Raw genomic sequence first — 57,671 nt, forward strand, 5'->3', positions numbered from 1 at the left:
AAGGTTACGTTCACAAATTGACACCTACAATATTTTACGCACAGAAGACCTGCCTTTTAGCGCCCACCCTTACGGACGTGAAGGCAACCAGGGTGACTATCGTGAAGATCGCCGTAATTTGTTTGATAACAACACCGAGTTAATTTTAAACTACAACTACACGGTTAAGAATTTTTTAAATTTATCTGGTTTAGTAGGTTCAAACCTGCGTACCATGAGCTACAATTCAAGCTGGGTATCTACAGATTACTTGAACGTACCTGAGGTTTATGCTTTCAGCAACTCAAAAAATCCAATCCAGGCTACCAGCTTTAACGCATCTGAAAGAGTATTGAGTTTTTATGCGTCGTTAGATATGTCGTTCGGTAAATATGCCACCCTATCCGGAACTTATCGTAGAGACAAATCAAGCGCTTTCCAAAACGCAACTACTTATAATTATCCAAGTGTATCGGCAGCAACTGTAATTTCTGATTATATTAAACTGCCCGAAGCCATTTCATTCCTGAAGGCACGCGGATCATACGCCAATGTAAGAGCCGATGTATCAAGCCCAACTATTGGCCCTGCTCCATTTAGCTCAATTACCGCTTTCGGTGGCAGTACCGGCCCATCATTGTTTAATAATCCGCTGGGGTATGGTTCTACTTATACTTCGCCATACAATGGGCCCGATTATTCGCTGAACCCATCTTATTCAACAAGCAAACCATACAACAATACAACGGCTGGTTATGCAACCAATTCGTTATATATCAATAACATCAAAACATCTACCCGCGTAAACTACGAGGAAGGTTTTGATATTAAATTTTTGCAAAACCGGTTGGGCCTAAGCGCTACTGCGTTCCAGTATATTGATGGTCCAAGAGTATTCGCAAGCCAAATTTCTACCGCCACAGGCTACACCACACTATACTTAAACGCTTTAAAAACTAAACGTTCAGGTTATGAAGGATCATTAGAAGGTACACCTATTAAAAATCTGGGTGGCTTTACATGGAATGTGTTGGTTAACGTATCGAACAACAAAGAAGTATACAAAGAATTGCCTCCGGGTCAAAACGGCACCTACTTAAATTACTACAGCGTAGGCGACCGCACCGACATATTACGCGGCAGCAAATTTTTAAGAACAAAAGAAGGCCAGATTATTAATGACGCAGCAGGCAAACCACTATCAGTTGGTGGCCAGGTATTAGGTCACGAAAATGCTAATTACAACTGGAGCATTGCCAACAAAATCCGTTACAAAAATTTCAGCATGGGCTTCCAGTTTGATGGAGCTGTTGGTGGTGTTATTATCGATTATATGCACAATAAAACCATGCGTGGTGGCGCTAATATCGAAACTGCAACAGGCGCCCTTGGCGATGCCCGTTACCAGGATTGGAAAAACTTTGGTGTAGCTGGTTACAACGGTACTTATGTTGGTCCGGGTGTAAACGTATCAAACGGTACAGCAATCAACCTTGATTCAAAAACAGGAGCTATCTTAAACTATTCTGCCTTGCAATTTTCACAAAACAAGCAAACAGCATTGGTGCAGGATTATGTAAGTAAATATTACAACGTAGACGAATCAAACCTGATGGATAAAACCTTCAGCAAACTGCGCGAAGTAACTTTTAGCTACGATTTCCCTAAAGCCTGGTTGCAAAAATCGTTTATCCAAAAGATCTCTGCATCGCTTTATGGCCGTAACCTGTTGTACTTCTATAAAGACAAACGCTTTAAGGATGTGGATCTTGACCAATACAACGGAGCTCAGGCTCAAACTGTATTGCAATCGCCAACAGTACGCAGCTACGGCTTCAACTTAAATTTATCATTCTAAAATAACAGATGAATATGAAAAAGATATTTAGAATTTATTTACTGCCGGTATTCATGATACTTACAGTAACCAGCTGTAAAAAGAGTTTCCAGGAGTTATCTGTTAACCCAAACGTACCAAATGCGGTTCCGGCTTCGCTTCTTTTTAATGGCATATTGAATACCATGGCAGATTTTCCTGATGGTTCAAATGAAATTTATGCCCAGTATTATATTTACAACTACGATTATTACGGTAACAACCGTTATGATTTTGGCAGCGGCGACAACTACTACACTACCTTAAAAAACGTGTTGGCCATGGAAAACCAGGCTGTTAAAGCAGGTGCGCCCGCAGTTAACCCATACAGCGCTCTGGGGAAATTTTTCAGGGCATATTTTTTCAGTAAGATGAGTATGGAAGAAGGCGATATCCCAATGACTCAAGCATTACAAGGTCTTTCTAACTTAACCCCGGCTTATGACTCGCAAAAAACCGTGATGACCCAATCATTAGCCTGGTTAGAAAGTGCGAACACCGATTTAGCTGCTTTGATAGGCAAAGGCGATAACACCCTTGCGGGCGATATCTACCTAAGCAATAGCTTAACAGCATGGCAAAAAGTGGTAAATACTTTTCGGATCAGGTTATTGATCCAATTAAGTAAAAAGAATGGTGATATTGATGTTGCTAATCAATTTGCCACTATCGTTAATAACCCAACTAAATATCCGGTTATGACAAGTGCCGCTGATAACCTGCAATACACTTTCTTGAGCCCAACAAACTATTACCCACAAACACCGGATAACTTTGGCCAAAATGGTTCAAGGCAAAACACATCGGCTACTTACATCGGTTTATTAACCGGCTTAAAAGACCCACGTGTTTTTGTAACTGCTGAACCTGCACGTTACAACGTTGATAACCTGCATCAAAGCCCTACAGCGTTTTCGTCGTTCATTGGTGCCGATCCGGGTTTGGATTTAGGTGTAATGTATAACAACGCAGGCTTACAGAAATACTCATTCCTGAACAGGAAACGTTATTACTCAACCTACACCGGCGAGCCGGCTATTCAAATAGGTTATGCCGAATTGATGTTTAACATTGCCGAAGGTATTAACCGTGGCTGGGCAACAGGTAACGCCGAAGATTATTATATCAAAGGCATCCAAACTTCTTTTGCTTATTATGGCATACCTACAGGTGCTGGTAGCTTTACCGCATACTTTTACCGCCCGGGTTCAACCAGTACAGCAAATTTAGCTAACTATGATACTTATCCCATCAATGTTGATTGGGCTACCTACTACGCACAATCAGGTGTTAAGTATACTGCTGATGCGGCTGGCCTTACCAAAATTTTAACACAAAAATACCTGGCATTGTTCCGTCACTCAGGATTGGAATCTTACTTTACCTACCGCCGTACCGGTGTACCTAACTTTACAACTGGTCCGGGTACGGGTAATAGCGGTCGTATAGCGTTGCGTTTCCAGTATCCAGGTTCCGAGCGTACTTCAAATGCTGTTAATTATAACAAAGCATTAGCCGATCAATATAGCGGCAATGACGACATTAACGGTAAAATGTACATTCTTAAATAAAAATTATTAACCTCAACTTTGCAAAGGCCCTCATCAAACGGGGGCCTTTATTTGGTTAAAAACAATTTATCTATGCCAGTTAAAAACAAGTTTCTTTTATCATTCGCAATCGGCATTGGGCTTATGCCATGCGCCTTTGCCCAAAAGCAGCAGGTAAGCATTTTACAGGTACCAGGGATTAATCAATACTGTAAAATAGATACTGCCGGCGCATCTGTTTTACCCAGCGGCAGGTTAATAACACCAGCCGGCCAAACCATCCGCATAACGCATGATCCTTTCGGGTTATCCATATCTCCCGACGGCAAAAAAGCGGTAACGCTGCATAACGGTGTTGTCACCCTTATTGATATTGCCACCATGGGCAGCTCAAGGGTACCATCATACGATAAAAAGATCGCTTCTCCTTTATCTAATGGTTCGTTTTTGGGTGTAGCATTTTCGTCCGATTCAAAAACACTGTACCTGAGCGGTGGCGATAATGGCGCTGTGATTGTATACGATGCCGAAAAGTTTATAAAAACAGATTCGCTATCATTAAATGGCAGGGTTGGCAATAAAGATTATGACGACAGCTTCACATCCGACCTACTGTTTAATGCCGATAGAAACGAGTTACTGGTGCTGGACAGGGGAAACTTCCGTATGGTGCGGATTAACCTGGAAACAAAAAAAATAACCGCATCAATCAATGTAGGTCGCCAGCCCTTTGGCCTGGCTTTAAGCCCCGATAAAAAAACAGCCTTTGTGGCCAACGTAGGCATGTATTCTTACCCATTAATAACCGGGGCTACCCCTAAAAATGCCGATTCAATCATGATCTCGCGGCACCCTTATGGCGATAACACCAAAGAGTCGCGCGAGGGAACTGTTGTTGAAGGCCGAAAGATTCCCGGTGTTGGCAGCCCTTCATCGCCCGACGCTATGAGCGTTTTCACTATCGACCTGGCAACCAACAAGGTGATCAATAAATTTAAAACCGGCCACCAGGTTGGCCAGATGCTGGAAGATGCCGAAGTAACCGGCGGCGCAAGCCCAAACTCAATAGCTGTTGGCAGCCAATATGCTTATGTTACCAATGCCACAAATGATAATATCACCATTATCGATTACAAAAACCATAAGCTGCTGGGCGATATCCCGATTAAAGTTGACATTCGTATTGATAAATTCCGAGGACTGTTACCTTTCGGCATTAGCTTAAGTAAAGATGAAAAAAACCTTTACGTAGCGCTTTTAGGTTTCAATGCCGTTGCGGTAATTGATGTCCCTACCCAAACCACCAAAGGGCTTATCCCAACTGGCTGGGGAACATCAAGGGTAAAATTATCGGCCGATGAAAAGGAACTGTATATCACATCCTGCCGCGGCTACGGCGCCGGCCCCAACGGCGGCCATGGTTTTGTTGCCCCAACGCAAGGTACCTACATAGGCGATATACAGTTAGGCACCTTTCAAAAAGTTGCCATGCCCGATAATGCACAGTTGGCCGGGTACACTCAACAAGTAATCAGCAATACTTTTATAAGTAAAACTATTGATGCTGCTACCAACAACCCGGTACCGGTATTGCCTGGCGCATCGCCCACGCCTATCAAATACATTGTATACATTACCAAAGAAAACCGCACCTACGACGAAGTTTTAGGCCAGTTGCCCAACGCCAAAGGCGATAGTACCCTGGCCCGCTTTGGTGTACATTGCGAGTATACTTTGCCCGATGCTACCCGGATGCAGTTCCCTAACCTTAATGTATCGCCCAACCATATTAAGGTAGCCACGCAGTACGCTTTCAGTGATAATTATTATTGCGATAGTGATGCATCTATCCACGGCCACCATTGGATGATGGGTGTTATCCCCAACGAATGGGTGGAAGCAAACTCCAACGTGAGCAAAACCGCTAAACTATTTTCAAACGCCCCCGGTCGCCGTTTTCCCGGTTCAACAGGCAGTATGGACCCTGAAGACTATGCCGAAACAGGGGGCCTGTGGGAAGCCCTGGAGCGCAAGCATGTAGACTTTTACAATTTTGGCGAGGCCAACGAAACCGCACACGTGCGCGAAGAATGGGAAGATACCAACACCGGTGCAGCCCATATTGTTATGGTGCCTATGCAAAAGGCTTTATACACACGTACCAGCCATAACTACTCCGGCTTTAATACCAACATTCCCGACCAATTCCGTGTTGAGCAGTTTAAAAGCGAGTTTACCAAGATGTGGATCACCGGTAAAAAGAAAATGCCTTCGCTGATAACCATGCAGGTCCCTAATGACCACGGAGCCGATGTAAGGCCTAAAGACGGCTACCCGTACAGGCAATCGTACATGGCCGATAACGACCTTGCTGTTGGCCGCATGCTCGATTTCCTGTCGCACACTAAATACTGGAAAAACATGCTGGTAATTATTACCGAGGATGATCCGCAGGGCGGGGTTGATCATATAGACGCCCACCGGTCTATCCTGATGCTGGCTGGCCCGTATGTTAAAAAAGGCTATGTAAGCCACACTCATGCCAATTTTGGTTCGATATTAAAAACCATTTATAACGTGCTGGATGTGCCTTATGTAAACCAGTACGACGTTACCGCATCGTTATTACAAGATTTTTTTACCGATAAGCCCGACTATACCCCATATACTTTTATACCAAGCGATACGCGCATATTTGATACCAAAAAGGCAATGGCGCGTTACAGCAAAAACACCAACTGGCGCAAAATTAAAAAAGGTGTTGATATGGACGATGAAGACCGCGAGCGCAACGACCATTACAAGCAAAAAGGTAAAAAAACATCGGGCACAATAGTTAACTAACACTTATTAGCCAAAAAGCCCGGTTAAACCCGGGCTTTACTATCTTACTAAATCAATAATCATGAATTTTTCGTTTATCACCATTATAGCCTTCATAGCAGGCCTAACTTCGTTTACGCCTAACCCGGCCCCAAAATCAAAACATAAATTTATTATAGCGGCCCACCGCGGAGACCATGTTATTTATCCCGAAAACACTTTAGCTGCCTATGAGGAAGCTATCAGGAACGAGGCTGACTATGTAGAGATTGACCTGCGCACTACTAAAGACGGCGAATTGGTGAGCATGCACGATGGCACCATCAACCGTATGACAGACGGCAAAGGCAACGTTAAAGATTTTACCCTTGATGAGCTGGAACAGCTAAAGGTAAAAAGCAAGGACACTACAGATAAAACCATATACCGTATCCCTACCTTTAAGCAAATACTTACTGCCTGCAAAAACAAGATCAATATTTACCTTGATTTTAAAGCTGCCGACCCGGAACAAGCCTACCAGATGATAAAACAATACGGCATGGAAAAACAAGTGCTGGTATACATCAATAGCGCAACCCAGTTTACCGGCTGGCGTAAGGCCGCGCCAAAAATGCCCCTGATGCTGAGTATGCCCGATAGCGTTAAAACGGTAGCGGCAATGGAAAGCTTTATCAATAAATATCAGCCCGATATCCTTGACGGCTCATACAACCAATACACCAATGATATGGTAGCCCTTGCAGCCAAATACAACATCCCGGCCTGGCCTGATATCCAAAGTGCAGGCGAGGGTCCGGCCGATTGGAATAAAGCGTTAGACAAAGGCTTAAAGGGCCTGCAGACAGATCATCCGGCCCTATTAATAAAATTTCTGAAGGAGAAAGGGCTAAGGTAAAAGGCACCAAACGTGATTGATACCTGTAATTTAAGGATTAAATAAATTTTGATTGCATTTTAGTTTTGGTTTGCTAAATTGCCTCTCGCAAACCTATGTAACCGCCCCTTGCGGTTTGTGCCAACATTATTTAAAACTTAATTTACCATGTCAACCGACCGCAGAAAATTCATTAAGCACCTGGGTGCTTCCGTTTTGCTTACTTCGGCTACGCTTAATAGCCTGGCAGCCAAAGAAGAACATGAGTTCCGCATCCTGAGCGCCGAAAAGCGCGTGGGGCCTAATGATAAAATCCGGATTGCCACCATAGGCATGGGCATTATGGGTTTTGCCGATACCAGGGCCGCATTAACCGTACCCGGTGTTGAGTTGGTAGCCTGCTGCGACCTTTACAAAGGCCGCCTTGACAGGGCTAAAGAACTTTACGGATCTACCCTGTTCACTACCGGCGACCATCGCGAAATATTGGCCCGCAAGGATATAGATGCCGTGATTATAGCAACCAGCGATAACTGGCACAGCCAGATAGCCATTGATGCCATGCGCAGCGGCAAAGCCGTTTATAGCGAAAAACCCATGGTACACCAGATAAGCCAGGGCCTTGCCGAGATAAAAACCCAACAGGAAACAAAAATGGTTTTCCAGGTTGGCAGCCAGCGGGTAAGCAGCATTGCCTATAAAAAAGCAAAAGAGTTGTATGAGGCCGGTGCCATTGGCAAAATCAACTCCATCGAGGCATCATTTAACAGGCAAAGCGCGCTTGGGGCCTGGCAGTATACCATTCCCTTTGATGCATCACCGCAAACTGTAGATTGGGCAAGGTTTCAAGCAAACGCCAAACTGAAATACGATTATGACAGTAAGCGCTTTTTCAGGTGGCGTAATTACCGCGAGTATGGTACCGGGGTTGCCGGCGATCTTTTTGTTCACCTGCTTAGCGGCATACACTTTATAACCGGGTCTAAAGGACCCGAAAGAATCTATTCCATCGGCGACCTGGCGTACTGGAAGGATGGCCGCAACGTGCCGGATGTAATGAGCGCGGTAATCCATTATGGCGAAACCAAAGAACATCCTGCTTTCCAGGTAACACTAAGGGTAAACTTCATCAGCGGCGAGGGTGATCATAGTACCACCAAAATAGTAGGGTCGGAAGGAGTGATGGACCTGATGGGCGATGATAGTTTTTCCATCCGTAAAAACAAAATGCCGGTGGCTACGGGCATCGGAGGCTGGGATTCGTTATCAACTTTTACCGAAGCCCAGCAAAAAGCGTTAATGGACGATTACAACAAACGCTTTTCGCAGGCCGACCAGCAGCAGCCTATTCTCCCAGGCGAGAGTTACCGCGCCCCGGAAGGGTATAATGCATCAAACGATCACTTTGCCAACTTCTTTGATTCCATACGTACAGGTAAACCCGTTGTTGAAGACGCCGTATTTGGTTTCCGCGCTGCGGCGCCTTGCCTGGCCTGTAACGACAGCTATTTTGAAAACAAAGTAATTAAATGGAATGCGGAAGAGATGAAGATAGTGTAGGTATAATTTTGCTTACCAAATGATTTAGCCAAGCATTTTACCATGAAATATTAAAGTTTAATTTTAATATTTCATGGTAAATACTAACTTTGAATATGATTAAACGTAGATTAGAAAAGGAGTTAAATCATTTATTAGCAGAATTTCCGGCAATTGCTTTATTAGGACCCAGGCAGGTTGGCAAAACTACACTGGCGAAAGAACTGGGTAATAAAGAAGATAAAGCCGTTTTGTATCTCGACCTTGAAAATGATGAAGACATAGCGAGATTACAGAATGCTGCATTTATTTTTGAGCAATACACCGATAGTTGCATTGTTTTGGACGAAGTGCAACGCCAGCCTGATATATTCAGGCAATTAAGACCTGCGATAGACAAGAACCGCCAGCCAGGCCGTTTTATCCTGACAGGGTCTGCATCACCAGCATTGGTTAAAGGCGTATCTGAGTCACTTGCCGGCCGGGTAGCTTTTGTAGAATTATCTCCGATAAATTTACTGGAAGCTTTAGAAAGTGGCATCGGCCAGGAACAACATTGGTTTAGGGGAGGATTTCCAAATGCGCTCACAAGCAAAACTGACCACGCTTTTAGCCGATGGGCAGAACATTTTATCCGGGCTTATATCGAACGCGACCTTGCCTTACTGTTTGGCTTCAATCTTTCAGAAAAGCTTATTCGCAATTTTTGGTACATGCTGGCATCAAATAACGGAGGTATCTGGATGGCAGAAAGCTATGCAAGAGCTTTAGGTGTAAGCGGTGTGACGATAAAAAGGTACCTTGACTTTCTGGAAGGCGCTTTTATGATAAGACAATTATCTGCATGGTACGTTAACGTTAAAAAACGTGTAGTAAAAGCACCTAAAGTTTATATACGGGATAGTGGATTACTGCATGAATTAAATCGCATTAGAAATAGCCACGAATTGCCATTACATTTAATTGTGGGTAGTTCATGGGAAGGTTATGTAATCGAACAAATTTATCAATTGAAACCCAGGCACATGGACATGTATTATTACCGCACCCATAATGGTGCAGAATGCGATCTGGTACTTGTAAATGGCATCAAACCACTGGCCGCCATCGAAATTAAATATGCAACAACTCCGTCCCTTTCTAAAGGTTTCTATAATGTGCTTGACGATTTGCAGGTAACCAGGGCCTTTGTAATAACTCCCGGCGAAAAGCATTACAACCTGGATGAAAAAACAATTGTTAGTGGCTTACAATTTTTTCTGGAAAATATTTTGGGTGAGTTATAAAACCTCCTAAAGGCATTTTTAATAAGCTTTCGGCTTAACCTTAAATGGTTATCTATATTCCAACTGCTTTTTCAGCACCACGTTATCGGCAGCTTTTGCTATCATTACATCAAAAGTTCCCGGCTCGGTAACCAGGTTCATTTGCCTGTTCCAAATTGCTAAATCCTTATAGCTAATGGTAAAACTCACCGTTTTTAGCTCACCCGGGGCAAGGGCTATTTTGCTAAATCGCGTTAAGCTCATTTCGGGCGTACTTACTGAGTTAATTTTGTTGCCCAGGTACAATTGCACGACCTCTTTGCCCACAACAGCACCTGTATTTTTAACATCTACCGAAACCGTCACCTGTTCATTTTTGCCGAATACGGGTTTAGATACCTTGAGATTATCGTATTGGAAAGAGGTATAACTTAAGCCATACCCGAAAGCAAACAAAGGATCGGTTGACGAATACACATAATCCTGCCCCGGTTTTTCAACGGTGCCGTGCTGGCGGTTAATTCCTTTTGATGAGTTAACATAGTTATAAAATACCGGGATATGCCCCGTTGATTGGGGCACGCTCATATTTAACCTGCCGGATGGGTTTATCTTTCCGAAAAGAATATTGGCAATAGCAGTTCCGCCTTTTTCGCCGGGGTACCAAGCTTCTAAAATAGCCGGGATATTTTCCTTTTCCCAGCTAATGCTCCACGGGCGGCCATGTACCAATACCAATATCACCGGCTTACCGGTTTTATAAACGGCCTGCAACAATTCGCGCTGAACACCTTGCGGATTAATGTCGGTTACATCATAACCCTCGCCGCAGGTAAAGGGATCTTTAGGCTCGTTACCCGGCGCCTGCCCATTCCACCCCACACCCGACCATACTACACTTGTAGTACCCAACACCACAACAACCGCGTCGCTTTCATTGGCGGTTTTTACAGCTTCATCAAAGCCGCTTTTATCCAAGCCGGATAGCTCGCAGCCTTTAGCATAATTTACTTTTAAGTTATTTCCTGCAAATTGCTTTATCCCCTCCAAAACGGTTACGCCCGATAGGTTATCGCGGGTAAAGCTATAATCGCCGTATTGTACTTTATTAGCATTGGGACCGATAACAGCTATCGATTTCAATTTGCTGATATTTAAAGGCAACAGGCTTTTTTCATTTTTTAACAAGATGATAGACTCTTCGGCTATTTGCTGCGAGAGTTTGATATGTTCCTCGGTATGTAACCTGCTTTTAATGCGTGAAGTATCGGGCAGCGGCTTTTCAAAAAGGCCTGCTTTAAATTTCATGGTCAGGATACGGGTTACGGCGGTATCTATCTGTGCTTCCTTTACCTTACCTGCCTTTACTAATTCAATCAAATGACCATAAACATCCGGGCGCGATGCCTCCAGGTCTACCCCGGCTTTGATTCCCAACAGTGCCGCATCCGAAGCGGTTTTGGCCACCTTGTGGAAATTATACAGTTGACTTAGGCCGCCATAATCCGAAAAAACATAACCTTTAAAATCCCATTCCTTACGCAATATCTGCTTCAACAAAAATTCATTGCTGTGGGCCGGGATACCGTCAATCTCGTTATACGATGGCATAATAGCCGCTATGTTGGCCTCTTGTACAGCTGCCTTAAACGGTGGTAAAAACATTGATCGCAACTCTCGCTCGCCAAGCTCAGATGGGGCAAGGTTAATACCGGCAATAGGTTTGCTGTAGGCGGCAAAGTGTTTGCCAGTACACATTACTTTATCAAAGGCAAAGCTTGTTTTTGTTTTGGTTGGATCGCCTTGCATGCCTCGTACAAAGGCAGATCCTAATTGGCCAACCAGGTAAGGGTCTTCGGCAAAGCATTCCTCCACCCGGCCATAGCGAGCATCCCTGATCAAATCAAAAAGCGGCGACAGGGCCTCATCAACGCCCGATGTTGATGCCTCGTAAGCAATGGCCGCGCCCATTTGCTCAATCAGTGCCGGGTTCCAGGTGCTCCCCTGCGCTATCGCTTGCGGGAATGTAGTAGCGCCGGCCGACAATTGCCCATGTAGGCATTCGCCAATTTGTATGGGTGGGATACCAAGCCGGGTATGCTCACGCGAGTATTTTTTGGCGGCAATCGATTGTCGGGCAATATCATAAACATTGGTAAAAGGGCTCTCCAATACACCGTAAGCAATCTTGCTTTTGCTTGCTTCGCTTAGCGACGACATGCTCATTTGCCCAACTTTTTCTTCCAGCGTCATCCGTTTTAACAAATCGGCTACACGTTGTGCAACAGGCGTTTGGGGATTTTTATAAAGCTGCGCGTGAACACCGGCAGATAAAATCAGAGCAATGGGAATAATGGCAAATATTTTTTTACTGACCATCTTTTAAAGAAGTTTGTTTTTATAGATGTAGTATTGAAATATGGTATTTTGTATCATTTTTCAATAGTCTAAGATACTTTAAACATTATAATCCGGCGGAGTGTTTTGTCAGATTTCAGGGACATCTCTTGTAAATTCCTGTAGGCGAAATTTTGCTAAAGCCATCCGGCTCTTATATGTGAACCGTTGGCTGAAGCCAACGGCAATGAAAAGTTTAATTTTAACTGAATTATCAATTCATTGCCGTCCCATTTATGGGGCGGTAAAATGCACAAAACATGCCGGCTTTAGCCAAAATGAGTCAAGGGTTTTAAATTGATTTCTTTGAGTCAGCTCTTGGACTACATCTCTAAAACAAATTCCCCTGCTCCATTTCAGCACCCAATGTTTCCTGCAGATAGTACCGTATCATAGCAATGAGCTGCGGACCATATTGTGTCGCTTTTTGCGTGCCTACCCCCTTAATGGCGCTCAAATTTTTGATGGTAGGCGGCAGCTTTTCTGCTATGGTAGCTACAGTCTTTTCGGATAACACCATTCCTGGCATGATATTTTCCTTCTCAGCCGCGGTATCGCGCCAGACCATCATCTGGTCAAAAAGCTGCTGGTTCGGCTTTTCATTCAAAGCCTTAACGTAGGAGTTTGATTGGTTTGAACCAGCCTGATCTTGTGCCTTCCGCTTTTCTTCAAGATATGTAGTTGCGGTAAAAGTATTTCCAGAAAAATGGTCCATTAACGCGATTCGGGCCATCATCCATTGAATCAGCTTATCTGCTTTGGCGGCTTTTGTTTCTTTATCTTTAGATAAGCCCATAAGCACCGGGATTTGCTGATGGAGGTTTCCGGTGGCTTCAGTCAGCTTATCTTTGAAATAGAGGGCCGCTTTTTGGATGCGTTCGGGCTGATAAGTGGCTAATTGCTGAGATAACTTTTCGGCCACGTTAAAAATATCTTTTTCCATGTCTGGCGTCGCCTCTTCAAACCCGGCGACCCGGTTTTGTAAACCGCTGAAATTGAACAACTCGGCCAGCAACGATTGGCGATATAGCTCGCGATCGCGTTCCAGTCTTTCCTCATCCGGTTTAAGGGACTTTGCCTGCTCATTAAAACGGGCAACGGCGGGGTCGCCAATAATATTATTTGCAGCAATAGGGTAACGCAATACCATTCCCGACAAGGTTCGGCAACGGCTGAGCGCTACGTATGCCTGCCCGTGGGCAAAAGCCTCGCTTACATCAATAATGGCTTTATCAAAACTCAGGCCCTGGCTTTTATGAATGGTGATAGACCAGGCCAGTTTAAGCGGGATCTGGGCAAAGCTGCCTGCATTGGTCTCGTTAATTTGCTGATCTTCCAGCTGGTATTTAATATTGGTCCACTCCAAAGCCTGTACGGCAATTTCGCGTTCTTCCTGCCCGCAGCGCACAAAAACAGTATCGGGTTCTATCCGGGTGATCACCCCTATTTTGCCATTATAAAAAAGCTTTTCGGCCGAGCTATCGTTTTTCACAAACATTACCTGTGCACCTATCTTAAGCTTCAGGTTGGTTTCAGTTGGATAAGCATCCTTAGGGAACTCGCCGCGGATAGTAGCCGCAAATTCAAACTCCTGCCCCTCCAATGCTTCCACAAATTCGTTGTTCAGTTGCTGGGCAATGGAGTTATGTGTAGTAAGGGTGATGTAAGGCTCTTCGGCCGTTGGCCGAAAGCCGGGCTGGTGCCGGGCATTCAGCAACTCCAGGTTACCGGGGCTGATAGTTTGGTTACGCACTTCGTTCAAGATATCAACAAAGGCCTGTTCCTTTTGCCTGTACACATGATCGAGCTCGATTTTTACATAAGGTGCCTTTTGCATCACCAGGCTGCTGAAGAAATAGGGGGTACTATAATACCGCCCAAGCATCATCCATTCCTCATCGCGGATGATGGGGCTTAGCTGCGACAGATCGCCTATGAGCAAAAGCTGTACACCGCCAAAAGGTTGGGTAGTACCTTTTAGGTTTCGTAATATGAGATCTATCTGGTCAAGCACATCGGGCCGAACCATACTTACTTCATCAATGATGAGCAGCTCCAGGCTGGAAAGCAATTCCTTTTTTTCCGGGCTATAATGCATCTCGGGCCGGGTATTCCCTGCCGGGATGATGGGACCGAAGGCGATCTGGAACAGCGAATGAATAGTCATGCCGCCCGCATTAATAGCAGCTACACCCGTAGGTGCCACAACAGCCATTTTCTTTTTTGATTCCTGCCGTACACGTTGCAAAAAAGTGGTTTTACCCGTGCCTGCCTTACCCGTTAAAAAAACAACCGTATTGGTTGTTTCCAGGTAATCAAAAGCCATCTGCATTGCCGGGTTTGTCTCTTTCATCTTTTCGGTTGCAATGTTAATATAAATTTTATTTGAGCCGGATATTAAAGTCATGAATTATGGCAAACGCATATAAATTGGGTTAACATAACTTAACACATTTTTAAAAATTAAATTATAAATAATTGATAATTAACATATTATAAATATTCATGGTTAACACTCAACTTCAATTAACAAACAGCTTTTTCAGGAGCATTTAGTATTGGTAGCAATGGCGGTTTTGAACGCCGGTCACGACTCACCCCGGCTACACTGCGCTGGCCGACCCTCCTCCGGCTGCGCCGCATAGAGGGTGAAGCTCATTTTTTGTTTTGCCTTTTTCTTCCACTCCCGCGAGGTTAGCGTAGCGTAACTCGTGGGTACAACTGGTGTAAGCTTATAGCTTACGGAGTTCAGCTGAAAGCTGAAACCAGCCTTTCGTCACGGGTTATAACCCCGCGACAGTTTTATTTTTTTTGATTCTTGATTCCTGACTCTTAATTCTTGACTTTCCTTTTTCCCCTGTTATTTAAAATTCCTGCCTTTGTGAAAAACCTCCTTGACCGGCGTAACCAACGAGGTTGTTTCATCGCTGCGCGATAAGGTTAATACCGGCAAATCTTCGGTGTGGGCGGCGGTAAGGCCGCGTAATAGTGTCGACAGGTTAAAAAAGCGATGTGCTATCACGTGAATCACCAAACCCTCTATCTGCAATTTACCCTCTACCATCAGCAGGCGGGCTTGCACTATTTCCTTCCGGTATTTATCAAAAACCTTTTCAAACGCCACCAGGTTGGCAAAGCCGGTTTCGTCTTCTATGGTAATAAATAAAATCCCCTTAGCTGTACCGGGTCTTTGCCGTACGGTTACCAGGCCGGTCACTTTAACCGGGTCGCCATCTTTTAGCTGCGCCAGCCGGCCGGTAGCTGTTACTTTTAACAGATCCAGTTTTTCGCGCACAAAACTAACAGGGTGAGCTTTTAAGGATAAACCGGTAGAGGCATAATCCTGCACCACATGCTCGGCCTGGGTCATCAGCGGCAGGTTAACCTGTACTTCCATAGCGCTTTCGGATGGCAGGCCGGCAAACAGGCCGATGGGCTTATCATTAAGTGCGGGTACTTCCCATAAAGCTTCCCGGCGATCGAGTTTCAGGGAACGGAATGCATCGGCATCGGTAAGTTTTTCAATGGCCGCTTGCGGCACACCGGCATCACTTAACTGGCTGATGCTGGTATAACCTGTTCCTCGCCCTGCTATCAGCGCCTGCATGTCATCCTCACGCAGGCCGTTCACCTGCCTGAAGCCTAAACGCACCGCACAAAACTTCCCATCTTTTTCTTCCAGCGTGTTATCCCATATGGAGTGATTTACATCTGCCGGGCGCACAACTACACCATGCCTTTCGGCATCAATCACTATTTGCGCCGGCTGGTAAAAGCCCATTGGCTGGCTGTTGAGCAAAGCCACGGCAAAAACATCCGGATAATACCACTTAAGCCATGATGAGATGTATACTAAATGGGCAAATGAAGTAGCATGGCTTTCGGGGAAACCATAGCTGCCAAAGCCCTCCAGCTGCTTAAAAATACGCCTGGCAAAATCCTCTGTATAACCTTTACCCATCATACCGGCCACCAGTTTATCGCGAAAGTTACTTACCAATCCTTTGGCCTTAAACGTAGCCATACTGCGGCGTAACTGGTCGGCTTCGGCAGCGGTGAAATTTGCCGCCACCATGGCAATCTCCATAGCTTGCTCCTGGAATAAGGGAACACCTTTTGTTCGTTCCAGTATTTTTTTTAATTCTTCCGAAGGATATTCAACTTTATCTCTCCCATCGCGCCTGCGTAAATAAGGATGCACCATATCTCCCTGAATAGGGCCGGGGCGCACAATGGCTACTTCTATCACCAGGTCATAAAACACCCGTGGTTTCAATCGCGGCAGCATCGACATTTGCGCGCGGCTTTCTATCTGGAACACACCAAGCGTATCGGCCTGGCATATCATATCATAAACTGCCTTATCATCCTGCGGTACGTTGGCCAATGTCAGTTCCTTTCCATAGTGTTGCTTAACCAGATCAAATGCTTTACGGATGCAGGTAAGCATGCCCAGGGCCAGTACATCTACCTTTAAAATGCCCAGGTCTTCAAGGTCGTCTTTATTCCATTCCAGCTGGGTACGGTCTTCCATCCGGGCATTCATTACAGGGCAAATATCCGAAAGTTTGCAGCGCATAATTACAAAGCCGCCCGTATGCTGCCCTAACTGCCGGGGAAAGCCCATCAGTTGGTCAGTCAGTTGCAGTACTTTCGTCAACAACGGATCGTCGGGATTAAGCCCCTGCGAAATAATACGTTCGCGGTCAAAAGCCTCTTCCGAAAAATCCCAGATAGCGCCCGAAAGTCGGTTAATGGTATCTACCGAAATACCCATAGCCTTACCCACATCGCGGATTGCGCCTTTATGCCGCTCCTGTGTAACCGTGGCAACAATAGCCGCATGTTCCCTTCCATAGGTTTCATATATCCATTGAATAATTTCCTCCCGGCGCTCATGCTCAAAATCAACATCCACATCGGGCCATTCCTCCCGCGAATCGGACATAAAGCGTGAAAACAACAAGTTAGATTTAGCAGGATTAACGGGAGTTATCCCCAGGCAAAAACAAACCGCGCAATTTGCCGCCGAGCCCCTTCCCTGGTGCAGAATTTTCAACTCCTCGGCCTTTTGGGTATATTCAAAAATCCGTAAAAAATAAGGGGCCAGTTTTCGCTTCTTAAAAAAATCGAGTTCAAACTGAATCTGTTTCTTTTGTAATTCAAATTCCGCATCAGTAAACATTTTTTTTGCACCGGCCCAGGTATGGGATGCCAGGTGTTCATCTGCCGTGCGCCCATCGGGACTAATCCACTCCGGCTCCAGGTATTTTAAAGTATCTAACGAAAAATGACAGGCATTGGCAATTTCCTGGCTACGTGCCAAAGCATCAGGGTATTGCTTAAACAAGCGTTCCATCTCTTCAATAGGTTTCAGGTGTCTTTCAGCATTGGCATGCAGCCGGAAACCGGCGTTATGAATGGTGCACTTTTCGCGTACACAGGTTACTATATCCTGTAACTCGCGTCTTTCGGCCTCATGATAATGCACATCATTGGTAGCCACCATAGGGATGGTTAATTGCGAAAGCCGGTAAAAGCGTTTAGCATCATCGCCATGGTAGGATCGGGTTGCAGCTATATATAAATCATGGCCCAAAGCTGCCTGGTACTCCTTTAAATCCTGCTTAAATGAATCATCAAAATCAAAACAGGTGTTTAATTCATCGGGGGGAATAATTATAAATTTTATGCCTTCGGCATGTTCAAATACATCGTTTTTATACAGATCGCATTTGCCTTTTTCGGTACGCAGATTGCCTTTGGTAAGCATAGCGCACAAACGCCCCCAGGCTGTAATATCGGTAGGATAAGCCAGCAGACTGGGGCCGTCCAACAAATCAAGCCGACAGGCCGGGATAAAACGGATGCCGGCACTTTTTGCAGCGGCATGGGCACGTACTACACCGGCAACGGTATTACGGTCGGTAAGGGCAATGGCAGTATAACCCAGCTTTACGGCGGCCTCAACCAGCTCGGCAGGATGCGAGCCGCCGCGCAGGAAGCTAAAATTGCTGGTAACCTGTAATTCCGTATACTCCATAACCTATGCAAAAAAGCCATGAATAAACCATTGATTTGTTTCACCGGCCACATAGGCCCCCAGGCGAAAGATCCAGTAACGCTTGCCATCCATATCTTCAACATGGTAATAATCACGGCGTTCGCAATTTTCAAGCCACCATTCACGCTCAATACGCTCGGGGCCATCTGCCTTTTTAATGTTGTGCACCTTATCCTGGTAAATAAAAAGCATGGGGGGATAATCGGGCACCAGCGAAGTTACATGTACAGGCTGCGGCCGGGCCAAAAGCTGTGTGGGACGCGGCCTGCTGATGCGCCAGGCGGTAGTTGGTTTCTCCAGTATAGTAGCGGCTTTTCTGACAGATCGCTCGGGCCAGTAATGCTCATCAGGCAGGTAACGGCGAATAACATTGGTATTTATTTTACCGGCAATCCTGTCCAGCAGCTCGGCTACTCCTGTATCATCCAGGCCGCCAACCTCGCCCCAAAGGCGCTCCTGTACCGGATCGGCATCATCTACTTTGGGGGCATCCAGTACAAAAAGCTCGATACCCAGGGCAGGCTCTATCGTGGCTATTTTAAGCTCGAATAATTTAAAAAGGTGCTCCACATGGTGCGATGCCCGGTTGGTGCCTATCTGTACCTGCTCTACCTTACCATCCACCCGGTAGCACCTCAGTACACCCGTTCGTAACCCTTTGCCATCCTGTTGCAGCCGTTTACATATACTTTCCAGTAACCGCCTGATCGCTATCTCTATCCCGGTGGCGGTATTAATAGGTTCCATGCAGGGCAGGCGCTCGTGGTAGGGTTCAACCGGCTGTAATAATTGCATCGGCTCATCCTCGTTGCCCAAAGCCTGGTTAAGCCGCAGCAGCAGATGCTCCCCAAACCGGCGGCGTAGTACCGACCGTGGCATTCGGATAAAACTGCCGATGGTACGCAGCCCCAGTTTTTGCAAACGTTCGGTAATAACCGGCTCCAGCCGCAAGGCCACCGGCGGTAATGGCAGCAATGCCGTGGCCTGCCCATAGCTTTCAATAATGGGGCTCAGCCTGCCAAAACGCGCAACGGCCCAGGCCGCGCCAATGCTATCGGCCATGGCGGCGCGGGCATCGTAGCCCTTGCTTCTTAATTTAAGTACTATCGTTTTCAGGTATTCCCGTTCGCCGCCCCAAAGGTGGGTACAGCCGGATACATCAAGGATCAGCCCATCGGGCAAATCAATGGCGATGGTGGGCGTATAGCGGATGCACCACTCGCCTAAGGCATGTAATAATTTGGCGGCCCTATCGGGTTGTTCATCTATCACCTGCAGGCCAACTATTATGGCTTTGGCATCGGCAGCTACCATGCCTGCTTTTACCCCATGCACTTCGGCGGCACGGTTGGTGGCGGTTATTACCATGCGGCCGTGATCTTTTATCGCAAAAACAAAAGGCACATCTTTCAGTTCCGGCTGCTTCAGGGTAAGCCAGTCGGTAGTTAAGTGACGGAACCATATAGACATGTACCGTTTAGGCATATTGATGGTATGCTATTTCTGTTACCGCCTTCTCTTCAACAACCAGCGCAAAGCTGCCGGCCACCCATTCTACCTTCCAGCAGCCGGGGTTGCCGTTACGCACCTTTAAAAGTTCTACCTGCCAGCGCGGGAAGCCTACGCCGGGTAAACCATCTTCCAACTCGCTGGGCAGGTGCGTTATTTGCCAGCGGGACACACAGGCGGTGGTACTTAGCTTTTTAGCATCCGTGCGTAAAACAAAGCCGGTAACCTTGCTGCTTTCAACCGCCAGCTGCAAACGGCGCGACTGGGTAAAGTTGATGCCCGGTAACTCGGCAATAACGGCTGCCAGGCCATCGCATTTCAGGGCTTCTTCGGTTGCCCAAAGCAAATCTTTTTCGCGCTGCAGATCTATAAATATCACCCGCTCAGGCGGTACTCCAAATACCTTAAGCGCGGGCGGGAAAACCGTACGCGCTTTGCTTATCCACAAGCAAACCCCATTGTTACGCATCAGCTGGGCCAGTATGCCGCCAATAAAGCCGCTGGTGGCCGCGGCATGCTCCGGCTCGGTAGTTAAAAACTCATGCACTGCCCCTACCGGGAAAATACCATTTGGAAAAGCAGCTTCAATAGGCCCCAGGCCAAAGCTATCGTCGGCCCCGGCAATGGGTGCTTTAAAACCCTCCCACAATAAAATATCTTTTTTCAGCTGGCTGATAATATCCTTTTTTGCTTCCATGAGTTTCAGTTTAAAGTTGGTTCACGAAAAACAGGTATAAATAACCCCATATAAACCGTTAGGTGCACCACCATGTGCCTGCTGATAGCCTGCCCAATTTCCTGGATGGCCTGTACACTTAAGGGGCTTTCATAATCGGCATTACGTGGGTCAGGCACAGGTTCAAAATAACGCTGTATGTCGTCATCCTGCACACGGGCGTTACGGTCGTACCACTCCCCCTGCTCCAGTTGCAGCATCATGGTGATAAATTCCCGGCCATTATAAAACTCGATGATAAATTGCGGCGCATAGGGCAAATCCCATTGCTCAGGCGGCACCTCGTCCACCTGTATCCGGGTCATGCCCCGGCTGAGCTCCACATCGATATAAAATTCTTCCATCAGAAACAGATTACAAATCTAATACTAAAAATATTAGCATTTTAATATCTTTGTAAAAAAATTTTAGCACTGAAGGGACAATGACGTATATCGCATGGCGGTGAAGACTCACCCGGCGAGGCTGCGCCCGCCACCCTCTCTTCGGCTTCGCCGGAAAGAGGGACTTGAAATTTTATCACTTGTTTTTTTTTGATAAACTTTTGATATTCAACGTTCAAACCCCTCTTTCCACCGCAGAGATGAAGAGAGGGTGGCCAGCGCAGCGCAGCCGGGTGTCTTAGCCAGCGTTCATGCGAATGTTTATGTAAATTTTAGTGCGCAATGGATAGGGACGAAGCAATAACGGTCTGTTTTATATTTTTAGACAGATCTTCTTAAAAAAAGTTGGAGGTTGATATGGAACAGCTATGTCTTTTTCCTGATGCCGGGCAAAGTAAGGGCCTGCCCAGCCATTTATTAGATTACCGCCCAGGCCTTTTTAATGAGCAGGAAAGCGATAGCCTGCTCCAAAAGTTTATTGCCGAAACTCCCTGGAAACAGCGTATGCAAAGGATTTATGATAAAGACATTATTACCCCGCGTTTGACCGCCTGGTACGGCGACCCGGAGGTTTATGATTATGCCTCCCTAACCCAAAGCAAGCCCAATTACTGGACGCCCGAACTGCTGATGATTAAAAATAAAATAGAACCACTGGCCGGCATCCAATTCAACAGTGTACTGCTCAATTATTACCGCGATAGCAACGACTCGGTAGCCTGGCACAGCGACCGCGAAGATGTACTGGGCAAAAACCCCGTCATTGCATCGGTAAGTTTTGGGCAGGTACGCAGCTTTGATATCCGCAGCAAACAGCATCACCATGAAAAATATTCGGTACGGCTGGAACATGGCTCTTTCCTGCTGATGAAGGCCGGATTGCAGGAGCATTGGGAACACCGCATAGCCAAATCTGTAAAACCGATGAAGGCGAGGGTTAATTTGACGTTTAGGGTGGTGATATGATCCGTTTTTTTGTGGAGACGTATAATTGCGTCTGCCTGAGTTGTAAAATTTCGCAAAATTCTGAAAGTAAAAATGGCGTATATCGCATGGAGGTGAAGACTCACCCGCCGGCGCTACGCGCGGCACCCTCTCTTCGGCTTCGCCGGAAAGAGGGACTTGAAATTTCATTATTTTTTTCTCTATAATATATTGATATTGAGCATTCAAGCCCCTCTTTCCACCGCAGGTGAAGAGAGGGTGGCGGGCGCAGCCTCGCCGGGTGAGTCTTAGCCCGCATGCAAATCACACATGCAAGGTCCGACCTGTAAATCCGACCATGAAAATTCTGAATATCCTACGGGAGACGCAATTATGCGTCTCTACAATTTTAAAGGAATAAACCCCTTTTGTCATCTTAACGCAATGAAGTTTAAATGGTTAAAATCTTTTTGATACTTGTTCGTCTAACCTAAGTATGAAGAAAAGAGTACTTGCCATTGTATTGCTATGGCTTATTATTGATGTTTATTTTTTTGCGGCGGTACAAACGCTTACCGCCAATACAACGGTTTACCTGGCCTACTGGCTTTTTGATGGCTTGCTGGGCGCCACTATCGTTTTCAGCGCCTTTACCGGTAAAACCAAAGTTATATCGTGGTTAATGGCATTAATGCTGTTATCATTTGTGCCTAAACTTATTGGCAGCATTGTTTTATTACTGGAAGATGTTACGCGCCTGTTCCGTGGCTTTCCGCCGCATAGCGTGGGCGTAAGCCAGTTTGTGCTCATCATAGCCGGGGTATTTTTCCTGCTGCTGTTGTTTGGTGTTACCCGCGGCCGCCACTATTACAAAGTAAGGCGCGAGACGTTGTACTTCCCCGACCTGCCCGAAGAATTTGATGGTTTTACCATCACCCAGTTATCTGATATTCATTCCGGCAGTTTCAGCGATGCAGAGGGTGTGCAAAAAGGCCTCGACCTTGTGAATGCCCAACAGAGCGATATGATATTATTTACGGGCGACCTGGTAAATAACCACGCTGCCGAAATGGATCCCTGGATACCGGCCTTTGCCAAACTGGAAGCCCCTTATGGCAAATATTCGGTATTGGGCAACCATGATTATGGCGATTATATGCGCTGGGATAATGTGAACGATAAGCATGACAACCTTGTACGCCTGAAAAATGTGCATAAGGAAATAGGTTTCCGCCTGCTTTTAAACGAATCGTTAACTATTGATAAAAATGGCGAGTCGCTGGCGCTTATCGGCGTAGAGAACTGGGGCAAGGGCGGTTTTCATAAATATGGCGACTTGGAAAAAGCTGCCGCCCGCGTGCCCGATGATGCATTTAAAGTACTGATGTCGCATGACCCATCGCATTGGGATGCGGTAACTATGGGGCATCACCAGCATGTTCACCTTACTTTATCCGGCCACACCCATGGTGCACAATTTGGCTTTGAATTGTTTGGCTTTAAGTGGAGCCCCATTAAGTATGTGTACAAACAATGGGCGGGCCTGTATGAGCAAAGCGGCAAATATTTATACGTAAACCGTGGCTTCGGTTTCCTTGGGCTGAAAGGCCGTATAGGCATCTGGCCCGAAATTGCAGTGCTTACTTTAAGGCGTAAATAGTTATTTTTGACGGCATGAGCCAACCTGTATTGCCCGTTTCTGCTATCGACTTTTTAAACGACCTGAAAAATAACAATAACCGGGAATGGTTTACCGCGCACAAGGAGTTTTACCAGCAACAGCTTGGTTTTGTGGAGGGTTTTGTAGATGCCATACTGGCCAACTTAAACCTGCACGATGTTATTGAAACGCCAACCGGTAAAAAAAGCATGCACCGCATTTACCGCGACACCCGGTTTGGTAAAGATAAAACGCCTTATAAAACCAATTGGAGCGGCAGTTTCAGGCGTGCCACCAAATACAGGCGCGGCGGGTACTATTACCATTTTGAGACCGGGAATGCCTTTATTGCCTGCGGTTTTTGGGCGCCTAATCCGCAAGATTTAAAACGCATCAGGGATGACATCGCTTTTGATGCTAAGCCCTTGCGCAATATCCTCAACAGCGCAGCTTTTATCAAAAGCTTTGGTACGCTGCGTGGTGAAACTGTAAAAACCGCACCAAAAGGTTATCCTGCCGACCATGAAGCTATCGACTTGTTGCGGTACAAGCAATACCTTGTTGTGCACCGCTTTACCGACGAGGAATTTTTGAGTGCCGGCTTTTTTGAAAGTATTTGCCAGGCATTACGGGATATGCGCCCGTTTTTAGATTACATGAGCGAGGTACTGGTGACTGATATTAATGGGGTGATTGATTAGGGCGTGAGTGCTGGCTATGCTTGAATAATGTTTTTTAAAGATTTGTTGGGCTGAGTCGTGAAATTTTGCAGATTCTGAAGGAGTAATGACAACGTCCCCCCGATGTCATGCCGAACTTGTTTCGGCACCCCACATGCTAAGTTAACTTCATGCGGGTCACCTGTCCTGTGGGATCCCGAAACAAGTTCGGGATGACTTCCGTTTTTTAACTCGTCATGGGTGAGTCGTAGCCGCCATACGATATACGTTACTCTCCCCCAAAACTATCATTGCTAAAACCAATCCCACACCTTAACTTTGTGATACACACCTCAATTAACCGTCCCCGCCATGGCCAATCAAACCATCAAAGTCCCAAACATTACACAAGCGGTACCTTTTTTCATGATCACTGAAATGGAGCGCTCATTACACTTTTATGTGGAAGGGTTAGGCTTTACACTGGTTAATCAATGGGTACCAAAAGATAAAATAGAATGGTGCTGGCTTCAACGTGGCGGTGGTGCGCTCATGCTGCAAACCCTGCATAAGGACATGCACGGGCGCGGTTTTGGGGTATCTGTTTGCTTTCAGTGCCAGGATGCGCTGGCATTATATCACGAGTTTGTGGAACAAGGCCTTAAACCCAATGAGCCTTTTGTTGGAAACAACATGTGGGTAGTTACCATAAAGGATCACGACGGCTATAACCTGGATTTTGAAAGCCCGACAGACGTACCGGAGGAGACTAAATATTCGGACTGGAGCAAGAGTAATAACACGGTATGATGCGGTTAGAGCTCTATCGATAAAACATAGTATATTTATATAAATATCCTTTCCTCATGAAAATAGAATCCGTTATCCCCGTGCTTTATTCCGACGATGTTTCGCGCAGCCTGGCTTATTATACCCAGGTATTGGGCTTTGAAGAACAGTGGACATGGGACGATATCCCTACATTTGGAGGTGTACTGGTTGGCAATACAACCATCTTTTTTTGCAAAGGCAACCAGGGCCATGCCGGAACATGGCTTTGCCTCAATGTTGATAATGTGGATGAATATTATGCAGCTATTAAAGAAAAAGGCGCTGTAATTTTATCGCCCCCCGAAGATAAACCCTGGTTTATGCGCGAGATGCTGGTAAAAGATCCCGATGGGCACATTTTGCGGGTAGGCCATAACATTGAGTGCGATTAGCGAAGGAGCTGAAAACGGAAGGCAGAAAGCTAAAAGCAAAAAAGGCTTTTTGGGTAAAATTTACATAACATCTATCGATCAATCCATTAGCTTTAAGCTTTGTGCATTCTGCTTTTAGCTTCTATATACGTATACAACATGCTGCAAAACCGTGTAAACCCTCATGGCGATATTATCAAAACCAGTGCACGTGGTGCCTGGATAGGTAACCGTGGTCAGTTGCATGGCAATACCAAAACCATACTGCGCCCCTTTAAGTTAAAGGCCTGGATTACCTGCCTGTTGCAGTTTAAAGGCAGGCATCGCGAGGTGATGTCGCCGGGGTTGTGGACAGAACTGTTCTTTTTGGATGAGGCCACCGCTTTTGCCGCCGGTCACCGCCCCTGTTTTGAATGCCGCCGCGATGATGCCAACAAGTTTAAAACAGCCTGGCTTAAGGGCAATCCCGAATATGGGTTCGACAAAAAAACAGCTATCAGCAAAATTGATGAGATCATTCACCAACAAAGGATAGATAAAGATGGCGACAAAGTAACTTTTGAAGCAGATATACAGTCCCTGCCCGATGGTACATTTATCCAGATTGATAACGAGCCTTATCTTGTAGCCGGTAACCAGTTTTATCATTGGACGCCTGCCGGGTATGAAAAACCAGGCTTACCAATAAAGGCGGAACAGGTTACTGTACTCACACCCCGATCAACGGTCAACGCGTTTAGTGCCGGCTATCTGCCGCAAATGGCTCTTTGACCTTCTTGATCGTTAATGCCGAGTTTCAAACTTCGTTTTTTTTTAATATCTCTGTTTTATAGGAAGGGGACTTATCTTAGCATATTAATTATACAGGTTATGATTTTCCATTTCAAAAATAAGTTCCCTCAATTGAATCCTTTTTGGGATAAGTACCTGGAATATCAGAAACGGCTGGAGCTACCGGCAAAAACCATTTTGCTGGAAGAAGGAAAGGTATCACAAAATTATATTTTTATTGAAAAAGGCTGTGTACGCGCTTTTTTTTACAACAAGGGGGATGACAAAACTGTACAATTTTTTTTTGAGGATGAAGGCCTCGCTTCGCTCGAAAGTTTTGTCAATAATACGCCAAGCGCGTTCACTGTTGAAACGATAGAGCCTTCCATAGTTTATTTGCTTCCCAAACAATACGTAACTCAATTGATGGATGAACTAAGCCGGGAGCCCGATTTTGCACAATTAACCCTTCGGTTATCTGCCGCCAGGCAATCCCATTACATTAATGAACTTGTTTCTTTCATCAGGGATACGCCCGAAGAGCGTTATCAAAAACTGCTGAACGAAAGACCTCATATTGTGCAGCGGGTACCGCAACATTACATCGCATCATACCTGGGTATCAGCAAAGTACACTTAAGCCGCATTAAAAGCAAGCTTGCAAAAGGCAAATTACATTTCTGAACTTGATAACATATGTTATCGTTGCGGTGCTACGTTGCGGGCTAATTTTGTCTTAACAAAAAAATAAAAAGATGAAAGCAGCAGTAATGTATCAAAAAGGGGAACTACCTCAATATGTTGATTTTCCAGAACCGGCAATTCAAAATAGCGATGAGCTATTGGTAACGGTAAAAGCCGTGGCCATTAAACACTTTGATAAGGGGCGTGCCACCGGCAAACACTATTCAAGTGATGCGCCTGCGGCAAGCGGCCGGGTAATTGGAGGCGATGGCGTTTGCCTGCTGGAAGATGGAACCCGGGTTTATGGCATGGGTGTGAGTGGTATGCTGGCCGAAAAAGCGACCATTAACAAAGACCGGATAGTAAAAATACCCGATGGACTTGATGATGCGGCAGCAGCAGCCTTGCCTAACGCCGTAATAGGCGCGGCAATGGGCTTACGGTTTAAAGCCGGTATTAAGCCGGGCGATGTGGTACTGGTAAATGGCGCTACCGGTTTTACAGGCCGGGTAGCCGTGCAAATTGCCAAACATTATGGCGCAAAAAGAGTGATTGTAACCGGCAGAAATCAAAAATCGCTTGATGACTTGCTCATGATGGGTGGCGATGAGGCGGTTTCTGTTTTGCAGGATGATGAACAATTTAAGGCCCGTATTAAAGCCATCCATTCACAGACACCTATTGACATTATTATAGATTACCTGTGGGGCCACACCGCCGAAATGATACTTGCTTGTTTAAAGGGCGATGGTTCATTTACAAACAAGGTACGGTATGTATCGGTTGGCAGCATGGCGGGCGATATCATACAGCTCTCCGCAGCCAATTTAAGGAGCGTCGATCTTCAGCTCACCGGGTCGGGGCTTGGCGCATGGTCAAAGCAGGAGGTTGGCCAGCTTTTTACCGGTATACTACCCGAAATGTTTGCCCTTGCAGCCGAAGGAAAACTCAAAGTGGATACTATCACCGTTACCCTGGAAGACATTGCCGAACTTTGGAATTTAGATGTACCGGACGGGCAACGCCTGGTTGTAACCATTTGATGCTATCCCGTTATTACAGAAGCAAAAAAACAAGGCAATAATGTATTGATTTTCAAATTAATACGCTAAAAGCTTCCGTATCTCATTATCTCATTCACTAACACTTTAACAACAACGCTATGATTGCTGCATTATTGATTGCCGCTTGGTCGGTTATCGTCCTGAAATTTCGGAATTCGGCAAGGGCTAAAAAATTAGTGCCCAGGTTTTTAAGGCGTAAACCAAAAACCGGATGACCGCCGATTTGAATTGTATTTATAAGCCCGGGTATCTTCAAAAGATAATAACCGGGCTTATTTAATTAAGGTATTAAATTTGCTCCTTATGCTTTGCAAATTTATTGAACAGCGTGCGCGCCAACTTTGTACGTACCAACAGCAGCCACATTAGGGAATGCAAGGTTAACGCGGTTGTAGCTGTTAATGGTGATAACAGCCAAAGTTAAATCAACCAATTCCTCCTCAGTAAACTGTTCACGGGCTGCCGCGTAAATTTCGTCGGGTACGGGGCCACCTGCAATTCTTGTTAAAGCTTCGGCCCATGCCAATGCAGCGCGTTCCCGGTCGGTATAAAAAGGGGCTTCCCGCCAGGCATTTAACATATACAGGCGTTGTTCGGTTTCTCCATTGGCACGTAAATCTTTCGAGTGCATATCCAGGCAATAGGCGCAACCGTTAACCTGCGATACCCTGAAATAAATTAAATTTAAAAGTGGTTGCTCAACCGGCGATTTAGCCAGGTAAATGCCCAAACCATACAAAGCTTTCATAGCGCCCTGGCCTTTTTCAAAAACATTAAGTCGTTGTTTCATGGTGTTATTTATTGATGTTTTACTTATGCCCTAATAGCGATTGAGATGTACGGAATAGGACATATCCTTAAAAAAATATGGCTATCCCCAATTAATTACATCCACCTGTTTTCCAATACCTGGAGCTATAATCATGACACCGGCAAAGGCGATGGTGATTATCCAATAAATTTGTGTGGAGTTTATAGATTTCTAAAGGGCTGCAACGGAGACCCCGCCATTACGTATAATCACATAAAATCCATGGCCGCCATAATCGCTGCCATGGGCAATCAAATAACTGATTTCAAATACTTTATTTCAGTTCGTAAACTACCGCTTCATAAGGTTTAAGCGTTCCGTTTGTTGAAGATTGGGGATAGTTACCCAATAAAACACTGGCTTTGCTAAAATCTACCCCGGTGTTGGTTGTGGCGGCCTTGCTCGTAAAATTTAATAATACCAGCAATTTTTTACCATCCAGTTCCCTGGTATAGCTGTAAGTGTCGTCGTTTTGGCCATCAAGCAACGTATATTTGCCATATACCAGCACCAGGTTGTCTTTACGCAGTTTTACAACCTTCCTGAAATAATTAAGGGTACTATTGGCATCTTTTTCCTGGGCAGCTACATTAATAGTGGTGTAATTGGGATTTACAGCAATCCATGGTTTTCCGGTCGAAAAACCGGCATTTTTGCGGTTGTTCCATTGAAATGGTGTGCGGCTATTGTCCCTGCTTTCAAAACTCATGCGCTGTAAATACTTTTGCATATCGGTGCCCAGGCTTTTCTGGCGCTGGTATTCGTTCAGGGTTTGCACGTCACGATAGTCTTCAGCTTTACTAAATCCGGCGTTGGTCATTCCCAGTTCGTCGCCATTATAGTAATAAGGGGTACCGCGCATGGTCATTAAAAAGGTGGTCAGCATTTTTGATGATACCTCCCTAAACTCCGGGCTATCATTACCAAACCGGGTAACCAGTCTTGCCTGGTCATGATTGGCCAGGAAAATGGATAACCATCCTTTTGCAGCAAACGCGCTATCCCATTTGGTAAATATCTGCTTTAAACGCAACACGCTATAACCCTCGGGCTTGGCTATGTCTACTGCTTCAAACGCATAAGCCATATTCAACTCATTCCTGTCGGCATCAACCAAATTGTGTGCATCTTCAAAAGTATTGCCGGCGCCTTCGGCCACACTCATTACATTGTATTTGCTCAAAACCTGCTGGTTCATCTCCTGCAGGTAACCGTGCAGGTTGCCCTGCATGCCGTAATATTGGGTAAAGTTTTTTTCAAACCCATTTGGGAAAGCCGGGAAGGTGGTATCTTTTGCCGCAAACTGGAAAGCATCCAGCCTGAAACCATCGATGCCTTTGTCGCCCCAAAACTTCATGATATCATATACTTCCTGCCTTAGCTTAGGGTTTTCCCAGTTAAGATCGGGCTGCTTGCGCGAAAAATAATGCAGGTAATAGGCATTAGTAAGCGAATCGTACCGCCACGCATCATGGTTTACATCAAAAAGACTGTAACGGTAAGGCGGTTTGCCTTTTTCGGCATTCCACCAATGGTAATATTCGCGGTAAGGGCTGTTGCGCGAGCTGCGGCTTTTTTTAAACCATTCGTGTTCATCGCTGCTATGGTTTACCACCAGGTCCATCACCAGTTTTATACCACGGGCATGCATGCCTTTGAGCATGGCATCAAAATCGGCCATGGTGCCAAAATCTTTCATAATGTCGCGGTAGTCGCTCACATCGTAACCGTTATCATCATTTGGCGACCCATATATCGGGTTAAGCCAAACGGCATCAACCCCTAAACTTTTGATGTAATCAAGTTTGGTAATTATTCCTTTTAAATCGCCAATGCCGTCGCCATCCACATCATTAAAACTGCGCGGATAAAGCTGGTAAACCACAGCCTCTTTCCACCATTTACGAACAAGGCTATCTTTACTGGGCAGGTTGTTTTGGGCACAGCTGTAATTACTGCCCAATAGCAAAAAGGCAGCACTTATGATAAGCGTGTTAAAAATTTTCATGATGAGCAAATAACTAAACAGCAGCAGGTTAAATTGGCGTTCCTGGTAATAATGTTCAAGTTATAACATTTTATGCATGCTACAAAATATGTTTAAAAAACACAGCAAATTAATAGTGTTAACAATACACATTTATACTTAAAAACATTAAATTTATACATTATTATAAACCAATTGCCTTATCCTAAAAAAGGCACATCAATACGTTAAATGAGAAGACTTTTTTTACTCGCGTTTTTATTTTTTACCCTTGGCGTTAAAGCACAAACGCTAACACCGCGGCAACAGTTTCCGGGCTTGTTTGAGGCTGTTCAGCTTGGCCAGATTTTTCCGGATAATAAAACTTTTGTAGATGCTGTACCCAAACAGGATCCGGCCATGATCATGAAAGCCTACCAGGACGAAAAGGATAAACCCGGCTTTGATATTAAAACATTTGTACTGGCACATTTTGATATGCCGGTTAGCCATAACTCATTTCAAACAGATATTGAGGCGGGCATCCGCAAACATATTGACACTTTATGGCATGTTTTACAGCGCCGGCCCGATGAGGCCAAACCATTTTCGTCATCACTGGCTTTGCCAAACCCCTATATAGTACCGGGTGGCAGGTTCAGGGAGATTTACTACTGGGATTCGTACTTTACCATGCTGGGCCTGCAGGAAAGTCACCAGGTAAAAGTGATTCATAACATGGTCGAGAATTTTGCTTACCTGATTGATAAATATGGTTTTATACCCAACGGTAACCGGGCTTATTACCTCACCCGGTCGCAGCCGCCATTTTTTGCCATGATGGTAAACCTGCTGGCAAAAAACGAAGGAGAGAAAGTATTGGTCCATTTCAGGCCTCAGTTGATGAGAGAATATGAGTACTGGATGCAGGGCTGGAAAGGTTTGGCTGCTAACCAGGCCTCGCACAGGGTTGTGAAAATGGCTGGCGGCGAACTTTTGAACCGCTACTGGGACGAGAGCGACCAGCCACGCGAGGAATCATTTGTGCAGGATGTAACCGCCGGTAAAGAAACCAAACAGCCCCTACCCCAGTTTTACCACAACATCAGGGCGGCAGCAGCCTCGGGCTGGGATTTCAGCACGCGCTGGTTTGATGCGTCGGGCAAGCTGCCAACCATACAAACCACCAGCCTGGTACCGGTCGACCTGAACTGTTTGCTTTATAACCTTGAACTTACCATAGCCCGCAGCCTTAACCAAATTCAAAACGCCAAGCTGGCCAAGCTATACCGTGAAAGGGCCGCCCGCCGTAAAGCCGCCATTTTAAAGTACTGCTGGAACCAAAAAACAGGTTGGTTTGATGATTATAACTGGCAGCTAAACCAGCTATCAAACATACCTACCCTGGCAGCCGAGTTTCCGCTGGAGTTTAAAATTGCTACTGATGAGCAAGCCCGCCTGGTTGCCGAAGGATTAAAGAACAACTTCCTGAAAGCTGGTGGATTGGTTACCACCCTTAACTTTTCTGGCCAGCAATGGGATGCCCCAAATGGCTGGGCGCCATTACAGTACATGGCCATTGATGGTCTGGAAAACTACCACTACAACATCCTGGCCAAAGAAATTGCCACACGATGGTTAAGGCTAAACATCAGGGTGTTTAAGCAGACCGGAAAGCTATTGGAAAAATATAATGTAGTTGACACCAAACTTACCGCGGGCGGCGGCGAGTATCCCCTGCAGGATGGCTTCGGCTGGACCAACGGCGTGCTGCTGCACCTGATTAACCGGTACCATATTGATACCGAACATGAAAGCAAAGATTTGCCGGAAAATCAGAATTGATAATTGTATATATTATTCGTCAGTCGCGAGGTTTCAACTCGTGACACAATCTGGCCGCAGCTTTTAGCTGCACCGCGTTCAAATTAAGTGTATTTACAATTTGGTAAACGTAAGCTGGAAGCTTACTCCAGATTTACTCACGGGTTACGCTATGCTAACCCCGCGAGAGAGAAATTGATTATGAGAACAATTACAAAGCGACAAAAGACTTACGAAGTTTAAAAAACTTCGTAAGTCTGCTAATTTTTGCATCTAAAGTTGTCTTTTACTTTATTATATAAGTCGCTTTGTTAATGCCAACGCCGGTTATCTTTAGCGATTTCCAATTGGATGGCAGCTTGCTTTTAACCTGTGTAATACCTGTGGGGATTATATCCAACCCGCCAAAACCCATGAGTAAGCTTTGGATAATACCACCAGCGCCTGTTGCAAAATAGGGATTGGTACCTCCCTTGGTTTCCGCAATTACGCGGAATGGCGGGTTAAGGTTTGGCTCGTAAGCATCCTTAAAAAAATGATATGCTTTATCACCGTTACCCAGGCGGGCGTATAGCAGGGCAAAAACTGCCTGGGTCATGGCCGGGGTTCCTTCGTTGGGTACACGGGTTTCGTAGTATTCCAGGTCTTTTTTAATCTGGCCGGCATCGGTAATTGTTTTTAGCGGATAGGCCAGCAGGTTTACATCTGCCTGCTTAATACCTTCGCCATTGTAGGTGGCATGTTCACGCGTTACGCCGTTGTCCATTTTCAGGATGGGGATATTTTGCGCTACCAGCTGCCAGTCGGCATCCGCTTTTTCGCCCAATATTTTGGCAGCGGCGGCAGCGTTTTGCAGGTTGGCAATGGCGGCAGCATTGGTAAAGGCATTGTTATCAATATTTTCGGCCCACTCATCGGCGGCCACTACGTTTTTGATATCATAACGCCCGGGGCCGTTACGTTCAACCCGGCTCGACCAAAAATCAGCGGTGGCCGATAGTATGGGCCAGCCTTTTTCGCGCAGCCATTGTTTGTCCTGGGTTACGCAATAGTAATTCCAGGCAGCCAGGGCAACATCGGCAGTAATATGGTGCTCAAACGGCCCACTCAAGGCCCAAACGGGGGTTTCCTCTACCCCGCTATCAGCACTTTCCCAGGGGAACATAGCCCCTTTATAACCATGCGAAAAAGCATTTTTACGGGCGGCGTCCAGCCGTTCAAAACGATATTCAACCATAGATTTGGCAATTTCGGGGTGCAGCACTAACATGGCTGGGTACATCCAGATATCGCAATCCCAAAAAATGTGGCCGTTATAACCTAAACCCGAAAGCCCCATGGGCGACGGCGAGTAAGCAGTACCTGCACGCGAAAACGAATACAAATGATAAAGCATGCTATGTACATCCTGCTGCGCCTGCGCATCGCCTTCAATCTGGATATCGCTGGCCCACAGATCATCCCAGGCTTTGTTATGGAATTTGATCAGGCGGTCGCGGCCTTCCAGTTTGGCAAAAATAGTGAGGCGTTCGGCCTCGTTTAAGGGATCAGCATGGTGTGCCGACGTTATGGATGAGCCCGTAACCGCGTATTTATAAGTTTCGCCGGCGGCAACGGCTTTGCTAAATTTCATTAGGTGCATGTTATTATCCCACATTTCGTGGATAATCCGTGGCTCCTGGCCATGGGGCTCGTTAAATAAAAACGAAGTGGACGCGCATAGCTGCATTTTGCCCGTGGGGCTTTTTGCTGTAGATGTTAACAGGCTGATGGTTACATGCGGCCTGTCAATCTCGTTATAATAGTTTTGAACTTCCTTTAAGGCATCCGGCGCCTCCATTACGCTGGCCGATGTAATATTGATGGCCTTTTTGGCTATAACGGCTACGTCCATCAATACGGTAAAAGGCAGTTGGCGCAGGGAATAGTAAGTATATTTGATGGTTGCTTTATCACCATAATCAAACGTGGTGGTAAAGGCGGCGTGCTGCATATCCAATTCCTGCTTAAAATTGCTGATATTTTTGGCATCAATACGGCGGCCATCAATCTCCAGGTACATGTTCAGCAGGTTAAAACTGTTTAAAAAATTGCTCACCCTACCCCTGCCGTACAGGTCATATGCCCCTGCAAGCACCACATTTTTCACCTTAAAAGGCTCAGGTGCCGATACAATACCTATCATCCCGTTGGCAACGGTGATGCCGTAATAATTCGCCGGGTCTATTTTGTCTGCTTTAACCGTCCATGGGTCGGCACCCTGGGCATTTGCTGCAACAGGAACAACAAAGGCCAGCAACATGAGCCATTTTGATAGCTTATTCATCATCGATATCGTATATATTATTTTTTTAATTGCAGTTTTTTTACCACCAGCTGCCCAATTTCGGCACCTTGTTCATTGCCCACAACACAGGCGTTTTTAAAGTGGATGCCACCTAACACCCGAGACATGGCTGCTGACTTTGCGGCTTCCCTGAATGACTTGAAGGAGAGCGGCGCTATCCCAAATTCCATCTCCGACGAATCGGTATAGGCAAAATTATCGCCAAACTTGCTGGTCAGTACCTCTGCGGCTGCCGATGATATTACCGCGTGCCCGCTGCTGTATTCGGGAAAAGGTGGGGTTTGGATATACGGCCGCCAATCAGCATTAATGTATTTGGTGATAATAGTTTCGGGGCGTACGTAGTTTGAGCGGTATTTTAAATACCAGCAATTGATAAAACCATCAAATAAAGCAATGGCAGTTTCGGTGTAAACACTCACTGTGGTATTAAAATCAAGCTTTTTGGCACGGGTAACTGTTCCGGTAATATTCATCCAGTGGCCTCCCGGCGAAAACTTTTTGGTGGCAAATGAGGCATGGCCCACTACGTTCAGCTTAAATGCGTTGTCGTCCCAAAAATCGGCCTGGTGTTTTTGTTCGGTGGTAAGGCTGTCAACAATATTTTTTACTTCAAGCGCCTGCAGGTAAAACCTTCCGTTTTTGTTTTTAACGTCAAAAGCCGGGGGATCCGGCGGGATTAATTGCGACGCAGAATCCAAAACCATTGGCCTTATCTCGCCCCAGTGTGCTTCCAGTGCCTGGGCATACATAGGCGGCGTCGGGATCCAGCGGCCATCCTGCTGTTTTACCGTAAATTTACTTGCCGACCGGGTTTTTAAATAATTATCGCCTTTGCTCCACTTCATGATAGATTTGGCCACTTTATTGGCATAATTTACCGATCCTTCAAACAAATCGTCGGGCATGCCGGCATCTTTTGCTTTTTGTTTAAGCCCATCTACATACTGGTCCATGCTGCCTTCCGGAAACGTTACCGCATTACCCACAAAGCAAAATGCCAGCAGCGATGCAAACTGGTAATCAACTGTGGTATCTTTTGAGGGCTTTGGTGTTGGCGGCAAATGTTTGATTTGGCCGGACAGCGACCTGAAATGCGCCGGATCGCCGGCCGCGATAACCTGGTAGGCTGCGATATTGGCATACACATAATTACGTGAAGCAGTAACCGGCGGAAAGTTGTTCTCCAGCACAATATCGTTTAATTTCTTTACGGTAACACGGTACAGTTCAGGATCGTGCATTGTTTTTTGGTACTCGGGCTTTTTGCAGGAGGAGAGTAAAAATAGCCCGCCCGCAATACAAATTAGAAAGGATCTCATAAATTATAAAATAGGTTAAAAAACAAGCCGGACAAAGAGGATAATCCTGCTGTTTTTTGCATTGATTGACAGCTAATATAGGCTTTTATATGCTATACTACGCTATAAAAAAGGGGGTTTTTATGTGATTTTTTGCTGGAATTTAAGCTACCCAAATTTAATTAACCATTACAAAGCTGCAGCATCAATATCATTTGAATTGTACAAGTAACGGATTGATTATTACAAACGATTGCAATGCTAATAATGGCAATTTTGTGTCATAAAAATTATCAAAATGGAGAGTAAAAATAAAATAGCCTTAGTAACCGGTGGCAGCCGGGGCTTAGGTAAAGATATGGCGCTTCGGCTTGCCGAAAAGGGTATTGATGTGATACTTACCTACAACAGCAAACTGGCAGAGGCGCAAGATGTGGTTAACCAAATTCAACAAAGCGGCAGAAAAGCGGCAACGCTACAACTCAATGCCGGCGACATTAAAAGCTTTGCCGCTTTTACTGATCAGGTTAAAGATATTTTAACCAATACTTTTGGTGCAAACCGCATTGATTTTTTGATTAATAATGCCGGCATCGGGGGATATAAATTGATTGAAGAGGTTACCGACGAGTTTTTTGATGAGCTGCTAAACATTCATTTTAAAGGCGTTTTTTTTTTAACGCAAGGCTTAATCCCACTGATGAATGACGGCGGGGGCATTGTTAACATATCCAGCGGTTTAACCAGGGTATCTTTTCCACGATCGTCGGTTTACGCTGCTATGAAAGGCGCGGTTGAAGTATTTACCCGTTACCTTGCCAAAGAGTTAGGTTCAAGAGGTATCAGGGCCAACACTGTGGCACCCGGCGCGGTAATGACAGATTTTGGCGGAGGGCATTTCCGGGCAAGTGAAGAAACACAAAAACAAGTAAGTTCGGTAACGGCATTAGGCCGGCCGGCTGTGGCCGAAGATATTGGCGGCGTAGTGGCCTTTTTATGTACCGAAGATGCGCGGTGGGTAAACGGGCAGCGTATTGAAGCTTCGGGCGGCATGCTGGTATAATAAAACTCAATGAAAAAGCAGGTAGTACCTGATTGAATAGTGTACCCTGCTTTTACCTGCCGATAATGGCAATTGCCGATAACAATGCATTAATTGCTAACTTTAAATTTCGGAAAGCAGCATGATTACCACTACATCCCTCGAAGATTTTTACCACCGGAACGGCGCGCCGTTTCACGGTGGGACGAGTAAAGAGCTTGGCCATTTCAATGTATTTGAAGCCGAAAAGTTGTTTGATAAAGCGACCGGAGAAAGAATAATGCCTTACAGCCGCAGGGCATACTACAAAATTAGCTGGTTAAGAGGCAAAAGCAAGGCCGAGTATGCCGATAAGGTAATAGATATACAGAAAAACGCCCTGCTGTTTGCCACACCAAAAATCCCCTATCGCTGGCTGCCCGAAGACGGCAACCAAACCGGTATGTTTTGCATTTTCACGTCCGATTTTCTTTCGCCAGGCAAATCAGCCGTATTGTTGGATGAATTGCCCATATTTCAACCGGGGCAGGTACCGGTCTTCCAGGTTTCCGAGACAGAGATAAACGAAATTGAATACATTTTCAGGAAAATGCAGCGGGAGCTTGATGCCGATTACCAATATAAATATGACCTTTTACGTACCCTGGTTTTAGAACTTATTCATTACGGGCAAAAACTACAGCCCATGTTGGCCATGAGTACCGCGCAAAACGCATCCGAAAGGATATCTTCCTTGTTTATCGAATTGCTGGAACGGCAATTCCCGCTTGAGCCGCCACACCAAAAACTTGGTTTACGAACCGCCAAAGATTATGCCGACCGCCTGGCTGTGCATGTTAATCACCTGAACAAGGTACTAAAAGAGGTTACAGGCAGTACCACAACCGAAATTATTGGTAACAGGATAATACAGGAGGCTAAAATATTGTTGAAACAAACCCATTGGAGCGTAAGCGAAATTGCCTATGCACTGGGTTATGATGACCCTGCACATTTTTCTAAATACTTTAAAAAACAAACATCGTTTACCCCTGTGGCGTTCAGATCATAGGAAAAAATATTTGCCTGCTTTTTATTTGGGTATACCATCGCTTATTTGCGTTTCGAATGCCGCGCATTGGTCCTTTATCTTTAAATTTGGACGCCCCTTTATAACCCAAATGAAGAAAACCGTACTGATAATTTTTGCCGCTGTTGTAGTTATCACAGCAGCCATATATTTGCTTATCCCATCTAACCTGACTATCAACAACCAGTTAACCATTGAAACATCGGATGGCGTAGTGGCCAAATTCCTTACCCATCAACAACGTTGGGACAAATGGTGGCCTGGCACAAAAATCAATGAAAACCAGTTTGCTTATGATGGGGTACAGCTCACCATCAATAAAACCACCAACGGCGGTGTAAATTTGGATTTGCAGCAGGGCAGTTTTAAAATTAATGCTGATATTAATTATTTAGCGGGAGATTTTTCGGCAAAAGTAACTTTGGTGGGCAAAAAACAAAGCAGCATGAACCCGGCACAACGGGTAACAGAATATTTTGCCGCGCGCGACCTGCAAAATAAAACCGGGCAGGTTTTAGCCCGCTTCAAAACATTTTTAGAAGATCAGAAAAATGCCTACGGTTATAAAATTTACATAAATAAAGTAACAGATCCATTTTTACTAACCAAAACTGCAAGCACAGCCACCTACCCCGACATGCAAAGCATCTATAGCAGTATCGAAAACCTGAAAAAGGAAGCTATAGCCAAAGGGGCCAAAATGACAAATTTCCCGATGTTGAATATCACCCAGGTGGGCAGTAAAGAATACCAGGTTAGCTATGCTATCCCCATTGATAAAAAAATAACGCCGGGCAAAGGATCGATTATCAACAACCTGGTAATGGGTGGCAACTTACTGATAGCCGATGTAAAGGGCGGCCCCAATACGGTAAACGATGCCTTTGAAGAAGTAAGAATGTACATGAAAGATCATAAACTGGTAGCTCCTGCCATGCCTTTTGAATCGATGGTGACCGATAGGTACCTTGAAAAGGACACTGCTAAATGGGTTACCAAAATATACTACCCCATATTTTAAAGGATAATTATTGAGTAACCAATATCAGCCTGCCATCATAAGTGACGATGAGGTAATTGGTAGACGTGGCCCTTTTTATAGTACTGATGAACGGGAGCTCCTGGAAATTAAAGGCCGCGTTCACCATATAGCCGGGTGCCGAAAACTGTTTTTGATTTTTATCATAGTGCAGACCAACCAGGCCTAACGCATCGTACTTACCTTCGTAAGGTACCACGCCCCAAAAGTTGCCATTCAACAGCAAATCCCCGGCTTTATTATTCGCACGCATAATTGACCGAATGGGCGCCTGCTGGTATTGATAAGGCAAGGGCTCAAATTTGGTGGCATGCAGCACATCGCTCACAAAAATACTGCTGAACTGATTGGCGGTTAAACGGTTTTCTTCATCCAGTTTATCTTTAAATATTTCGGCGGTGGTTTTATCGGCCATTTTTTGGTAGCTCAGCCATTCCTTTTTCAGATAAGGCAGCTCCTGCTCCAAATCGTTTTTAGGGCGAAATGGATAGTATTGTCCTTTTACACAATAGGATAGTATCAAATCGTTTTTACCATCTTTATCCAAATCGCTATTGTAAGCATACAAGGGCTGTTCTGCCGATACATTGTATTTATTGTTGGTTCCCCAATTACCTGCTACCAGGTCGACTTTGCCATCGCCATCCACATCGGCCACCATTACCGATTGCCACCAGCCCTTTTGGGCTTCCAGCACCGGTGATGAAAATTTACTCAGCTTTTTGCCATCATTCAAAAATAGCTGTATGGGTTGCCACTCGGCGGTGATTACCAAATCGGGTTTACCATTGTGGTCAATATCGGCTGTAACTATATCCGTTACGTACTGAATGGCAGTAATATCATTGTACTGTTTATCATGACTCACCTCGAAATTTCCATTACCCTTGTTAATCAAAATGGTCGACGGGCGCGGTGCGGTATAGTTGGTATAAGAAATGCTGCCCGTTAATAAAACATCATTCCGTCCATCTCCATTAAAATCAAACACGGCTATTTTAGCAGTTTGATTAACTATTTTGGGTAATGCCTTATACTCGAACCGGAAATTTCCTTTGTTAATGTACAAACGTGGCGGCAGCAACTTATCACTTTCCTGTAAGGGGTGATTGGTGCTAATCACCAGTAAATCGGGTTTGCCATCATTATTAACATCGGCCCAAACAGCCTGTCCATCGCCGTAATCTTTAACCTGGTTAAATTCAGGTACCGCTACTTTGTTGTAGCCGCCGCTTTTGTCGCCAGCCAGCAGGTATTTTTCTTCGCCGGCAAAGCCGCCCACGTAAATATCATCAATACCATCGCCATTAACATCGGCCACGGCAACCGCAGGTGTATGCGGCAAATAAGTATGCGGCAACAATGAATAGTAATTAAAATCGGGCGTATCAAAAGGCTTTAACCTTGCCAATAACTTCGCCTGAACCGGCGTATAATCAAAGGGCTGCTTATTACTGATAAATGTATTTATAACCGACGACACGTCGCCGGTTGATTGCGTTTGGTCGCTGTCAAATTTTATTACTGTTTTAGTGCCCGGCTTAAAATCCCTTATCAACTGCCAGCTGTTATCCGGCCATATTACCAACATTTCCTGCGGCTTATCGCCCGGCAGAAAGGTAAAAAGCAACTCGCTGCTCAGGTTGCTCGCATAAGCATTACTGGTTTGAATTTCCTGGTGGTCCAGTTGCTTACCCGATTTCAGGAAAAACCTGGTACCAATACCATCCGGATTAGCTTTGGTATATTTAACAGCATATTTCAAATATGCCGGGTTATCTTTCCCCCTACCTTCCATGGTGGTATTATTGTAAATGTAAGCCTGCTCATCCATGTTGTTGGTTACAATCTCCAGGTCGCCGTCATTATCCAGATCGACGGCTACCGAGCCCGCCGAGATAGAGGGCTTTTGCATATCGTTGTTAAAAGATGCATCGGTGAATTTTAGCAGGTCATCACCGTGGTAAAAAAAGTTGTGCACTGCACCATCAGGCATCATATTAATTTTATCCTTATCAAATACCCGGCTGGTTTTGTATTCCTGCATCACTTCAGGATTGCCCAGGTATTTCAGGTAATCCATATCGTTAAGGCGTTTTTTTATTCCGTTGCTAAAAAACATATCCTTGCGGCCATCCATATCAAAATCCTGCACCAGGGGCGACCACGTCCAATCGGTAGCCGATACCCCACTGTATAAGCTCATATCAACAAATTTGTTGCCGTTACCAACATTAAGCTGCAGGCAATTTTTTGAATACTGATAGTAATAACCGGCATTAACTTCCTGGTTGTAAATATCCAGCGGCTCGTCATTTATGGTCGACCGCAGCGCTTTCAAATCCTCGGGCAACATATCGGTGGTGAGCACGTCCAGGTGGCCGTCCTTATTGATATCGCTGATGGTATTCCCCATCGAGAAGAGGCTGGTATGGCCAAAAGCACTTTTTAGCTGTTCCTTAAAAGTGCCATCGTGCTGGTTGATATAGTAATAATCCTGTTCAAAAAAATCGTTGCTAACATAAATATCGTCCCAGCCATCATTGTTCAAATCGCCAATACTAAGGCCAAGGCCATAGCCTATCGGGGCGCTGTAAATGCCCGATTTGGCAGTAACATCGGTAAAGTGGCCGCTATCGTTCCTGAAAAGATGGTCGCCTGCATCGTGGCTGTACTTAAACCTTAGGGTAGAATCGCCATAGGTATCGTTGCTATGTACCGATGAAGTAAGCAGGAACATATCCAGATCGCCATCTTTATCATAATCAAAAAAAGAAACCTGGGTGGAGAAGCCCGCAAAATCGAGCCCGTATTTGGCGGCAGATTCGGTAAACGTCAAATCGCCGTTGTTAATGTAAAGCTGATTTTTACCTTTAAAGCCTTTATAGCCCGATACTACCGATACATAAATATCTTTAAGCCCATCGCCATTGATATCAACAACTGTTACGCCGGTTTTCCAGTTACCTGTACCCGCTACGCCCGCTTTGGCGGTAATATCCTGAAACTTTAATTTCCCTTTGTTAAGGTAAAGTTTATTGGAGCCCTGGTTAGATACAAAATACAAATCCTGCAGGCCATCGTTATTAAAATCGGCAGCAGCTACACCCGCGCCGTTGTAGAAATACAGGTAATCGAGAATGTTAACAGAATCGGAAACGATATTTTTGTTTACAAAATTCAACCCGGTTTCATTAGCAGGTAATAACTTAAAAACGCCCTCGCCCGCCTTTTTAGGTTTGCAGGCCGATAAGAAAACCGTCACAATAAAACAGCTCCACAACAAAAACTTCGCCGGCAATGATCTGTATATTTTGTAAAACAACATTTTGAATATTAACGGAGTTTATAAGCTTTTAAAGGTTCGTCATTGATGCCAAACAAGTAGTATTTGCCTCCCGATGAATTTTCGATAACCAGCGACGACCGCACCTGTCCACGTAAATCAAACCCTGTTTTTACCGGAGGCAGATAGGTAAAGCCATTTTTGTTATATTGATAAACCAGGCCGCGGTTGGCATCAAGCCGGCCTATCTCGGGCTTAAAGCCATAAAAATTGCCGGCTAAAATTATTTTAGTGTTACCGGCGCTACCCATATCATCGCACAAAATGGTGTTCACCATGGATAACTGTGCGTCGGCAGGCAGCAATTTACAGGTAAATTTTTTGCCGTTATTTAAAAATACGGCCGATGCTAAAAAGTTCATCTCGTGGGTTTCGGCACCTTCCAGCATCTCGGGGGTAAATACTTCATTAAAAGGTTTACCGGCATAATCAACATATTGCAGGAAGCGTTTTTTCAATATCGGCAGTTGCCCAACCAAATCGGGCTTCATATGAAAAACATAGCTGATATCATCGCTGCGGTACATGGATGTTACGCATTCTTTTGTGCCATTGTTATCAAAATCTTTAATATAAATCTTCATCGGCTCGGTAAACGATGCCCTGAATTTGGAGTTTAACCCGATGTTGCCGCCAATAATATCCAAGTGGCCATCACCATCCACATCGGCTACTTCCAGGCTGCTCCACCAACCTTTGTAATTTGCCAGTTGCGTATCTTCAGTAAATTTACCTTTGTTGTTCCTGAAAATGCGGATGCCCATCCAGTCACCGGCTACAATTAAATCGGGGTAACCATCTTTATCCAGGTCGGCCCATTTGGCCGATGTAACCATGCCCAGTTTGGTATCCTTGCCTAATACCGAAGCAGATACATCGGTGAAATGGCCATTACCATCATTATGAAAAACATATGATTGTGGTGAACAGCCGTAAAGCCCGGGCACACTCCTGCCACCAATAAATAAATCGGGGTGGCCATCGCCATCATAATCTGCCGATACGATCATCGAAGCATTAACCGCTGCATGTAATGTACGGCTTGCATCACGATGGAAGTTTCCTTTGCCATCGTTTTCATAAAACCGGGGGAAATATACAGGTGTACCTGCTTCATCGGCATTGCCCCCTACCCCAATGATGAGATCCTGGTCGCCATCGCCGTCAAAATCGGCAAATACGGCACCAGCATTTTCAAGGTAGTTTTGTTTAGCTAAATCATCGGGGATGGTTTGTTTAAAACTGCCGTTTTTTTGTTGTATGTAGATGGCCGCCGCCCCGTTTTTGGAACTGCCAAAATAAAAATCAGTTAAGCCATCGCCATTTACATCGGCGCTTGCCATGTAAGGGTTTTCGGTTGACAGCATTTGCAGCATTAGCCGCTCGTTATCAAAATCGATAAAGTCATCTTCCTTGTGTTTGGGGATGCTATCAAACACAGCTTTGGTTACATCGGCAAATAATGATTTAATTATCGGCTTGTTCCAGTTATAATTCAAATTTGCGTTGACTTGTTTGCATGTATAAACGCTATCGCCTTTAAGATTTTTAACGAGCTGGTATTTACCGCCCGGCCAGATTACCTGGAGCGAATCGACCTGTTTATACTTACCTATACCAATAGTAAGCAAATTGGGCGATGTGCAGCTTTGAAAACCACGGGTAGGCTGGTTGTAATAAATAAGCGCGCTGCCTTTCATAAAGGCTTTGATGGTTGTACCTACGCCAAAGGTATTTAACCCGGTGCCTTTTAGTTTTAGTTGAATACGATGATTGCCATATTTTTCGGCATTACTTTTATAAACGTATACGGGCATATTTACGTTATTAACCACCAGGTCATTATCACCATCGTTATCCAGATCGGCATAGGCGGCGCCGTTGCTGAAGGAAGGCTTATCCAAACCAAAATCGGCTGCCTTATTGCTGAATGTGAGGTTGTGGTTATTGAGGTAGGCGTAATTTGACAAAGGCGTTGATACCATTTTATCTGTAAAATCCTTAAAATCAAACTTTTTACGACCTTCGGCTATCTTGGCCATATTATCGCGGTTGCCCAAAAATTCGATATAATCCTGGTCGGTAAGGTCTTTATAAATTCCGTTGGAGATAAAAATATCTTTCCAACCGTCGTTATCCATATCAAACATCAGCGCGCCCCAGCTCCAATCGGTAGCGGCTATGCCTGAGTAAAAAGCAGTTTCGGAAAACGTTCCATCACCATTATTTACCTGCAGGCAATTTTGCATGTACTGATTATAATAGCCATCGTGCTGTTTAGCCTTAATCACATCGTACGATTCAAACGAGGTCATTTTTTTGAGGCGCTTATCGCCTTCGGGCAGCATTTCGGTAGTGAAAATATCATACTGCCCATCATTATTGATATCGGCAATGTCCGATCCCATCGAGGCCAGGCTCAGGTGCCCCGTCTCACTCTGGATATCCTCTTTAAAAGTTCCGTTTTTTTGATTAATGTAGAGGTAATCGCGTTCAAAAAAATCGTTTGATACATAAATATCCGGGTAACCATCCTGGTTAACATCGGCCACAGATATCCCAAGCCCAAAACCTATATCGCTTGAAAAAATGCCTGCCTGTTGCGTTACATTGGTAAAATGGCCGCCATCATTACGGTACAAACGAGCGCCGCCCAAGGGGTCAACCACCTCGCGCAGGTTTTTGCTAAAATCAAAAGAGCCAATTGGCCTGAACGAGTTATTCAACACAAAGCAATCCAGGTCGCCATCGTTATCATAGTCAAAAAATATGGCCTGGGTTGATAAACCATTATCTACCAGGCCATATTTTTCGGCCTCCTCTTTAAACGTGCCATTGTGCTGGTTAATAAATAATTCGTTCCCTTTTTCTTTACCACGGGCGTTGCCGCTGTGGCAAACATAAATATCCAGCCAGCCATCGCCATTAATATCAACCATGGTTGCGCCGGTGCTCCAGTATTTGGTGCCTTTTACACCTGCTTTGGCTGTAACGTTTTCAAATTTCCAGTTGCCTTTATTTATAAAAAGCTGGTTACCCCCGGTATTTGAAGTAAGGTAAACATCATTAAGCCCATCGTTATTAACATCGCCAATGGCAACGCCGCCGCCGTTATAATAGTTGCGGTAGCTAAATACGTTGGTGCGGTCCTGATCGGTTAACTGGTTAATAAAAGTTATGCCTGTTTCATCGTTGGGTTGTAATGAAAACAACGTGCTTTTTTGGCCACCGTTACAACTCCATAATAACACAACTCCTGCAAAAACAAAAGACCACTTTTTAAATAGCATCATATCATCAGCAAAAAACAAACGTAGCGGAAAATTTCCGCTACGTTCTGTTATAAATCAAATAAACCCCAATATATTAATAACCTGGATTTTGTTTAAGATTAGGGTTGGTATCCACAGCACGCTGAGGGATAGGGTACAAAGTTTTTGATTTATCTGTCTTTAACGGACGCTGATCAACCGGATCATTGAATTTTTCAAAACGGATCAGGTCATTCCTTCTCCAACCTTCGTAATAAAGTTCGCGGCCACGTTCGGCCAGCATAGCTGCAGCATCAACACTTGCCAATGGAGTAGCTCCGCGCGGTACGCGAATAGCGTTTACGATAGCCAGTGCAGTTTGCCCGCTTGGATCGGTACCACCACGCATAATGGCTTCTGCTTTCTCAAGCATAACATCGGCGTAACGTAATATTACATAGTCATTATCTTCGCCGCTGTCGGTAACTGTTCCGTCAGCATTCGGGTGCGGAAAATATTTGAATACCCTGATACCTTGTGCTTCTGTTGAATAATTTAGATTTACATCGGGAGTAAAAACAAGTGGTTTTCCACCGCGTTGCTTTAAAGCTACACCCTTAGGGCCATATTGCTGACCAACAGCAAACCCTGCTCTCAAACCAACTTTGTCGGTAAGTCCCGGATAATCAACACCTCTACGCTCGTCTGTAGCTTCAAATGATTTGTAAAAATCGGCCAGCGTAGTAAAGCCATTCCATCCATCTGGTGTTTGGTTGTAATGCAAGCCCATCTTCCAACGATTTTTGGCCGAGCCTTGTACTTTATCTACTGTATTATAGATACCAAAGATGTTTTCATGCGATTGAGTAGTGTTATCCCAGGCAAAGTCCTGGAAGTATTTGCCGGCCGGTTCCAAAGAATAACCAGCAGCAGTAACTTTGTTTGCATACTCAATAACTTTATCCATATCGGCTTTTGCAAACGTAAAGGGCCCGCCAACTGTAGTTGCTGTATAAACAGCTTTATTTAAATAAACTTTGGCTAAAAGCGCCTCTGCTGCGGCTTTGCTGGCAATGCCGATATTGGCAGACGCACCTAATTTTGATTCCGCAAACTCCAGGTCGGCTATAATAAATGCGGTAGCTTCTGAGCGGCTGTAAACTTTAGGAATAGACGAGTTTGAAGCATTGGGATCGCGAAAAGGGGCCTGGCCATACAAGTCAACTATCTGGAACATAAAGTATGCACGCAAAAAGCTGGCTTCAGCCTTAATCTGGTCTGTAGTTGCTCTTGAAATAACCTGCGTAGCACGAAACACACCGATATTTAATTGGTCCCAGGTATCATTAACCTGGTTGTGCGATGGTGTCCAGGTATGCGTGTGAAGTTTGCGCCACGTACCAAAGTCTCCCCAATCGGTACCACGTGTCGGCCCCATCATTTCGTCTGTAGGATGCTCTTGTAGAGCATAAGTATTTGCCTGATCTGATTGTCCGAATAATTGTGAATAAACGCCGTTAAGATCGGCAGCGCTTGCCGCTCCGCCATTGTCAATAGACTTGGAACCGTAAACGGTCTCGTCTAACTTTTTGCAGCCCATAGTGCTCAAAAGTAGGAGACTACAGGTAACTGCTATTGATGTAATTTTTTTCATACTAATTTATATTAAAAACTTGCATTTAAACTTAATGTAAATGTGCGTGCGCTTGGATAAGAAGTATAATCTATCCCTCTTGAAGGCACACCATTTCGTTCCTTATTGGTATTAATTTCCGGGTCAAGGCCACTATAACCGGTTATCAGGAAAAGATTTTGGCCGGTGACTGCAACACGCAGTGATTTGATTGCCATTCGCTTAACCGGGAATGTGTAACCCAGGGAAGCGTTGCTCATTCTTAAAAAATCGCCTTTTTCCAGGAAGCGTGATGATACTTCGCCAGAGTTTAAAGGATTTTCATTGGTTGAAGCAACTGCTTTTGTCACGTTACGGCCGCTAACAAGGTTACCTTTGTAAAAGAATGCGTTGGCTGTGTTATTGTAAATATAAAAGCCTGTTTGTGCATTCAGGAAGAAACTTAGCATCCAGTTACCATATGTAAAAGTGTTATTGATACCAGCAAGGAAGGTTGGAAGCGGGCTACCATGAGGTGTTGCCGCATCAATACCATTTGGATAGATACCAAATCCATTAGCGTCCAAGCCATTATATTGAGATACGTTAAACTCATACAACGGATATCCGTTTCCGAAAAACTGTGCATATGCACCGGATAAGCCCTGGCCATCTATGTTACCGGTTATTACGTTGCGGTTACCAAAGTTTTCGATGCGGTTTTTAACAAACGTCATGTTATAATTAATATCCCAGCTGAATTTTTTACCCTGAACAGCTTGCAAAAGCAAACCTACTTCTACACCTGTGTTACGCACGTTACCTGGCAAATTAACCCAATACCTTGTACTGGCAGCTGGCTGTGCTAAATCCTGTAAGAAAAGGAGGTTTTTTTGAGATTTATTAAAATAATCAACCGTACCAGATATCCTGCCGTTAAGTATGCTAAAGTCTATGCCGGCGCCATATGCTGTTTGGGTTTCCCATTTCAAATCGGGGTTTGCAGCATTTAGCGGCGTGCTTGATGTACCGTAATAATTAAGTTGCCTTAAAGCAAGCGATGCATATGACGGAAACTCCTGGTTACCTGTTTGTCCATAATTCAACCTAAGACTTAAATCGTCAAATATTCCTTTGGGAGCAAAGCTTTCATTGCTGATACGCCATTTTGCTGCCAACGCCGGAAAATTACCATATTTATGATTGTTGCCAAAACGGCTTGAACCGTCTCTTCTGAGTGTACCTGTTAAGATATATTTATCTTTATATGAGTAGTTAACACGTGCAAAAAACGATTGTAACCTGTAACTACTACTATCACCAACCGGGTAAGCTAAATGATTTTTGAAATCATTGTAGTTTTTAACAAACTGGCCAGAAGTTGCAGTTCCCCAGCCAAAATCGTTACGGCTGTAGTTTTTATAGTTTGAATATGAATAACCGGCCAATGCAGTTAAACTACTATTATCAGAAAACTTCTTTTCGTAGTTTAACGTGTGTTCGGTAATAATACTGGTAAGTTCGGTATGCTGCAGAATACCCCGGCCATTACCGGTAGCAGACGGTACATTAAAATCCCTGATGTTGGTTTGATCTGTAAAACCAACTATTGTTGGATCATAAAATGTTTTTCTTAAACCACGGGAAAGATCCAGCCCTATATTTCCCTTATATGTTAAGCCCTGTACAAGTCTTACAGTAAGCGTTAGGTTGTTAAGAAAACGGTTAATATTGTCCCTGTCATCTATCTGGTTAAGCATTGATACAGGGTTTCTGAAACTGTTATTTTTCGGAAATCCCTGGTCATCGTATCCGTTGATATCAAAATACCTTCCCTTATCGTCATAAACAGGTATAGTAGGGTTAGTTTGCAAAGCAGCACCTATTAAGCTTCCGTTAAAACCGGCGTTATTGGTGATAGGCGCAAACTGATCCTTTACATTTGAATACAACGATTGCAGATCGAACTTGATACGGCCGCTAAATAATGATTGAGAAGCATTTAAACGTGCATTAAAACGCTTTAAATCGGTTTTTTTCACGATACCTTGCTGATCATCATATCCTGCAGAAAAACGGTAATTACCTGTGTTATTAGCCCCGCCAAATGCTATGTTATAGTTTTGAGAAATAGCTGTTCTCAAAATTTGATCTTGCCAGTTGGTGTTGCCTTTGTAATCAACCGAAGTAGCGTCCGCACCAACACTCGCAACGGCTGTCAGGAAATCTTCCCTGCCAAGCAAGTCATAACGTTTTGCCGCATTGGAAACGCTTGTACTTGCGCCAAATTGAATACCTGCACCTTTACGGCCCTTACGGGTTGTAATTAAAATAACGCCGTTTGCACCGCGCGAACCATAAATAGCAGCAGAGGATGCATCTTTTAATATACTGATATTCTCGATATCGGCAGGATTAATAAAGGCTAAAGGGTTACGGGCTGAAGAACTACCTGCGCCGCTATCATAACCACCTGCTGTGCCACCGTTATCAAGAGGAACACCATCCACTACGTATAACGGATTATTACTTGAACGGATAGAACTTGCGCCACGGATGTTAATAGTTGCACCGGCACCTGGCTCGCCACTTGAAGGAGTAACCTGTACACCGGCAATTCTACCTTGTAACAATTGTTCAGGTGTTGCAATAACACCCTTGTTGAAATCCTTAGTGCTTAACGAAGCAACAGAACCTGTTGCATCCTTTACTCTTTGCGATCCGTATCCTATAACTACAACCTCGTTCAATGCTTTACTGGAAGCATCCATCGTAACATTAACTGTTGTGCGGCCATCAATATTAACAGTTTGACTAACATAGCCAACATAGGTTAATACCAAAACGGTAGCGTTCCCGGGAACTGAAATACGATATTCGCCCTCGGTGTTGGTTATCGCGCCACCCGGGGAGGTTAATGAAGTTTTAACTGATACCCCTATTAACGGAGATCCATCTTTCTTGTCAGTTACTTTTCCGGTAATTATCTTATTCTGGGCCATAACGGGCACCGAGAAAAGATAAATTACGGCAAAGAAACATACTTTGAGTAAGTGTTTAAATTGCATAATTACAGAGATTTAGTTGAATTGGTTTAATTAACTGGTTTAGACTTTTTGGGCTGATAAAAATAACCTTTCAAATTAGCGACCCGCATATATTTAAGTATTTTCAATTGAGATCTTGAGAAAAAAATACTTAATTAAACGTTAAAAATTCTCGTTTAAAACCAATTCAAAATGGCGTCACTGAGAACTAACTAACAATACTGGTTACTGAAAATGTAATGGTTTATAATATTACACCTAAAAATCTTATGCAATTTAGTTATTAAAGCAGTAGAAAAATGTGATGTAGGACACAAGATTGGTAAAACGCGGATAATTTTAAATTTATATAAACATTTTCGCTGTTTTTATTTTTTATATTCCTTATTATCAGGCATTTAAAAAACAATGCCCTGATAAAAATATAAAGTTTTTATTACCTCTATTTTAACAAATTTTGGTACTAAATTACCTGATAAGCAGTTTTTAAACTTCATAAACACCTATTAAAGCTTAAAAAAATTAACTGATGTCAAATGGTTTGATGTTCATGATGCGCTGCTCAAATTGTTCGGGGTGCAGCGATTTGGCTTTGATACGCATTTTATAAACGTAGATGGTATTCACAGAATATTCTAATATTTTGGCAATAGTATCGTTATCAGCAATACCCATTCTGATAAGCGCAAATATTCTTAAATCGGTATTCAATAACTCATCTTCCTGTGGCCAAATCTGATCTTTTTCGTCAAACAGGCTGTTAAATACATTAATAAAGTTTGGAAATATTTTCACAAAAATATGGTCAAAACTATAGTATAAATTCTCCCGCTCTTTTTTAATATCTATATTATTGATGAGCTGCGTAATGGCATCGTACTTTTTCATCGAGATTTTAGCTTCGATAGATACCTTGAGGTTCTCGAGCTTTAGTATATATCCCGATATCGCTTTAAAAAACTGCCCGATATATTCTTCTTTAATCTTCGCATCTACAAGGAGTTTGCCATTTATATCATTAAGCTGTGCATTTTTCCCTTCTATTATCTTTTCCTTAGTTTTCAGTTTTCTAAGCTGCTTAACAATCATCACCAGGAAAAACACCACCAATAAGGCCAGGGCCGTTAGCGTAATCAATAGGATCAGAAAGCGGTTTTTCTGATGTTCGGAGTTATTGAGTTCGGCTGCGGCAATTATTGGCAATATTGATCCTATCTGGATTTTCCGTTGCCTTGCTCCATAAAAATCGGCATCTGCTTTGGCCAATTGTATAAAACTATAGGCGTCTTTTATATTTCCTTTTTTATATAAAAGGTCGGCAAGGGTATAAAGGGCAACGGTTTCGCGCGTAGAAGATTTGATATCGGCGATGGCCGATTGGATCATCAGGTTAATGCCCTCCTCTTTTTGATTTTCCTGTAAGTAAATCATTCCCAATGAGCAGGAAACCATTGCCCTTAAGTGCATGGTTATTACCATGTTTTTTTCGAGCAGCTTACCAAACCAAACTTTGCCCTGAACGTAGTTACGTTCCTGCAGCTTTTGCAAACCCAGCAGATAATTACGGCTCACAAAGTCATCGCCGCAAAAAGATATGGCCGAATCGATAGATTTATTGCCCGCTGTAATGTAACCGGGCGTAAAATATTTGTCGTTACTATAATTAGCTATATCGTAATAACACCTGCCCAAAAAAAAATAATAGTCAATTTTGGCCGGGGTCTCCAAAACCTTAACATCAACCTTATGCAAATAATCAAAAGCTTCGTGAAACATGCCCGATGACAGCAGGATAAAAGCCATTTTAACGTAGCTGTAATATTCGCCTTGCTTATCGCCACGTTGTTTACTTAAGGCTATCATCTTATCCACATAAACATATGCCGAATCAAACTGGTAGCCTTTATATTCGCTGTAGATACTGTTTAATGTAGAAAACTGCCCATCATAATCATTTTTGGATAGCCTTGCCCTGTATAATTTCAGCCTGTTAATCCGCGACTCCTTAATACGCTCGTAAGCACCTTTTTTTCCAATCTCCGTTTTTAATTCTTCAAGTAAATTATTTGTTGCATCAGATGCAAATGTTGATAAAGAACTTAATAACAATAAGAAACAGAAAAAATACTTCATGCTTATATAATTCAAAGGTTTAAACACATTAACTAACCCGCCCTTCACAGAACAATATTCAAGTAAGCTGCAACGATAAAAACAGCGTCCGGTACAGATCTTCTTTTATTTTACTACTATGAAATTGAAATTACGGGTTTATATCTCAAAGATATATAAAGGAGCAATCTTTATGGCTTACTTTATTAACATAATTAAACCATACGGGCATATTGCGGTGCTGCCCGTGCAGCATATTAAAGCGAACCACCTTCTACAAGGACAGCGTTAATTTTTATTTCCTGCATACCGGTACTTCCGGCTATGCAGGCCATCATTTTTACAAAAGCGCTTTTTGCCAGCTTAAAGCCACTGGTTTCAATAAAGGTAATTTGCGGGTAATAAAATGTAGGTACCTGGCCCTCGCTTATAGCTATAACACCAACATCGCCGGGTATACGTAACTGCAGGGTTTGTATAGCTTTCATTACCCCTATCAGTACCTCGTCGCTCATGCAAAAAATAGCGTCTGGTTGTTGATGGGGTAAGGCCTTCATTACAACATTAAAAGATTCATTTATTGAACTTGCATGATGAATGGTTAACCTGGCCCCGGGATTATCCTCCTCCAATGTTTCGGTAAAAGCGCTTAGCCTTTTTTTGGTGATGGATAACTCTTCATTTCCAAAAACGCCCAGGATATTTTGTTTGCTTTTAGCCATTAATGTTTTGGCGGCTATAGTTGCTGCCATTACATCATCAACACATATTTTAATACAATTTTCAAACACGGGCACCTTATCAAAAAAAATAATGGGGATAGGGTGGTCGCCTTGTTTAAGAAAGCTACCGATATCTGTAGTTTTGGTAGTTATCGAGATAAATATGCCCGACACTCTCCCCTGCCTGCACCGTTTCAGGTTTTGTTGCTCAATGAGCGGGTCGTCGCCGGATTGCAGCATAATCAACGAGTAGCCATACAACCGCACTTCTTCTTCAAGCGAACTGATGAACGACTGGTAAAAATCATTGGCTATTGTTGGTATAATTACTGCCAATTCCCTGCTTTGGTTGGTCCTGAGGTTAATGGCGTAGGTATTAGGCTCATATTCGGCAACGGCAGCAAGTTCCTTAACCTTTTGCCTGGTTTCTTTTGAGATATCCGGATGATCTTTTAGCGCCCGCGAAACTGTAGAGATACTTAAATTAAGCATTTCGGCAAGTTTTTTTAAAGTTATATCGGGCATAGCATTGGCTGTTGGTAATCAGTTATTAAAAGTAGTACATTTTTTTGTTTCAATTCAGGTGCCTGCTTTTAAACCGTGCCGCTTATTGCTATTATCCTGTTAAACAACACCCATATTCAATTTATCACTCCATTTAGCCAACGCTTAAAACGGTATTTCCTTAACTATTTTTCAACAACAAACATTATCGCAAACGTTTGCAGGTTATTACAAACCTTATTTTGTTTGCTATGCGTATAAAACATGAAAGCTAAAGCCTACTTTTAAAAAGTATTACCAATTATAACCCGGTTTCCTTTTTTGTCAGTCAAAATTACCAAAGAGATGAGCATACACCATACTGCCGCCGTTTTTGTATTTTTTTGCTATACGCATATTTTAGAGATAAGCGGAGCCTTTTTTTTAAAAGATATTCCTGCGTTTATGCTTCATATGCCGCAAATAAATACCGGCATCGCTATAACCCTGGCAACATCGGTATTGGTATCGGCTGCCTGTATACTAAGAGCTTATGCATTATCAAAACAAATAAAGTTTCAGCAGGATATCATAGCAGAGCAGCAATCGCGCTTGCTTAGTTTAAATGAAATAATAGAGCAAAACGGGCAAAGCAAGGCCGATCATATAGGCCACTTTGTTTGCCTGGTATCAAACTATATTACCAAATTTGAAAAACTACACAGGAGCGTAAAACGCCACTTAGCTGTAAAAAACTACCGTGATATACTTCCATGTTTTGATGACATAGACGTTAAATACGAACGCAAATCGCTTTGCCGCGACTTTGACAAGTACTTTTTAAAAGCCTTCCCCAATTTTGTTATGGAATTTAACGCAATGCTGAAAAAGGAAGACCAGATATGGCCCAAACGCATCGGGCAGTTAAATACCGAACTGCGCATTTTTGCCCTCATGAAACTGGGCATTACCGATTGCGAAACCATAGCCGGTATTTTAGAATATTCGGCCAATACCATCTACGTTTATAAAATGCGCATCAAGGCCAGGCTTAATATGCCTGCCGATGACACGGAGGGGGTTACTTTGTTTAAAGCTTCATTTGATGAAGCCGGCCGTTATGTGAAATCAGCTTAAATATGCTATACTTTCTTAACTCATCACAATTTAACAACCATCCATGTCCGTTTTAAAACCACGTTTAAGTTTCTGGCAAATCATAAACATGAATGTCGGTTTTTTTGGTATCCAGTATAGCTTCGGGCTTCAGCAAACGGCTATAAATCCCCTATATACCTTTCTGCACGCCAGGCCCGAAGACCTGCCGCTGCTCAATTTAGCAGGGCCAATGACAGGTTTGCTCATCCAGCCACTTATTGGTGCACTGAGCGACAGGACATGGCACCCGCGCTGGGGCCGGCGTAAGCCTTTCTTTTTAATAGGAGCCATTTTTTGCAGCCTTTGCCTTTTTGCATTCCCCTTTAGCCGGGCGCTATGGATGGCTGTTGGCTTACTATGGATATTAGACGCCGCCAATAATACCGCCATGGAGCCTTACCGGGCTTTTATAGCCGATAAACTGCCCGAAAAGCAACGGGCCTTTGGCTTTTTAACACAAAGTTTTTTTACTGGCCTGGGTATTACCCTGGCCAACTTATCGCTTGGTTTTTTTAAAAACATTATATCGGGCAGTACAAAAACCAGCGACGGGCAGTCGGGTATCCCCTACTGGGTTTTCGGGTCGTTTTTTGTGGGCGCCATATGCTCTATCGTTTCGGTCATCTGGTCGGTAACCACTACGCCCGAGATCCCGCCTACCGAAGCAGAATTGGCCGAACTAAGGAGCAGGAAGAGAGGCCTTTTTGAACCGGTAAAAGAAATTTTTGCAGCTATTAAAGATATGCCCGGCACTATGTGGAAACTGGCATTGGTGTACCTGTTTCAATGGTATGCCATGTTTTGCTACTGGCAGTTTGTATCGTTAAGTATAGCTAAATCGGTATTTCATACCACGCCCGATGGTAACAAAGAGTTGTATGAGCAGGCCGTAGTATGGGCGGGCAAGGTAAACGGATTTTATAATATAGTTACCTTTTGTTCGGCGTTTGGTTTGGTTTGGCTTGCACACAAGTTCAGCGCCAAGTACGTGCATATTGGTTGTCTGCTGATGGCCGGTGCCGCCTTGCTGATATTCCCGCACCTTACCGACAGAAATTTGCTTTTTGCACCAATGGTGGGTTTTGGCATAGCCTGGGCCAGCATGATGGGCGTACCTTACATTATGGTAATAGGCAGCATCCCCAAAGAGCGGTATGGCGTTTATATGGGCATCATCAACATGATGATTGTCATACCTATGATATTACAAACCATTAGCTTTGGCTTTATTTATAAAAATTTCCTGGGCGATAACCCCTTAAATGCCATCACTTTTGCAGGGGTGTTATTATTAATTGCAGCTGCAGCAACCATACGCATTAAAAAAGATACCATTACAGATGATGTGGTAGTACCAGCCGGGGCCGGGCATTAACCATATGGACAACTTCTTTTATCAACCCATTTTTGGATAAAAATTATAATCGTGTACAACCATCAATTACATCAGCAGGTTAACAGTATTTTAAACCGATACAAACTTGATATAGCCGGCACCGACAATGCATTTTACATACGGCTGATGACCAGCGCCGATACCATCCAAGACCTTTATCAGGAGATCTACGGCAACCACCCGGCCGCTGCACCTGTGTTTGAACAACTGTTCTTAAATATCATCAAAGCCTATTCAAAAAGGCCGGCGGCGTTTAAAAATAAAGATGAAGCAAAAGCTGCAACGGACAACTGGTTTTTAAGCAACCAAATTACCGGCATGAGCCTTTACGTAGATAGGTTTTGCGGCACGTTAGCCAACCTGGGCAATAAGCTGGCCTATTTTGAAAAACTGGGGGTAAACTTTTTGCACCTGATGCCCCTGTTTGAAAGCCCGCCGACTGCAAGCGATGGCGGGTACGCGGTATCTGATTTCAGAAAGATAGATGAACGGTTTGGATCATTGGCCGATTTAAAACGGCTGCGACGGAAGATGGACACCAAACAAATGTACCTCATGACGGATATTGTGCTTAACCATACATCCAACCAGCATGAATGGGCGTTAAAGGCAAAAAATGGCGACCCTAAATACCAGGACTATTTTTACATGTATGATGACAGGGCAATTCCAGATCAATACGACCAAAGCATGCCCGAAATTTTCCCGGAAAGCTCGCCCGGGAATTTTACTTACGTGCCGGAGTGTAATAAATGGGTAATGACGGTTTTTCATCACTACCAATGGGACTTAAATTATACCAACCCCGCTGTGTTCCTGGAGATGTTGGATATCGTACTTTTTTATGCCAACCTGGGTGTAGATCTTCTGCGGATTGACGCACCCGCGTTTATCTGGAAGCAATTGGGCACCAATTGCCAAAACCTGCCGCAGGCACATGCCTTGTTGCGCCTTATTAAGCAATGCGTATTGGTAGCATCGCCCGGGATGGCGCTGCTTGGTGAAGCCATTGTGGCCCCCGCCGAGATTATGAAATACTTTGGCAGTGGCCGGTTTGCCGCCAAAGAATGTGATTTTGCCTATAACGCCACCCAAATGGCGCTACAGTGGGATATGCTGGCCACCGGCGATACCCGTGTAATGCTTGCAGCGCAAAACCAATTGCAACAAAAACCATACGGCG

The 57,671-nt window shown here is 44.4% G+C and carries 36 protein-coding genes and 1 pseudogene (2 of these 37 only partly in view); 21 read left to right on the forward strand and 16 right to left on the reverse strand.

The features are described from left to right. The 6 genes from ACFGVS_RS12125 to ACFGVS_RS12150 form a co-directional block, all read left to right on the forward strand. Positions 1-1,837, forward strand: partial view of a SusC/RagA family TonB-linked outer membrane protein gene (locus ACFGVS_RS12125; RefSeq protein WP_439698814.1) — the 3' portion only. 1,442 nt of this gene lie to the left of the window's left edge; only the last 1,837 of its 3,279 coding nucleotides appear in the window; its start codon lies beyond the left edge, outside the window; it ends in the stop codon at positions 1,835-1,837. Between the two features lie 14 nt (positions 1,838-1,851). Further along, complete coding sequence (locus tag ACFGVS_RS12130) at positions 1,852-3,426, forward strand: SusD/RagB family nutrient-binding outer membrane lipoprotein (protein ID WP_090651148.1); 1,575 nt, start codon at positions 1,852-1,854, stop codon at positions 3,424-3,426. A gap of 72 nt (positions 3,427-3,498) precedes the next feature. After that, complete coding sequence (locus ACFGVS_RS12135) at positions 3,499-6,249, forward strand: hypothetical protein (protein WP_439698815.1); 2,751 nt, start codon at positions 3,499-3,501, stop codon at positions 6,247-6,249. Between the two features lie 61 nt (positions 6,250-6,310). Continuing rightward, on the forward strand, positions 6,311-7,126 hold the full coding sequence (locus tag ACFGVS_RS12140) for a glycerophosphodiester phosphodiesterase family protein (protein WP_439698816.1): 816 nt from the start codon (positions 6,311-6,313) through the stop codon (positions 7,124-7,126). A 147-nt stretch (positions 7,127-7,273) separates the two neighbouring features. Further along, entirely contained in the window at positions 7,274-8,665 is a 1,392-nt protein-coding gene (locus ACFGVS_RS12145) for a Gfo/Idh/MocA family protein (protein WP_439698817.1), read from the forward strand. 95 nt (positions 8,666-8,760) lie between these two features. Then, complete coding sequence (locus ACFGVS_RS12150; protein ID WP_439698818.1) at positions 8,761-9,930, forward strand: ATP-binding protein; 1,170 nt, start codon at positions 8,761-8,763, stop codon at positions 9,928-9,930. Positions 9,931-9,978: 48 nt separating this feature from the next. Here the strand turns inward: ACFGVS_RS12150 and ACFGVS_RS12155 are convergent, their stop codons facing one another. The 6 genes from ACFGVS_RS12155 to ACFGVS_RS12180 form a co-directional block, all read right to left on the reverse strand. After that, positions 9,979-12,288, reverse strand: coding sequence for a glycoside hydrolase family 3 N-terminal domain-containing protein (locus ACFGVS_RS12155; RefSeq protein ID WP_439698819.1), 2,310 nt, complete (start codon positions 12,286-12,288; stop codon positions 9,979-9,981). Positions 12,289-12,637: 349 nt separating this feature from the next. Next, the gene (locus tag ACFGVS_RS12160) at positions 12,638-14,659 is read right to left on the reverse strand and encodes an HRDC domain-containing protein (protein WP_439698820.1); all 2,022 of its coding nucleotides are present in this window, start codon (positions 14,657-14,659) and stop codon (positions 12,638-12,640) included. Between the two features lie 507 nt (positions 14,660-15,166). Then, positions 15,167-18,349 carry an error-prone DNA polymerase gene (locus ACFGVS_RS12165; RefSeq protein WP_439698821.1) on the reverse strand — a complete coding sequence of 1,061 codons (3,183 nt, stop codon included), beginning with the start codon at positions 18,347-18,349 and terminating at the stop codon, positions 15,167-15,169. 3 nt (positions 18,350-18,352) lie between these two features. Further along, positions 18,353-19,855, reverse strand: coding sequence for a Y-family DNA polymerase (locus ACFGVS_RS12170; RefSeq protein WP_439698822.1), 1,503 nt, complete (start codon positions 19,853-19,855; stop codon positions 18,353-18,355). After that, entirely contained in the window at positions 19,848-20,576 is a 729-nt protein-coding gene (locus ACFGVS_RS12175) for an ImuA family protein (RefSeq protein ID WP_439698823.1), read from the reverse strand. The genes ACFGVS_RS12170 and ACFGVS_RS12175 overlap by 8 nt, the downstream gene beginning before the upstream one ends. A gap of 5 nt (positions 20,577-20,581) precedes the next feature. Continuing rightward, positions 20,582-20,959, reverse strand: coding sequence for a hypothetical protein (locus ACFGVS_RS12180; RefSeq protein WP_439698824.1), 378 nt, complete (start codon positions 20,957-20,959; stop codon positions 20,582-20,584). A 396-nt stretch (positions 20,960-21,355) separates the two neighbouring features. Here ACFGVS_RS12180 and ACFGVS_RS12185 point away from each other — a divergent pair, with 396 nt between their 5' ends. From ACFGVS_RS12185 to ACFGVS_RS12220, 8 genes and pseudogenes are all read left to right on the forward strand, one after another. After that, positions 21,356-21,964 carry an alpha-ketoglutarate-dependent dioxygenase AlkB family protein gene (locus ACFGVS_RS12185; RefSeq protein ID WP_439698825.1) on the forward strand — a complete coding sequence of 203 codons (609 nt, stop codon included), beginning with the start codon at positions 21,356-21,358 and terminating at the stop codon, positions 21,962-21,964. A gap of 454 nt (positions 21,965-22,418) precedes the next feature. Then, positions 22,419-23,582, forward strand: a complete 1,164-nt coding sequence (locus ACFGVS_RS12190) for a metallophosphoesterase (RefSeq protein ID WP_439698826.1) — start codon at positions 22,419-22,421, stop codon at positions 23,580-23,582. A 14-nt stretch (positions 23,583-23,596) separates the two neighbouring features. Beyond that, positions 23,597-24,283, forward strand: a complete 687-nt coding sequence (locus ACFGVS_RS12195; protein WP_439698827.1) for a DUF2461 domain-containing protein — start codon at positions 23,597-23,599, stop codon at positions 24,281-24,283. A gap of 330 nt (positions 24,284-24,613) precedes the next feature. Then, on the forward strand, positions 24,614-25,051 hold the full coding sequence (locus ACFGVS_RS12200) for a VOC family protein (protein WP_439698828.1): 438 nt from the start codon (positions 24,614-24,616) through the stop codon (positions 25,049-25,051). A 56-nt stretch (positions 25,052-25,107) separates the two neighbouring features. Continuing rightward, positions 25,108-25,464 carry a VOC family protein gene (locus ACFGVS_RS12205; RefSeq protein ID WP_274212173.1) on the forward strand — a complete coding sequence of 119 codons (357 nt, stop codon included), beginning with the start codon at positions 25,108-25,110 and terminating at the stop codon, positions 25,462-25,464. Between the two features lie 138 nt (positions 25,465-25,602). Then, positions 25,603-26,214: a hypothetical protein gene (locus tag ACFGVS_RS12210; RefSeq protein ID WP_439698829.1), complete on the forward strand. Its 612-nt coding sequence runs from the start codon at positions 25,603-25,605 to the stop codon at positions 26,212-26,214. 99 nt (positions 26,215-26,313) lie between these two features. After that, complete coding sequence (locus ACFGVS_RS12215; RefSeq protein WP_439698830.1) at positions 26,314-26,898, forward strand: Crp/Fnr family transcriptional regulator; 585 nt, start codon at positions 26,314-26,316, stop codon at positions 26,896-26,898. Between the two features lie 431 nt (positions 26,899-27,329). Next, positions 27,330-27,767, forward strand: a pseudogene (locus ACFGVS_RS12220) (zinc-binding dehydrogenase); the annotation flags it as partial. Between the two features lie 511 nt (positions 27,768-28,278). Here ACFGVS_RS12220 and ACFGVS_RS12225 read toward each other — a convergent pair. Both ACFGVS_RS12225 and ACFGVS_RS12230 read right to left on the reverse strand, forming a co-directional pair. Beyond that, complete coding sequence (locus ACFGVS_RS12225; RefSeq protein WP_439698831.1) at positions 28,279-28,752, reverse strand: carboxymuconolactone decarboxylase family protein; 474 nt, start codon at positions 28,750-28,752, stop codon at positions 28,279-28,281. Between the two features lie 295 nt (positions 28,753-29,047). Next, on the reverse strand, positions 29,048-30,781 hold the full coding sequence (locus ACFGVS_RS12230) for a glycoside hydrolase family 13 protein (RefSeq protein WP_439698832.1): 1,734 nt from the start codon (positions 30,779-30,781) through the stop codon (positions 29,048-29,050). A 210-nt stretch (positions 30,782-30,991) separates the two neighbouring features. Between ACFGVS_RS12230 and treF the strand changes: the two genes are divergently transcribed. Then, positions 30,992-32,584 (forward strand): alpha,alpha-trehalase TreF, encoded by a 1,593-nt coding sequence (gene treF, locus ACFGVS_RS12235; protein ID WP_439698833.1) that lies wholly within the window; start codon positions 30,992-30,994, stop codon positions 32,582-32,584. A 265-nt stretch (positions 32,585-32,849) separates the two neighbouring features. On the opposite strand, the gene ACFGVS_RS12240 is transcribed toward treF, so the two are convergent. Beyond that, on the reverse strand, positions 32,850-34,892 hold the full coding sequence (locus tag ACFGVS_RS12240; protein WP_439698834.1) for a glycosyl hydrolase family 95 catalytic domain-containing protein: 2,043 nt from the start codon (positions 34,890-34,892) through the stop codon (positions 32,850-32,852). A gap of 14 nt (positions 34,893-34,906) precedes the next feature. After that, a complete protein-coding gene (locus ACFGVS_RS12245; protein WP_439698835.1) occupies positions 34,907-36,232 on the reverse strand; it encodes a vanadium-dependent haloperoxidase in 1,326 nt (441 codons plus the stop codon). A gap of 277 nt (positions 36,233-36,509) precedes the next feature. Between ACFGVS_RS12245 and ACFGVS_RS12250 the strand changes: the two genes are divergently transcribed. The 3 genes from ACFGVS_RS12250 (at position 36,510) to ACFGVS_RS12260 (ending at position 39,343) form a co-directional block, all read left to right on the forward strand. After that, positions 36,510-37,274 carry an SDR family NAD(P)-dependent oxidoreductase gene (locus ACFGVS_RS12250; RefSeq protein ID WP_439698836.1) on the forward strand — a complete coding sequence of 255 codons (765 nt, stop codon included), beginning with the start codon at positions 36,510-36,512 and terminating at the stop codon, positions 37,272-37,274. Positions 37,275-37,395: 121 nt separating this feature from the next. After that, positions 37,396-38,304: a helix-turn-helix domain-containing protein gene (locus tag ACFGVS_RS12255; protein WP_439698837.1), complete on the forward strand. Its 909-nt coding sequence runs from the start codon at positions 37,396-37,398 to the stop codon at positions 38,302-38,304. A 109-nt stretch (positions 38,305-38,413) separates the two neighbouring features. Then, a complete protein-coding gene (locus ACFGVS_RS12260) occupies positions 38,414-39,343 on the forward strand; it encodes a hypothetical protein (RefSeq protein WP_439698838.1) in 930 nt (309 codons plus the stop codon). Between the two features lie 7 nt (positions 39,344-39,350). Here ACFGVS_RS12260 and ACFGVS_RS12265 read toward each other — a convergent pair whose 3' ends face one another. The 6 genes from ACFGVS_RS12265 to ACFGVS_RS12290 all read right to left on the reverse strand — a co-directional run bounded on the left by ACFGVS_RS12265 (position 39,351) and on the right by ACFGVS_RS12290 (position 53,976). Further along, positions 39,351-42,626, reverse strand: a complete 3,276-nt coding sequence (locus tag ACFGVS_RS12265) for an FG-GAP repeat domain-containing protein (protein WP_439698839.1) — start codon at positions 42,624-42,626, stop codon at positions 39,351-39,353. A gap of 71 nt (positions 42,627-42,697) precedes the next feature. Then, positions 42,698-46,000, reverse strand: a complete 3,303-nt coding sequence (locus tag ACFGVS_RS12270) for a VCBS repeat-containing protein (protein WP_439698840.1) — start codon at positions 45,998-46,000, stop codon at positions 42,698-42,700. Positions 46,001-46,073: 73 nt separating this feature from the next. Then, positions 46,074-47,612 (reverse strand): RagB/SusD family nutrient uptake outer membrane protein, encoded by a 1,539-nt coding sequence (locus ACFGVS_RS12275; RefSeq protein WP_090651177.1) that lies wholly within the window; start codon positions 47,610-47,612, stop codon positions 46,074-46,076. An 11-nt stretch (positions 47,613-47,623) separates the two neighbouring features. Continuing rightward, positions 47,624-50,638 (reverse strand): SusC/RagA family TonB-linked outer membrane protein, encoded by a 3,015-nt coding sequence (locus tag ACFGVS_RS12280; protein ID WP_274212160.1) that lies wholly within the window; start codon positions 50,636-50,638, stop codon positions 47,624-47,626. A 501-nt stretch (positions 50,639-51,139) separates the two neighbouring features. Continuing rightward, on the reverse strand, positions 51,140-52,750 hold the full coding sequence (locus ACFGVS_RS12285; RefSeq protein WP_439698841.1) for a DUF6377 domain-containing protein: 1,611 nt from the start codon (positions 52,748-52,750) through the stop codon (positions 51,140-51,142). Between the two features lie 236 nt (positions 52,751-52,986). Beyond that, on the reverse strand, positions 52,987-53,976 hold the full coding sequence (locus ACFGVS_RS12290; protein ID WP_439698842.1) for a LacI family DNA-binding transcriptional regulator: 990 nt from the start codon (positions 53,974-53,976) through the stop codon (positions 52,987-52,989). Positions 53,977-54,300: 324 nt separating this feature from the next. On the opposite strand from ACFGVS_RS12290, the gene ACFGVS_RS12295 reads away from it, so the two are divergent. The 3 genes in view from ACFGVS_RS12295 to ACFGVS_RS12305 are tightly spaced (at most 51 nt apart) and all read left to right on the forward strand, a layout consistent with a single transcriptional unit that may run on beyond the window. After that, on the forward strand, positions 54,301-55,071 hold the full coding sequence (locus tag ACFGVS_RS12295) for a DUF6377 domain-containing protein (RefSeq protein WP_439698843.1): 771 nt from the start codon (positions 54,301-54,303) through the stop codon (positions 55,069-55,071). A gap of 43 nt (positions 55,072-55,114) precedes the next feature. Then, entirely contained in the window at positions 55,115-56,467 is a 1,353-nt protein-coding gene (locus tag ACFGVS_RS12300) for an MFS transporter (RefSeq protein WP_439698844.1), read from the forward strand. A gap of 51 nt (positions 56,468-56,518) precedes the next feature. Further along, positions 56,519-57,671 carry the 5' portion of an alpha-amylase family protein gene (locus ACFGVS_RS12305; RefSeq protein ID WP_439698845.1) on the forward strand. It continues 794 nt past the right edge of the window, so 1,153 of the gene's 1,947 nt are visible here — the first part of the coding sequence; it begins with the start codon at positions 56,519-56,521; its stop codon lies off the right edge, out of view.

The organism is Mucilaginibacter sediminis (genome assembly GCF_051903035.1).
GTDB lineage: Bacteria > Bacteroidota > Bacteroidia > Sphingobacteriales > Sphingobacteriaceae > Mucilaginibacter.

Coding starts and splice junctions, on each gene's coding strand:
- ACFGVS_RS12130 (WP_090651148.1), top strand. CDS start 1,852: ATGAAAAAGATATTTAGAATTTATTTACTGCCGGTATTCATGATACTT.
- ACFGVS_RS12135 (WP_439698815.1), top strand. CDS start 3,499: ATGCCAGTTAAAAACAAGTTTCTTTTATCATTCGCAATCGGCATTGGG.
- ACFGVS_RS12140 (WP_439698816.1), top strand. CDS start 6,311: ATGAATTTTTCGTTTATCACCATTATAGCCTTCATAGCAGGCCTAACT.
- ACFGVS_RS12145 (WP_439698817.1), top strand. CDS start 7,274: ATGTCAACCGACCGCAGAAAATTCATTAAGCACCTGGGTGCTTCCGTT.
- ACFGVS_RS12150 (WP_439698818.1), top strand. CDS start 8,761: ATGATTAAACGTAGATTAGAAAAGGAGTTAAATCATTTATTAGCAGAA.
- ACFGVS_RS12155 (WP_439698819.1), bottom strand. CDS start 12,288: ATGGTCAGTAAAAAAATATTTGCCATTATTCCCATTGCTCTGATTTTA.
- ACFGVS_RS12160 (WP_439698820.1), bottom strand. CDS start 14,659: ATGAAAGAGACAAACCCGGCAATGCAGATGGCTTTTGATTACCTGGAA.
- ACFGVS_RS12165 (WP_439698821.1), bottom strand. CDS start 18,349: ATGGAGTATACGGAATTACAGGTTACCAGCAATTTTAGCTTCCTGCGC.
- ACFGVS_RS12170 (WP_439698822.1), bottom strand. CDS start 19,855: ATGCCTAAACGGTACATGTCTATATGGTTCCGTCACTTAACTACCGAC.
- ACFGVS_RS12175 (WP_439698823.1), bottom strand. CDS start 20,576: ATGGAAGCAAAAAAGGATATTATCAGCCAGCTGAAAAAAGATATTTTA.
- ACFGVS_RS12180 (WP_439698824.1), bottom strand. CDS start 20,959: ATGGAAGAATTTTATATCGATGTGGAGCTCAGCCGGGGCATGACCCGG.
- ACFGVS_RS12185 (WP_439698825.1), top strand. CDS start 21,356: ATGGAACAGCTATGTCTTTTTCCTGATGCCGGGCAAAGTAAGGGCCTG.
- ACFGVS_RS12190 (WP_439698826.1), top strand. CDS start 22,419: ATGAAGAAAAGAGTACTTGCCATTGTATTGCTATGGCTTATTATTGAT.
- ACFGVS_RS12195 (WP_439698827.1), top strand. CDS start 23,597: ATGAGCCAACCTGTATTGCCCGTTTCTGCTATCGACTTTTTAAACGAC.
- ACFGVS_RS12200 (WP_439698828.1), top strand. CDS start 24,614: ATGGCCAATCAAACCATCAAAGTCCCAAACATTACACAAGCGGTACCT.
- ACFGVS_RS12205 (WP_274212173.1), top strand. CDS start 25,108: ATGAAAATAGAATCCGTTATCCCCGTGCTTTATTCCGACGATGTTTCG.
- ACFGVS_RS12210 (WP_439698829.1), top strand. CDS start 25,603: ATGCTGCAAAACCGTGTAAACCCTCATGGCGATATTATCAAAACCAGT.
- ACFGVS_RS12215 (WP_439698830.1), top strand. CDS start 26,314: ATGATTTTCCATTTCAAAAATAAGTTCCCTCAATTGAATCCTTTTTGG.
- ACFGVS_RS12225 (WP_439698831.1), bottom strand. CDS start 28,752: ATGAAACAACGACTTAATGTTTTTGAAAAAGGCCAGGGCGCTATGAAA.
- ACFGVS_RS12230 (WP_439698832.1), bottom strand. CDS start 30,781: ATGAAAATTTTTAACACGCTTATCATAAGTGCTGCCTTTTTGCTATTG.
- treF (WP_439698833.1), top strand. CDS start 30,992: ATGAGAAGACTTTTTTTACTCGCGTTTTTATTTTTTACCCTTGGCGTT.
- ACFGVS_RS12240 (WP_439698834.1), bottom strand. CDS start 34,892: ATGATGAATAAGCTATCAAAATGGCTCATGTTGCTGGCCTTTGTTGTT.
- ACFGVS_RS12245 (WP_439698835.1), bottom strand. CDS start 36,232: ATGAGATCCTTTCTAATTTGTATTGCGGGCGGGCTATTTTTACTCTCC.
- ACFGVS_RS12250 (WP_439698836.1), top strand. CDS start 36,510: ATGGAGAGTAAAAATAAAATAGCCTTAGTAACCGGTGGCAGCCGGGGC.
- ACFGVS_RS12255 (WP_439698837.1), top strand. CDS start 37,396: ATGATTACCACTACATCCCTCGAAGATTTTTACCACCGGAACGGCGCG.
- ACFGVS_RS12260 (WP_439698838.1), top strand. CDS start 38,414: ATGAAGAAAACCGTACTGATAATTTTTGCCGCTGTTGTAGTTATCACA.
- ACFGVS_RS12270 (WP_439698840.1), bottom strand. CDS start 46,000: ATGATGCTATTTAAAAAGTGGTCTTTTGTTTTTGCAGGAGTTGTGTTA.
- ACFGVS_RS12275 (WP_090651177.1), bottom strand. CDS start 47,612: ATGAAAAAAATTACATCAATAGCAGTTACCTGTAGTCTCCTACTTTTG.
- ACFGVS_RS12280 (WP_274212160.1), bottom strand. CDS start 50,638: ATGCAATTTAAACACTTACTCAAAGTATGTTTCTTTGCCGTAATTTAT.
- ACFGVS_RS12285 (WP_439698841.1), bottom strand. CDS start 52,750: ATGAAGTATTTTTTCTGTTTCTTATTGTTATTAAGTTCTTTATCAACA.
- ACFGVS_RS12290 (WP_439698842.1), bottom strand. CDS start 53,976: ATGCCCGATATAACTTTAAAAAAACTTGCCGAAATGCTTAATTTAAGT.
- ACFGVS_RS12295 (WP_439698843.1), top strand. CDS start 54,301: ATGAGCATACACCATACTGCCGCCGTTTTTGTATTTTTTTGCTATACG.
- ACFGVS_RS12300 (WP_439698844.1), top strand. CDS start 55,115: ATGTCCGTTTTAAAACCACGTTTAAGTTTCTGGCAAATCATAAACATG.